We start from the raw sequence: 54,310 nt of genomic DNA on the forward strand, positions 1-54,310 counted from the left end.
CTCCACCGTCGCCACCACCACCCCGGGCGTCACCCTGATCTCCGGCCCCTCCAACACCCGCCGCGACACCGAGTTCGCCGTCGTCCGCGCCGGCGTGAACTACAAGTTCGGCTCGTACTAAGACCCAACCCGCCGCGGCCCGCGCCGCGGCCCCTCGCACCACGGAAAGCCCGGCCGAAAGGCCGGGCTTTTCGCGTTCCGGGTGGCCCGCTGCGACGCGACGGACCGGAACCGGCATGTGGGGCGGCCGATTGACCGGCGCCCGCACTCGGACGGGCTCCCCGGACCGGAAGACCATACGCATGACGTCGCGCTCGTCCCTCGCCGCCCTGTTGCCGCTGCTCTGTACCCTGGCGAGCGCCCCCGCCTTCGCCCAGGACGCCACCGTGATCGGCAAGGACACGATCCTGCCCGGCACGGGTCCGGGCACCACCACGGGGGGCAGGGGCGGTGGGGGCCTGTTGCAGGCGGGGAGCGTGGAGGATGCGACCAAGCGTCAGCACCTCAAGCCCGCGACCTTCCTGGCCTCTCACATGATCGGGGTGGAGGTGCGCAACCTAGCGGGCGACAGCGTCGGCAAGATCAACGACCTGCTGCTGGCCGATGGCGGCTCGCTCAAGGCCGTCGTGATCGACGTCGGCGGTTTCCTCGGGATCGGCAGCAAGCAAATCGCCGTCGAGCCGGACGCCCTGGTCCTCCGCCCGGGCGGGGACCGCTTCTCGGCGATCCTTCAGATGAGCAAGGACACGATCTCGGCGGCCCAGGCCTTCGATCCGGCCAAGGCGATCCCGGCTCAGTAGAGCAGGGCGCGCGGGAGCAGTGGCGGGGCCCCGAGGTCGGGCCCCGCGAAGCCTCAGATGTCGAGGTTCGCGCCCTCGGCGAAGGCAGCCCGCTCGGTGATGAAGGTGAAGCGCGCCTCCGGCTTGTTGCCCATCAGACGCTCGACCGTGTCGCCCGTGGATTCACGGGCCTCCTCGAGGATCGCGACCCGGAGAAGCGTGCGCTTCTTCGGATCCATGGTGGTCTCCTTCAATTGGGCCGGCATCATCTCGCCCAAGCCCTTGAAGCGCCCGATCTCGACCTTGCCGCCCTTGAACACCGTCTTGGTGATCCGCTCGCGGTCGGCATCGTCCCGGGCATAGGCCACCTTCGACCCCTGCTGGATCCGGTAGAGCGGCGGGATCGCGAGGTAGAGGTGCCCCTTGTCGATCAGCTTCGGCATCTGCCGGTAGAAGAAGGTGATCAGCAGGGAGGCGATGTGGGCGCCGTCGACGTCGGCGTCCGTCATGATGATCACCTTGTCGTAGCGAAGGTCCGCCTCGCGGAAATTCGCCCCCGTGCCGCAGCCGAGCGCCAGCGTGAGATCGCCGATGAGCTGGTTGGCGCCGAGCTTGTCGCGGCTTGCCGAGGCGACGTTGAGGATCTTGCCCCGGAGCGGCAGGATCGCCTGGGTCATCCGGTCCCGGGCCTGCTTGGCCGAACCGCCGGCGGAATCACCCTCGACGATGAAGATCTCGGAGTTGGCCGTGCCCGCGGCCGAACAGTCGGCGAGCTTGCCCGGCAGGCGCAGCTTGCGGGTGGCGCTCTTGCGGGCGACCTCCTTCTCCTGGCGGCGGCGCAGGCGCTCCTCCGCCCGGTCGATCACCCAGTCGAGCAGCTTGTTGGCCTGGGCCGGGGAGCCGGCGAGCCAATGGTCGAAGGCGTCCCGAACCGCCGTCTCGACGATGCGCTGGGCCTCGACGGTGGCGAGCTTGTCCTTGGTCTGCCCCTGGAATTCCGGCTCGCGGATGAAGACCGAGAGCATGGAGGCGCAGGTGGCCATGACGTCGTCGGTGGTGACGGCGGTCATGCGCTTGGCCTGATTCACCCGCTCGGCATGCTCGCGCAGGCCCCTGAGCAGGGCCACCCGCAGCCCCGCCTCGTGGGTCCCGCCCTCCGGGGTCGGGATCGTGTTGCAGTAGGAGTGCGACACGCCGTCGTCGGCCACCGTCCAGGCCACGGCCCATTCGAGGGATCCGTGGGAGCCCGGCTTCGTCACCTTGCCGGCGAAGACGGTGTCGAGGACCAGTTCCTTCCCCTCGATGTCCCGGGCGAGGTAGTCGGACAGGCCGCCGGGGAACCGGTGCACCGCCTCGGCCGGCACGTCCTCCATGCCCTCGACGAGCGGGGGCGCACAGCGCCAGCGAATCTCGACGCCGCCGAACAGGTAGGCCTTGGAGCGTGCCATCTTGAACAGGCGGCGGGGGTCAAACTTCAGCGAGCCGAAGATCTGCGCGTCCGGATGGAAGCGCACCCGAGTGCCGCGCCGGTTCTGCACCCGGCCGACCATCTCCAGGGCGCCCTGGGCGTGGCCGCGGGAGAAGCACTGCCGGTAGAGGGTCTGGTTGCGGGCGACCTCGACCTCCAGCACGTCGGACAGGGCGTTCACCACCGAGATGCCGACGCCGTGCAGGCCGCCGGAGGTCTCGTACACCTTCGAATCGAACTTACCGCCCGCGTGCAGGGTGGTCATGATCACTTCGAGGGCCGACTTGCCCGGAAACTTCGGGTGCGGATCGACGGGGATGCCGCGGCCATTGTCGGTCACGACGAGGGCGCCCCCCTCTTCCAGCTCCACCTCGATGAAGCTCGCGTGGCCGGCGACCGCCTCGTCCATGGAGTTGTCGACCACCTCGGCGAAGAGGTGGTGCAGCGCCCGCTCGTCGGTGCCGCCGATATACATGCCGGGGCGGCGCCGGACCGGCTCCAGCCCCTCCAGCACCTCGATGTCCGAGGCGGTGTAGCCGGTCTCGGCCGAGGCCGCCGCCAGGGAGACGGGGGAGGCCGCCTCGGTGAGTCGCCGCCGGGTCTCGGGGGTGGCGGCCGGAGGCTTGGCCCCGGCGCCGAACAGGTCGCGTGCCGGGTCGCTCACGCGACCGCTCCCGCGGGCAGGGGCAACCGGAACGGGGGAAGCTTTGCGTCTGGGAGCATGCGCCTTCATCTCGCCAGCATAACGGAACAAAAGAGAAACATCAAAGCCGCCGGGGCGGAATCGCCGGCCTTTCTGCCACGCTGCGCCGCGGCGTGCGAGCGCCGGGTGCAGCCTCTCAGGGTGGGCGCCGACGGTTAACGTTCCCCGCGCGATCCCGCCGGACGGGGAACCGCCGGTGCGCCGGCACGTTTGCGCGCCGACAGCTTGACCGTTGGCAGGGGTGACGACCGATGTCCCACGACGCGACCGAGGCCCGCCACCTGGACCTGATCCGATCCGCGGATGCGGCGGGGACCGCGTTCGGCTGCGTCGATGACGACGAGCGGCGCGCCGCCCCGTTCGTGACCGTCAGCGCCGCGGCCGCCCTGGCCGTCGCCACCCTCGCGACGACCTTCGCCGCCGCGATCGCCTCTCTTATCTGAGCCCGGCGGCGCCGGACTCAGCCCGCCGCCTTCTTCTTCGGCGCAGCCTTCTTGGCGGCCGGCTTCTTGGCGGGCGCCTTCTTCTCGCCGTCGGCCTTGCGGGGCGTCGCCTTCTTGCGGGCCGGGGCCTTCTTGCCCCCGCCGGCCTCCCGCTTGGCCGCGATCAGCTTCAGGGCCTCCTCAAGGGTCAGACCCTCGGCGTTCGCGCTCTTGGGAAGCGTCGCGTTCACGGTGCCGTCGGTGACGTAGGGACCGTAGCGGCCCGCCTTCACCACGATGTCCTTGCCGCTCTCCGCGTCCTTGCCCAACGACCGGCCGGGATCGCCGGCCGGGCGGCCGCGCCCGCCGCCCTGCTCCTTGGCGACGATCAGGTCGATCGCCCGGTTGCCGCCGATCTCCAGCACGTCGTCGTCCCGGCCGAGATTGGCGTAGGTCCGCCCGTGCTGCACGTAGGGGCCGAAGCGGCCGATGCCCGCGAGGATCGGCTCGCCGGTCTCCGGGTGCCGGGCGATCTCCCGGGGCAAGGACAGCAGGGCCACCGCCTTGTCGAGGTCCACGTCCGAGGGCGAGAGCCCCTTGGGCAGGGAGGAGCGCTTGGGCTTCTCCGCGCCCTTCTCGGGGCTCGCATCCCCCAACTGGATGAACGGCCCGAACCGGCCGTCCCGCACCGTCACCGGCAGGCCGGTGGTGGGGTCGTTGCCGAGCACCCGCACCCCCGGCTGCCCGCCATCGGCGGACGACCCGTCGCCCTCACCGTTGACGCCCGTCGCCGAGAGCTGCCGGGTATAGGTGCATTCGGGGTAGTTCGAGCAGCCGACGAAGGCGCCGAACTTGCCGAGCTTGAGGGACAGCTGCCCCTCGCTGCAGTTCGGGCAGGCGCGGGGGTCCTTGCCCTCGCCCCGGTCGGGGAAGATGTGCGGCCCGAGGAGGCCGTTCAGCGCCTCCAGCACCTCGGCGACCCGGAGGTCCTTGGTTTCGCCGATCGCCGCCGAGAAGTGGCGCCAGAAGTCGCGCAGCACCTCCCGCCAGTCGATCTCCGCATTGGAGACCCTGTCGAGCTGTTCTTCGAGGGCGGCGGTGAAATCGTACTCGACGTAGCGGCTGAAGAAGCTTTCGAGGAAGCCGGTGACGAGGCGTCCCTTGTCCTCCGGCAAAAGCCGCTTCTTCTCGATCTTGACGTATTCCCGGTCCCGCAGGGTCTGGAGGACCGCGGCGTAGGTGGAGGGACGGCCGATGCCGAGCTCCTCCATGCGCTTCACGAGGCTCGCCTCCGAGTAGCGCGGCGGCGGCTCGGTGAAGTGCTGGGTCGAGGCGATCTTCTCCCGGCGCAGGGAATCGCCCGCCTCCATCTTCGGCAGGCGGCGGCTCTCCTCGTCCTCCTCGTCGTCCTTGCCCTCCTGGTAGAGGGCGAGGAACCCGTCGAACTTCACCACCTGGCCCGTGGCGCGCAGGTCGATCCGGCGCCCGCCGGCCGTGGCGTGGACATCGACGGTGGTGCGCTCCAGCTCGGCCGATTCCATCTGGCTCGCCATGGTGCGGGTCCAGATCAGTTCGTAGAGCTTGGCCTGCTCGGGTTCGAGGTGGCGGGCCACGTCCTTGGGCCGGCGGCTCATGTCGGTGGGACGCACCGCCTCGTGGGCCTCCTGGGCGTTCTTCGCCTTCACGCTGTACTTGCGCGGTGCCCCCGGCACGTACCGGTCCCCGAACTCGCGGCCGATCACCTTGCGGGTGTCGGCGATGGCCTCCGGCGCCATGTCGACGCCGTCCGTCCGCATGTAGGTGATGATGCCGACCGTTTCGCCGCCGAGCTCGACGCCCTCGTAGAGGCGCTGGGCGACGCGCATCGTCTGCGCCGGGGCCAACCCCAGCTTGCGCGATGCCTCCTGCTGCAGCGTCGAGGTGGTGAACGGCGGCTGCGGGTGGCGCTTGGCGGGCTTGGCCTCGATGCTCGCCACCTGGAACGTCGCGGCTTCAAGGTCGCGCTTGAAGGCCGCGGCCTCCTCGGCATTTCCGACGTCGAGGCGCTGGATGCGCTTGCCGTCCGCGCCGACGAGGCGGGCTTCGAAGATCGCCCCGTCCTTCGTCGCCAGGGTCGCGACGATGGACCAGTATTCGCGCGGCTTGAACGCCTCGATCTCCATCTCGCGTTCGACCACGAGGCGCAGGGCGACCGACTGCACCCTGCCCGCCGAGCGGGCGCCGGGGAGCTTCCGCCACAGGACGGGCGAGAGGTTGAAGCCGACGAGATAGTCGAGCGCCCGGCGGGCGAGGTAGGCGTCCACCAGCGCCTGGTCGATCTGGCGCGGCTTGCGCATCGCCTGCTCGACGGACGACTTGGTAATGGCGTTGAAGGTCACGCGCTCGACGGGGATGCCCTTCAGCGCCTTGCGGGCCGTCAGGGCCTCCAGGACGTGCCAGGAGATCGCCTCGCCCTCGCGGTCGGGGTCGGTGGCGAGGATGAGCTTCTCGGCGCCCTTGACCGCCTTAGCGATCTCGCTGACCCGCTTGGACCCCCGGTCCTCCAGCTCCCAGACCATGTGGAAGTCCTGCTCGGGATCCACCGAGCCGTCCTTCGCGGGCAGGTCGCGGATGTGACCGAAGGAGGCGATCACCTCGTAGTCGCGGCCGAGGTACTTGTTGATCGTCTTGGCCTTGGCCGGCGACTCGACGACGACGACTTTCATCCAGAACCCTCTGCCCCCGGGGGAGGCGCGGCGCGACGGAATGTTCGGAGCGCGATCGAGCCCGTCGCCGGCCGGGGTCTCGCGGGGCGGAGAAGTGGGTGAGCGGCGCCGGGTTGTCAAATGCCGAGCGGCGCCGCGAGCCCCGCCCGTCATCCCGACAGGAGCGGCGCGACCCGGTGGGGCGCGACCTTCGGCGGCCTCGCGCCGCCGGATCGCTTCACTCCCCTCGCGATGACGATGGGCGGCGGGCGGCGGGCGGACTCAGATCCCCGCGTACCACTCGTAGCCGCGATCCTCCCAGTAGCCGCCCTTGCCGTCGCCGAACCCGGCGAGCGACGAGACCATCTCCACCCGCATCACATACTTCGCGTTCTTGTAGCCGAGCTGGCGCTCCACCCGCAGGCGCAGGGGGGCGCCGTTCGAGACGGGCAGCGCCTTCCCGTTGAGGTCGTAGGCGAGGATCGTCTGCGGATTGAAGGCATCGAACAGGTCGATGCTCTCGTAGTATCGGATCGGACGCCCCCCGCCGCTCCCGTCGTCGGCGGCGTCGTTGGAATCGCCGTCCTGCGTCCCGGTGGGCGAACCGCCCCAGTCCCCCGCCGCGGCGAGCTGAACATAGGCGGCATGCGCCTCACGCACCGCGCTCGGGTCCTTCGGCTTCAGCCATGCGCCGTCCGCGCTGGCATATTCGAGGGTATCCGCGCAGTGGAGCACGGCGTAGCGCGCCTGTGGCTTCAGCCCGGCCCGCTTCAGGACCTCGGCGAGGGCCACGCCGGACCATTTGCCAATGCAGCTCCAGCCCTCGACGCAATCGTGCCGGGTGATCTGGGTGCGGGAGGGGAGGGCGCGCAGGTCGGCGAGGCTGAGGGACAGGGGCGTGTCCACGAGGCCATCGACGGTCAGCTTGAAGTCCGAAAAGTTCTTCGCCGCCATCGCCTTGTAGGCCCGGTCGGGCGGGTCGATCGAGCCGTTCGGCTTGAACCACGGCGAGATCATCGATTCGGGGAACTCCCGCGCGGTGGTCGTCCCCGACATCAGGAGGCGCTGGACGTAGAGGTTGGCGTCCTCCCCCGCGCCCAGGGTGCGGCGGCCCGCATCGGTCGTGGCGAACCGGTCGCAGCCCCCGAGGAGGGCGGTGCCGGCGAGGCCGGCCGTGGCGGTGAGCAGGCGTCGGCGGTGCAGGATCATCGTGCCTCCTCCCCGGCGGGACGCACCCGGCCGATGCTGAACCAGCCGGTGATCATCCCGCGCAGGTTGTTGAACACACCGGAGACCAGGACCAGCGCGACGTGGACCACCACGAACAGGACGAGCAGCCCCGCGGCGATGAAGTGGATGCTGCGGGCCGATTGCCGTCCCCCGAACAGCTCCGTCAGCCACGGCCACGCGGCATCGACGCCGGGGGACATGGCCAGCCCGGCGAGGACCATGGCCGGCAGCAGGACGAGGACGACGCCGAGATAGGTGAGCTTCTGGATGACGTTGTAGCGCTTGGCCTCCTCGCCCTCGGGGAAATGCAGGAGCAGGTGCTCCTTCACCGAGCCGCCGAAATCGCGGATCTGGTCGCCCTCGGGGATCAGCCGGCGGCGCAGCTGGCCGGAGACCAGGCCGTAGATCAGGTAGATCGCCCCGTTGATCACGAGGAGCCACGCGAACAGGAAGTGCCAGCGCCGGCCGGTGGCGAGGTCCTGGTTCGAGGGCAGCGTCGCCCAGGACGGGAAGGCCCGGTCCGCCTCGACGCCGTTGGCCTTCGAGAGGCCGAGCACGCCGGTCGTGTCGAACTTGCGGTCCCCGAGATAGACGACGCCGCGATTGGCGCCGCCGCTCTCCTCGCTGGTGATGGCCAGCGCCGGGGTATCGAAGGTCGAGACCGCCCCCCAATACAGGGCAGGATGCGCGTTGAAGATCTGAAGGCCGCTCATCAGCAGCACCAGCAGCACCGCGGCGTTGATCCAGTGGGTCAGGCGGATCGGCAGGGGATGCCGGTAGATCAGCCGGCGCCCCTGGCGGCCGATCCGCTCGGGGGCGGCCTTGTCGGGGGCATCGATGGCAGGGGAGGCGGTCAAGCGTCCTGACTCCAGAGCATTTGTCGATTGTGCACCATACGTGTAGCGCACCGCGCCGGTTACCCGCCGCGACGAAATCGCCGCAGGGCCCGGCGGAACCGACCCCCTCGGCCCCTGTGGGGGAGGGACCACAGGCGGCTTGCGGGACTCGCCGCCGCCACCTACACCCGGCCCCTGTCATGACCGCCCCGATCCCCGCGCCCGCCCTGTTCCCGCACCGGCACCTGCTCGGGATCGAGGGGCTCAGCCGGCCCGACATCGAGATCCTGCTCGATGCCGCCGACGCGGCGGTCGACATCTCCCGTCAGGTGGAGAAGAAGCGCACGACCCTGCGCGGGCGCACCCAGATCAACCTGTTCTTCGAGCCCTCGACGCGGACGCAATCCTCCTTCGAGCTGGCCGGCAAGCGCCTCGGCGCCGACGTGATGAACATGTCGGTGGCCTCGTCCTCGGTGAAGAAGGGCGAGACCCTGATCGACACCGCGGCGACCCTGAACGCCATGCGCCCGGACATCATCGTGGTGCGCCACCAGTCGGCGGGGGCGGTGCATCTTCTGGCCCGCAAGGTCGACTGCGCGGTGGTCAACGCCGGCGACGGGGCCCATGAGCACCCGACCCAGGCGCTGCTCGACGCCCTCACCATCCGCCGCAACAAGGGCCGGATCGAAGGGCTCCGGATCGCCATCTGCGGGGATGTCCTGCATTCGCGGGTGGCCCGCTCGAACCTGATCCTGCTCCAGGCCATGGGCGCTCAGGTCCGCCTCATCGCGCCGTCGACGCTGCTGCCGGCGGGGACCGCCCGCTTCGGCGTCGAGACCTTCACCGACATGCGCAAGGGCCTCGAAGGCTGCGACATCGTGATGATGCTGCGCCTCCAGCGCGAGCGGATGAACGGCTCCTTCGTGCCGTCGGTCAAAGAGTATTTCCGCTATTTCGGCCTCGATGCCGAGAAGCTGGCGCTGGCCAAGCCCGACGCCCTGGTGATGCACCCCGGCCCGATGAACCGGGGCGTCGAGATCTCGTCCGAGATCGCCGACGGGGCGCAGTCCCTCATCCGCGAACAGGTGGAAATGGGCGTGGCCGTGCGCATGGCCGTGCTCGACGCCCTGGCCCGCCACCTGCCGAACGGGTGAGGATCCCCGGATAAACCCTTCCCGGACAAAGCGGCTCGCCTCTCACGCGAAACGCTTGCCCGCGGACGCGCCTTGACGCAGTTTCCTGCCGGAACACCGCCCCCGGCGGGACCGCCACTGCAAGACGTTTCATGAGCACCTACACCCTCGCCGACCTCGCCCAGCTCGTGGCGAGCCGCGCCGGCACCGATCCCGCCTCGTCCTACACCGCCAAGCTCCTGGCCGATGGCCCCGCCAAGGCGGCCAAGAAGCTGGGCGAGGAGGCGGTGGAGGCCGCCATCGCCGCCGTCCAGGGCGACCGCGAGGGGTTGAAGAACGAAGCCGCCGACGTGCTCTACCACCTCGTCGTGCTGCTGAAGGCCGGCGGCGTCGAGCTGGAGGCGGTGATGGGCGAACTGGAGCGGCGCACCGCGCAGAGCGGGCTGGCCGAGAAGGCTTCGAGGCGCCACGCGTGATCCCGCCGCCGGCGACCACGGACGGCACGGACAGGCTCTCCCCCTACCGCCGCTTCAGCCGGGAGGAGTGGGCGCACCTGCGCGCCGACGCCCCCCTGACGCTCACCTCGGGCGATCTGGAGCGGCTCAAGTCGTTGAACGACCCGATCTCCATCGAGGAGGTCGTGGCGATCTACCTGCCCCTGTCCCGCCTGCTCTCGTTCTACGTCGCGGCGACGCAGGGCCTGTTCAAGGCGACGCAGCGGTTCCTCATCGCCGAGCGGGAGACCAAGCTCCCCTACATCATCGGCCTCGCCGGATCGGTGGCGGTGGGCAAGTCCACCACCGCCCGCATCCTCGCCGCGCTGCTCGCCCGCTGGCCGAACACGCCGAAGGTCGATCTCATCACCACGGACGGCTTCCTGCTGCCGAACGCCGAGCTCGCCGCCCACGGCCTGATGGAGCGCAAGGGCTTCCCCGAAAGCTACGACACCGCCGACCTGCTGCGCTTCCTTCAGGAGGTGAAATCGGGCCAGAAGCGCGTGACGGCCCCCCTCTACTCGCACCTCGTCTACGACCGGGTGCCGGGGGAGGAGCGGGTGGTGGAGAGCCCCGACATCCTGATCGTCGAGGGCCTGAACGTCCTCCAGCCCGCCCGCCTGCCCCGGGACGGCACCGCGATCCCCTTCGTGTCGGACTTCTTCGACTTCTCGATCTACCTCGACGGGCATGAGGACGACCTGCACCGCTGGTACGTCACCCGGTTCATGCGCCTGCGCCAGACCGCCTTCCGCGATCCGCGCTCGTATTTCCGCAAGTATGCGGAGATCCCCGAGGCCGAGGCGCTCGACATCGCCGACCACCTCTGGTCGACGATCAACCTGCCGAACCTGCGCGAGAACATCCTGCCCACGCGGCAGCGGGCCAGCCTCATCCTCACGAAGGGGGCGAGCCACCGGATCGAGAGCGTGGCCCTCCGGCGCCTGTGATCAAGCAACGCCAAGTTGTGGAATCACAGGAACTTCGCCTGTTGCACAATGGGCGCTGCGGCGAGTGCGCCATGGTGCCACACTGATCGGGCAACGCGAATCGGCGGTCGGCCCCATGAAACTCGAAGAGAGAGCCCTCCTTCAGGAGCGGGTGAAGACCCTCGTCCTGGGGCACGCGCTCGAAATGGCCCTGGCACGGCTGGTCGTCGCGGATGACGCGGCCGGGCGGGATGCGGCGGTCGACCTCTCGCGGTTGGAGGAGAGGCTGCTGTCCGCAGCCCGGGGCCTCGCCGACCGGGCGGCGGTTCAGAAGCTCGCCGTCCTGGTGGCGGTGGAGGACGTCTCGGTGACGGTGAAGGCCGCCTTCGAGGCCGCCAAGGCCCAGATCGAGCGGATGCGGCCGGCGGACGAGGCGGCGAAGGCCGCCGCGATCGCCGCCTGACCGGGCCCGCGCCTATTGCTTGGCGCGGTTGATGATCTCCCACAGGGCGCGGGCGACGGGTTCGGACACCGTGCGCCGGTACTTCCGGTGGACGAGCTGCCCGTTGTGGAAGACGTCCTGCTCGACATAGAGCCGATCACCGTCCCACCGGACGATGTTGTCGGATTCGATCGTCTCCTCGACTCCGAGTTCGTTGCGCAGGATCGTGCTGCCGGTGTGGGTGAGCATACGCGCGTCCTCAGTCACGCCGGGCTTGAGCAGGTCCCGGTACGGCAGCGCCACCATAGAATCCGGCTCAAGCCCGCGCCAGACAGGACTTCGTCCCGGCGCCTTCACTTCCCAGGGGGATGATACCGGCGGGGACCACGTGTGCGCTCCGGCACAGCCTTGGCCGTGGCCTCATGACAGGGTTGCATCACGCGGGGAGGGCCATCGCCCCGGCCGCGGCGGAGGCGTCCATGCGCAAGCGCCACACTACGACCCTCGATACCGCGCTCGCCGTCCTCATGCGGACCGTCGAGCGTCTCACGCGCCGCCTCATCCCGGCCGCGCCTGCGGGCCGCCCGGCGGGCGGCCCGGTCGTCTTCCGGCATTACCTGTAGGGTACCGGGGCGGCGCAGCCCACGCCCGCATCCCGAGCGTCCGACGGTGGCGCGTCCGTGGATCGCGTCACGGCGTTCGCGATCCCGGACAGGGCGGAGGTCGTTCCGACCGGCTCCCCAGGTGCCGCCAGGGCTGCGGCGGCCCCGGGGGAGGGGGCGGGGCTAACCGCCCCGGCTGAGGATGGCGGGGCAGGACTCGGCGGCGAACGGCCCGAGGACCACGTCGCCCTGGCGCGGGTTGTTGAGCGTGAACGGCGCCGTGCCCTGCTGCCCGAAGAAGCCGCGGCCGAGCTGCGGGATGAACACCTGGGTGCCGAACTTGACGAAGCAGCGATCGATCACCGCCTCGTAGGAAAAGCTCGCCTCGGTGATCGGCGCCAGGGCACCGTCGGGCCCGGGGACGCTGCAATAGGCGGCGAAATCGAGCTGCCCCGGATGCGACAGCCTCACCTGCACCGAGTGACCGGGCAGGACCGTCACCGCCGGGCCGCCGTCGCGGCGGGCCGTCAGCACGTAGGCCGAGCGGTTAATGATCTGCCGCAGGCATTCCGCCGACGACGCGGAGGCCGTGCAGACCGTCCCGAGCACGGCCAGGGCCAGGGCCGCGGCCCCGCGCGATCGTCTCGTCGTCCCACCACGCTTGCGCACTTGCCAGCTCCCGTACCGTCGCCTTTGCGCGACTTGAACAGTGCCCGCGCTCGGCGCGCAAGGTCTCCTAGCGCGCAATCAGCGGCGCTCGTAGAGCAACCGGGCGCGGATCGTGCCGGGGATCACCCGGATCTCGCCGAGCAGCGCCTCGGCATCGGCGTCGGTGGCGTCGGTCTCCAGCACCACGTAACCGACCTCGCCGTCGGTCTGGTAGAACTGCGCCGCGATGTTGACGTGGCTGCGGGCGAAGACTTCGTTGAGGCGGCCGAGCATGCCCGGCAGGTTGCGCTGGACGTGGATGAAGCGGGTCCCGGTGGCGCGGGTGGGAAGCTGCACCTGCGGGAAGTTCACCGCGCCGACGGTGGAGCCGATGTCGGAATAGTCCAGGAGCTTCTTGGCGACCTCGGCGCCGATGCGCTCCTGGGCCTCCTCGGTCGAGCCGCCGACATGCGGGGTGAGGATCACGTTGTCGAGCCCCTGGAGGGGGCTGACGAACGCCTCGGCGTTCGAACCCGGCTCCTTGGGGAACACGTCCACGGCCGCGCCGCGCAGGTGGCCGTCGCGCAGGGCGGCGGCGAGGGCGGCGAGGTCCACGACGGTGCCGCGGGCGTTGTTGATGAGGAAGCTGCCCGGCTTCATCGCCCGGATCTCCGCCTCGCCGATCATGTTGAAGGTCGATTCGGTCTCCGGCACGTGCAGGGAGACCACATCGGACTGGCCGAGCAGGGCGGTCAGCGTCTCGGTGGATTCGGTGTTGCCGTGGCGCAGGCGGTCGGTCTGGTCGTAGAACAGCACGCGCATGCCCATGGCCTCGGCGAGGGTCGAGAGCTGCGTGCCGATATTGCCGTAGCCGACGATGCCGAGGGTCTTGCCGCGGACCTCCATGGAGCCCACCGCGGACTTGTCCCACTGGCCGGCATGGGCGCCGACCGAACGCGGCACGATCCGCCTGAGCAGCATCACGATCTCGCCGATGGTCAGCTCGGCCACCGACCGGGTGTTCGAGAACGGCGCGTTGAAGACGGGGATGCCCCGGTGCCGGGCGGCTTCGAGATCGACCTGGTTGGTGCCCACCGAGAAGCAGCCCACGGCCAGAAGCCGGTCCGCCGCCTCGAACGCCGCCGCATCCAGCTGCGTCCGGGAGCGAATGCCCACCATGTGGACGCCCTGCAGCGCCTCGTGCAGCGCCTCTCGGTCCAGGGCCTTCGGCAGGCGGGTGAGGTTGGTGTAACCCGACGCCTGCATCAGGGCGACGGCGCTGTCGTTGATCCCTTCGAGCAGGAGAACGCGGATCTTGTCCTTGGGGAGCGAGAGCTTCTCGGCGGTCATCGAGGCGGCGGCCATGGGTCAGAGCGGCGGATGAAAAAGTGGGCACAGCGTTAGGCAGGCCGTCACCGCGACGCAACATCGGCGGTAACAGCCCTGCCCTGCATGTTTGCGCCACACCGCACAGGCCTCATCCACCCGGGCGACGCGGTCGCAAAGCCGGCGTGGATACTGCACTACATTTGTGCACGGCATCGGTTGTTCCGTTCGCAATGCCACGGAACCCGACCGCCTGACTGTCGTTGTGGTGCCCATAACTAGACTTCGCGGCCCGTTCGACTGTCGGCGCCGCATCACGACACGGCCACCGACATGCAGATCCGCACCGGCTTCTCCATCACCTTCGACACGTTCGGCCCCACGCCGATGAACCTGCTGCTCAACATCCGCCCCGAGCACCGGCAGGATCTCCTCACGTCGGAGGCGATCACCTTCGACCCGCCGGTGGCGGCACGCCAGCACATCGACGGCTTCGGCAACGTCTGCACCCGCATCGTCGCGCCCGGCGGGCGGATCACCATGTCCGCCGACTTCCTCATCGACGACAGCGGCCTCCCGGACGCCCATGCCCCGGAGGCCCGGGAGATCCCGGTCCAGAACCTGCCGGACGACGTGCTCGTCTACCTCCTCGGGTCTCGCTACTGCGACACGGACAAGCTCTCGCCGACGGCGTGGGGGCTGTTCGGCGGGGTGGCGCCGGGCTGGAACCGCGTCCAGGCGATCGTGGACTACGCCCACCGCCGGCTGCGCTTCGACTACCAGCAGGCGGACGCGACCCGCACCGCCCATGACGGCCACACCCAGCAGGTCGGCGTCTGCCGGGACTTCGCCCACCTCGCCATCACCCTGTGCCGGTGCATGAACATCCCGGCCCGCTACGCCACCGGCTACCTCGGCGACATCGGCGTGCCGAAGGACCCGGCGCCCATGGATTTCTCGGCGTGGTTCGAGGTGTTCCTGGACGGCCCGGAAGGACCGCGGTGGTACACGTTCGACGCCCGGCACAACCGCCCGCGCATCGGCCGGATCGTCATAGCCCGGGGACGCGACGCCACCGACTGCGCCCTGACCACGAGCTTCGGCACGGCGCTCCTGGCGCGGTTCGACGTGCACACGGACGACGTGGTGGAGGGGGGCGAGGCCCTCGCACAGGCCGCCTAGGGCCGCCCCCCACCGTACGGCCCTGCCGGAGACCGCCCGCGACCGGGCGAGCTCCTCCTGCGCGGTCGCGAACGATCCCTGCACACTCTGTTGAAGAGACAGGTGTAATGGAGTATGTGACACGCGCCTCGCCGTCCGTCGCGATGCCCGCTGTGTAGGCGGCCTCTGCGGACGAGTCGGCCGGGCCGCCCTCGTCATCCGTATCGACGCGTCGGCAAACCGGTCTCCGTGCGGAGACGGTCGCTTCCCGCAAGGGAAGCTGCGGCGGCAGGGGGCGTTTGCAACGCGAGCCGCCGACGCACCCGGTCCGTCCCAGGACGTGACCGCCCAGGAGAGAGAATGACCGCAGGGACAGCCGTGGCGCGGGATCAGTACCGCGATGATTTCGCCGCGCTTCTGGAGGAGAGTTTCCTCCAGCACGAGATTACCGAAGGCTCCGTCGTCAAGGGTCGCGTCGTCGCGATCGAGAAGGACGTGGCCGTCATCGACATCGGCGCCAAGACGGAAGGCCGTGTCGCGCTCAAGGAATTCGCCGGCCCCGGCCGCGAAGGTGAGCTGAACGTCGGCGACGAGGTCGAGGTCTACGTCGACCGGATCGAGAACGCGCTGGGCGAAGCCGTCATCTCGCGCGACAAGGCGCGCCGCGAGGAGAGCTGGGTCAAGCTCGAGAAGGCCTTCGAGGCCAACGAGCGTGTCACCGGCACGATCTTCAACCAGGTCAAGGGCGGCTACACGGTCGACCTCGACGGCGCCGTGGCGTTCCTGCCGCGCTCGCAGGTGGACATCCGCCCGGTGCGCGACGTCACCCCGCTGCTCGGCACGCCGCAGCCGTTCCAGATCCTCAAGATGGACCGCCGCCGCGGCAACATCGTCGTCTCGCGCCGGACCGTGCTCGAAGAGAGCCGCGCCGAGCAGCGCAGCGAGCTGGTGGCCAACCTCGAGGAAGGCCAGGTCATCGACGGCGTGGTCAAGAACATCACCGAGTACGGTGCGTTCGTGGACCTCGGCGGCATCGACGGCCTGCTGCACGTCACCGACATGGCGTGGCGCCGCGTGAACCACCCGTCGGAGGTCGTGACCATCGGCCAGACGGTCAAGGTCAAGATCATCAAGATCAACCACGAGACGCACCGCATCTCGCTCGGCATCAAGCAGCTGCTGGCCGATCCGTGGGAGGGCATCGCCGCCCGCTACCCCGAGGGCGCCAAGCTCAAGGGCCGCGTGACCAACATCACCGACTACGGCGCCTTCGTGGAGCTGGAGCCGGGGATCGAGGGCCTGATCCACGTCTCCGAGATGAGCTGGACCAAGAAGAACGTCCATCCGGGCAAGATCGTCTCCACCTCCCAGGAGGTCGAGGTGCAGATCCTGGAAGTCGATCAGGTCAAGCGCCGCATCTCGCTCGGCCTCAAGCAGACCCTGCAGAACCCGTGGGAGGGCTTCTCCGAGAAGCATCCGGTGGGCTCCGAGGTCGAGGGCGAGGTCAAGAACAAGACCGAGTTCGGCCTGTTCATCGGCCTCGAGGGCGATGTCGACGGCATGGTCCACCTGTCGGATCTCGACTGGAACCGTCCCGGCGAGCAGGTCATCGACGAGTTCAAGAAGGGCGACATGGTCCGCGCCCAGGTGCTCGACGTCGATGTCGAGAAGGAGCGCATCTCGCTCGGCATCAAGCAGCTGGCGGGTGACCCCTTCGCCGAGGCCGGTGAGGTCAAGAAGGGCCAGATCGTCACCTGCGAGATCGTCGAGGTGAAGGATTCAGGCCTGGAGGTGCGGCTCGCCGACTCCGACATGCAGACCTTCATCCGCCGGGCCGAGCTGGCCCGCGACCGTGGCGACCAGCGCCCCGAGCGCTTCGCCGTCGGCGAGAAGGTCGATGCCCGCGTGGTGCAGTTCGACCGGAAGGCCCGTCGCGTCCAGGTCTCGATCAAGGCCCTGGAAGTGGCCGAGGAGAAGGAGGCGATGGCCCAGTTCGGCTCCGCCGATTCGGGTGCCTCCCTCGGCGACATCCTCGGCGCCGCCTTCAAGAAGGCCAAGCCCGAGGACGAGTGATCCTCGACCGCCGCCCGGTTCGCCGGGTGGCGGCCTGAAACGGACAAAGCCGCGCGGGACCGCTCCCGCGCGGCTTTTCTTTTGCCGGTTTCATCATTGCGAGCGTCAGCGAAGCAATCCAGGGCAGCGGGACCTTTCCGAACGTGGCGGATCCCTGGATTGCGTCGCTGCGCTCGCAATGACGGCGGGTCGGCAAAGGGAAATGGCCGACGAACTCACCGCGATCGCGACGCTCGACGCGGCCTGACCCGCGCCGGTTGCATCCCCGGTTCGGCACCAGCTTTACGAGAAGGCCGCGAGACGTAAATTCTTCGCCGCGCCCCGTATCCAGGCCGCCGAAAAATGCTCTAGAACACGGCCTCCCACGGGCCGGGCCCGGCGGGACGCCAAGGGTGCCAAGGACTTGGCCCGGGAACGGGTCGGGGAGGGGGTGCGGCGCGGCGGGGCTCCGGCAGGGCCGGGCAGGCCCCCGGGGCGCCAGCTTGGCGGTGGGCCGACCGCGCTGCGCGGCCGGGGATGCAAGGGAACGGATCGCATGGCAGCCGACGCCGAACTGCTGATCGACAGGCGGCGCCTGCGCCGCAGGCTCGGCCTCTGGCGGGTGCTCGGCATCGGCGGCCTCATCGTGGCCGTCGCCGCCCTGGGCTACCGCGCCAGGGCCGGGGCGATGGGCGGGGGCTTCGCCGTCCGCCCGCAGATCGCGCGGATCTCCGTCTCCGGCTTCATCGCCGGCAGCGAGGCCACCGCGAAGCTGATGAAGCGGGTGGGCGACGCGGAGGCGGTGAAGGGCGTCATCGTCTCCATCAACTCACCCGGCGGCACCACCACGGGCTCCGAGGAGATCTTCCGGAACCTGCGGGCGCTGGCCGCCAAGAAGCCGCTCGTGGCCTTCGTGGACGGCACGGCGGCCTCCGGCGCCTACATCACCGCCATCGCCGCGGACCACATCGTCGCCCGCGAGACCAGCCTCGTCGGCTCCATCGGCGTGCTGTTCCAGTATCCGGACGTGTCCGGCCTCCTCGACAAGGTCGGCGTGAAGGTCGAATCGGTGAAGTCCTCGCCGCTCAAGGCCGAGCCGTCGGGCTTCACCCCGACCTCGCCGGAGGCCCGGGCGGCGCTCGCCGCCGTGGTGGGAGACACCTACGCGTGGTTCAAGGGCCTTGTGGCCGAGCGCCGGGGCATGGACGGGCCGCAGGTCACCGCCGTCTCAGACGGGCGGGTGTTCAGCGGGCGCCAGAGCGTGCCCCTGAAGCTCGTGGACGAGCTGGGGGGCGAGCAACAGGCGGTGGCGTGGCTGGAGAACGCCCGCGGCGTGCCGAAGGACCTGCCGGTGACGGATTGGAAGCCGCGCTCGGACAGCGACTTCTCCCTGTGGTCGGCCGCGGGGACCGGGGCCGGGCTGCTCGGCTTCGGGGGGTTCGGGCGACAGATCCGGGCGCTGGGCGCGGAGGCGCAGGCCGGGGCACAGGGCGGGCTGCTCGTCCTGTGGCGGCCGGAGCCCTGACGGGGGCGCCCTCAGCGATCAGCCGAACAACCGGAAAGAAGAAACGCCATGATCAAGTCGGAGCTCGTCCTCAAGATCGCCGAGCAGAACCCGCACCTCTACCAGCGGGATGTCGAGATCTTGGTCAACGCGATCCTCGACACGATCGCCGATGCCCTGGCCCGGGGGGACCGGGTCGAGCTGCGCGGCTTCGGCGCCTTCTCCGTCAAGCGCCGGGAAGCGCGGAAGGGACGCAACCCGCGCACGGGCGCAGCCGTTGCCGTGTCCGAAAAGGCGATTCCCGTCTTCAAGACGGGTAAGGAGATGCGCCTGCGTCTCAACGCGGCCAAGATCGACGAAGGCGTCGCGGCGGAATAGGCGGGAGTCACACGATGGTCCGGTTCCTCAAAAGCCTCCTCCTCCTGCCGGTGGCAGCGGTGGTGATCCTCCTCGCCGTCGCCAACCGCGCGCCGGTGCCCCTGTCGTTCGATCCGGTGAATACCGATGCGCCGGTCTTCAGCGTGAGCCTGCCGCTCTACGTCATCTTGTTCGGCGCGGTGGCGCTCGGCATCGTCGTCGGCGGGGTCTTCACCTGGCTCGGCCAGGGGCGGGTCCGGGCGAGCGCCCGCCACCACCGCCGCGAGGCGAGCCGCTACGAGCGCGAAGTCAACCGCCTGCGGCCCTACTCGCCGGAGGCAGCGGCCCCGACCTATCCCGGCACCTCCGTCCCCGTCCGCACGGCGCTGCCCGCGCCGCGCTGAGCGTGTTCCGCGCGGAATCCCGCGCCGGGTGTCCCATGCCAGAGATCAAGATCTGCGGCCTCAGCACGCCCGACACCCTCGATGCCGCCCTGGCGGCGGGGGCCGATTGGGTCGGCTTCGTGCGCTTCCCCCGTAGCCCCCGCCACGTCGCGCTGGACACCGCCCGGAGCCTGTCGCACCGGGCCAAGGGCAGGGCGGGGCGGGTCGTCCTGCTGGTCGATCCCGACGACGATGCCCTCGCCGCGGCGGTCGCGGCGATCGGGCCGGACCTGATCCAGCTGCACGGGCGGGAGAGCGCGGCGCGGGTCGCGGCCATCCGTGCCGCCACGGGTCTGCCGGTGATGAAGGCCCTCGGCATCGCCACCCGGGCCGACCTCGCCCGGGTGGCGGACTTCGCCGCGGTCGCGGACCGCCTGCTCCTCGACGCCAAGCCGCCCCCCGGCGCGGCCCTGCCCGGCGGCAACGGCGTGCGCTTCGACTGGGACCTGCTGGCCGGGGCCGATCTGCCCGCCGGCACCATGCTCTCCGGCGGCCTCTGCGCCGACACCGTGGCGGAGGCCCTGAGGCGCACGGGACTGACCGCCCTGGACGTCTCCTCCGGGGTCGAGAGCGCGCCGGGAATCAAGGATCCGGCCCGCATCGCCGCCTTCGTGGCCGCCGCCCGCGGCTGAGGCTGCGCCGATGCGCCGTGTGCATCGGCATTGCGGCGGCGCGCGCATGGGTCTAGCAACCGGCAAAACACCCTGTGCCGCGAAGGATCGATCCGTGACCATCGCCCCCGCCCCGAACTCCTTCCGCACCGGCCCCGACGAGCGCGGGCGCTTCGGCATCTTCGGCGGCCGCTTCGTGGCCGAGACCCTGATGCCGCTGATCCTGGAACTGGAGGCGGCCTACGAGGCGGCCAAGCAGGATCCGGCCTTCAAGGCGGACATGGAGAGCTACGGCACCCACTATATCGGCCGCCCGAGCCCGCTCTACTACGCCGAGCGCCTGACCGAGCACCTGCGTGCCAAGGCCCCCGCCGGCAAGGGCGCCAAGGTGTACTTCAAGCGCGAGGAGCTGAACCACACCGGCTCGCACAAGGTGAACAACGTGCTGGGCCAGATCCTGCTGGCCCGCCGCATGGGCAAGCCGCGGATCATCGCCGAGACCGGCGCCGGCCAGCACGGCGTGGCCACCGCCACCCTCTGCGCCCGGTTCGGCCTGAAATGCGTCGTCTACATGGGCGCCGTCGATGTCGCCCGGCAGGCCCCGAACGTCTTCCGGATGAAGATGCTCGGCGCGGAGGTCATCCCGGTCGAGTCCGGCACGAAGACCCTGAAGGACGCGATGAACGAGGCGCTGCGTGACTGGGTCACCAACGTCGCGGACACGTTCTACTGCATCGGCACCGTCGCGGGCCCGCACCCGTACCCGGCGATGGTCCGCGACTTCCAGTCGGTGATCGGCCGGGAGACGCGCGAGCAGATGATCGCCCAGGAGGGCCGGTTGCCCGATTCGCTCATCGCCTGCATCGGCGGCGGCTCCAACGCCATGGGCCTGTTCCACCCGTTCCTCGATGACCGCGAGATCGAGATCTTCGGGGTCGAGGCCGCCGGGCACGGCGTCCAGAGCGGGCTCCACGCCGCCTCCCTCACCGGCGGCCGCCCGGGGGTGCTGCACGGCAACCGCACCTACCTGCTGATGAACGAGGACGGGCAGATCAGCGACGCCCATTCGATCTCCGCCGGGCTCGACTATCCCGGCATCGGCCCGGAACACGCGTGGCTGCATGAGATGGGCCGCGTCACCTACCTCTCGGCGACCGATTCCGAGACGCTGGACGCGTTCAAGCTCTGCTCGATGCTGGAGGGGATCATCCCCGCCCTGGAGCCCGCCCACGCCCTGTCGAAGGTGCTGGAGCTGGCGCCGGAGCGCCCGGCCGACCACCTGATGGTGCTGAACATGTCGGGCCGCGGCGACAAGGACATCCCGCAGGTGTCGGAGCTGTTCGGGACGACCCTCTGACGCGGGCCACGCCGGTACGCCGCCGGCGCACTTCGCCCCCGATGGCGCCGGGGGGTGACGGGCCGCGTCAGCGCACCGTCACCTGCTCCCTGATGCGCTCGTAGATCGCCCGGCTCAGGACGCGCTTGGAGAGCAGGTCGCTCACCTGCGCATAGGGCCGCTTGGCGACGATGGCCCGGCCGATGTTGCCGCCGCCACGCAGCCGGTTCAGCTCGGCCGCCGTGGCCGTGTTGAGGTCGAGGAGGGCGATGGCGGGCGGCCCCTCCGTGCTCTCGGCCTTGGCGATCTCGGCCTCCCCCTTGGCTGCCGCGGAGGGCGACGGGGCCGGGAAGGCGAGGGCGTCGCCCGGAACCTGCGCGGGGGCCGGGGCCGGCGTCACGGCCTGCGGGGCGGGCTGCGGCAAGACAGGCGCCGGGGGTGGCGCGATGGCCGGTGGCGGCGGAGCCGGGACGATCTTGCGGACCGCAGGCTGGCTCTGGACCGGCGCAGACGACGACGCGCTCACGGTCGGCGACCCCTGCGGCGAGGGTGGTACCAAATATTGGACGAGGGCGGCCAGGGCTCCAGCCAGGAGCAACAGCACCGAGATCCGTAGAATTGCTGGTCCGCTGAGCACGCGCTGACTATCGACACTGTTTCCGTAAAATTAACCTATTCCGGTACGGGGGCATACCGGGGCGGCAGCGTTCCGCGGGTCTGTCCCCAGACAGAGCGGCGGCGGGTCTTACGGGCCCGCCCCCGGCCCGCCCTGCCGAAGGGGGCGAGGCCCCGATTCCAGGCCGCATCCGGCACGGCCCAGGCGAGGCCGGACAGGCGGAAGGCCGCCCTCGCGGACGGAGCCGGGACGGCGCCGACGCGGGGGCGCCGGGTCGGTGAGGGCGGCGGAGAGGCGCATCAGGGGGCGGCTACGCTTCGGGCGCCACGCCCCGGCCGAGCGCCCCGCGGTAGCCGGTGGCCAGCACGTAGAGTTCGCTCGAATCGGCGCGGCTCGCCGAGGGCTTCACGTGGCGGACCACGGCGAAATCACGCTTGAGGTTGGCGAGCAGTTCCCCCTCGGTGCCGCCCTGGAGAACCTTGGCGAGGTAGGCGCCGCCGGGGGCCAGCACCTCGCGGGCGAATTCGGCGGCGGTCTCCGCGAGGCCGATGATCCGCAGGTGGTCCGTCTTCTTGTGGCCGATGGTGTTGGCCGCCATGTCGGACAGCACGAGGTCGGCGGGGCCGCCGAGGAGTTCGGTGAGCTGCTTCGGCGCGTCATCGTCCAGAAAGTCGAGGGTGATGAACTCCACCCCCGCCATCGGCTCGATGGGCAGGAGATCGATGCCGACCACGCGGCCCGTCTCACCCACGACCCGGGCCGCCACCTGCGACCAGCCGCCGGGCGCCGCGCCGAGGTCCACGACCCGCTGGCCCGGTTTCAGAAGCTTGTAGCGCTCGTCGATCTCGATGAGCTTGAAGGCCGCGCGTGAGCGATAGCCCTCCCGCTTCGCCCGGGCGACGTAGGGGTCGTTGAGCTGCCGTTCGAGCCAGCGGGTCTGGGAGGAGGTGCGCTTGCGCGCCGTCTTCACCCGCTGCTTGAGATCCCCGCGCACGCCCCCCGTGGAGCCCACGCCTCCGCGCCTGTCAGTCATGAACCGTCGTGTCCGCCGCCCTCACCGCACGGGCTTGCGCGACCATACCCCATCTTCGCGCATCATGTTCACCAGAAGCCCCTCGCGCAGTCCGCGGTCGGCGATCCGCAGGCGCTCCGACGGGAAGGCCCGGCGCAGGGCCTCCAGGATCGCGCAGCCCGCGAGCACGAGGTCGGCCCGGTCCCGGCCGATGCAAGGGTTGTCGACGCGCTGCTCCAGCCGCGTGTCGAGAAGGTCGTCGATGGCCGCCGAGACCTCGTCGTCGCGCATCCACAGCCCATCGACCCGGCGGCGCTCGTAGCGGGCGAGCCGCAGGTGCATCGCCGCGATCGTCGTCACCGTGCCGGACGTGCCGAGCAGGTGGAAATGCTGGGCCGTGGCGGCCGGGGCGGCCCTGAGGGCGAAGGCGGAAAGCTTTTCGGCCACCTCCTCGACCATGCCCTCGAACATCCGGCGCGTGACCTCGGCGCCGCCGTGGCGCTCGGCCAGGGTGACGACGCCCACCGGCAGGCTGTCCCAGGCGCGGATCCGCAGGGTCGGGTCGGTCGAGGGGTTGGTCGCCGCTCCGTCGAGCCACGCGACCTCGGTGGAGCCGCCGCCGATGTCGAAGATCACCACCGATTCGGCCCGGGGATCGGCCAGGGCCGCGCAGCCGGTGACGGCGAGGTAGGCCTCCGTCTGCCGATCCACGATCTCGAGGTCGAGGCCGACCGTGGAGCGCACGCGCTCCACGAAATCCGCGCCGTTCACCGCGAGGCGGCACGCCTCGGTGGCGATGATCTTGGCCCGGCGGACCCGCCGGGTCTGCATCTTGGTCCGGCAGATGCGCAGGGCCTCCACCGTCCGCTCAATAGCGGCCTCGCTCAGCCGGTCCGAGCTGCCGAGGCCCTCGCCGAGGCGGACGATGCGGGAGAAGGCGTCGATCACCCGGAAGCCGCCATAGGTCGGCTCGGCGATCAGCAGGCGGCAATTGTTGGTGCCGAGATCGAGGGCGGCATAACTCTGCCGCCGCTCGCGGCCTGCGTACAGGGTCGGCGTCTGATGCGGCGCGACGCCGGTTGCGGGCCGGGCCGGCGCGGCCGCGGCGGTCTCGTCCCTCATCGGCGTGGCCGTCGAATCCTCATCGGCCGGGCTGACAGCCCGACCTCACTTGCCCGCGAGCCTACAGGCTCACACGGGAACTGCAATGAAAGAACGTCACCGGGCACCGGGAGGGGCCCTTCAGGCGAAGACCTTGGCGAGCCCGGCGGTGCGGGGAATCGGCCGGAGCAGGCTCTTCACCTGGGAATAGGGGCGGGGGCGGTTGATGATCTCGTCGAGGCGCGACCACAGCGTCTTGGGGGAGAACGGCTTGGCGATGATCTCGTTGACGCCGAGCCCGACCGCCCGGTCCACCACGTTCCGGCGCGGCTGGGCCAGCATCAGGATGATCGGCAGGGTGGGGCAGGGGGAGGTGGTGGGCGTGCGCGCCAACCGGATGAACTCTTCCCCCGACAGGATCGACAGGTCCCAGTCGATGATGGCGATGTCGGGCTTGCTCTCGGCCAGGACGCCGAGCGCCTCGGCGCCATCGGGCGCCTCCAGGACGCGCTTGATGCCCACGCGCATCAGCATGTCCCGGACGATTCGCCGGATATAGAGGCTCTCGTCGACGACGAGGGCGGAGAGGTCGGGGAATGTGGGTGTGGCGATCATCGGGTGCGTCGTCCCGTCGCGACCTTAGCCAAACCCAGTTTGCAATTCGCTAACGCCGCTCGCCCTGAGCGCGATGGTTGCGGCGGGAAAGTGACGGAACCGCCGCGTTTCGGCCTAAAAGGACCTTGCGGTCAAGGCCCGATTGCGTCAGGACTGACCCATTATTCTTGGTTAGCGTGACCTGGGGTAATGCGCAGTGCGAGCCGCCGATCCTCCGCAATGGTCGGCGTGTATTCTGAATACGGGCGGCGGACGGTTTTTGCGAGCTTCTAATGGGACGTGGTCGTGATTTCAGAGGGCCGCAGAAGCGCGGCTTCGACGAGGGCGGTGAGCCGAGATGGCCTGATCAGGCTCCCTCGGGCGGCTTTGGCGGTGGCTACGGCGGTGGCGGTGGCGGCGGCGGTTTTGGTGGCGGTGGTGGCGGCGGCTACGGCGGGGGCGGCTTCGACCGCGGCCCGGCACGCGGCGCGGCCCCGGCTCCGACGGGCCCCGAGCGCGATGCCACGGTGAAGTGGTTCAACAAGGAGAAGGGCTTCGGCTTCGTCGAACTCGGCGACGGTTCGGGCGATGCCTTCCTCCACATCCGGGCCGTCGAGGCGGCCGGCCATGACGACCTCATGCCCGGCACCAAGCTGATGGTCACGACGGCGCAGGGTCAGAAGGGTCCGCAGGTCACGAGCGTGACCAGCGTCGACACGTCGACGGCCGAGGCTCCGGCTCCCCGCCGCGAGTTCCGTCCGCGCACCGGCGGCTTCGGTGCCCCCGGCGCCGGCGGTGACCGCTTCGGTGGCGGTGGCGGCGACCGTTTCGGTGGCGGCGGCGACCGCTTCGGCGGTGGCGGCGGCGGTGGCGGGCGTCCCCCGTCCGGCCCCTCCACCGAGATGGTCGGCACCGTGAAGTGGTACGACCCGGCCAAGGGCTTCGGCTTCGTCTCGGTGAACGACGGCGGCAAGGACGTGTTCGTCCACCGTTCGGCGCTCGCCCGCGCCGGCCTCGACTCGCTGGCCGAGGGCCAGCAGGTCACCCTCGGCGTCGTCGAGGGCATGAAGGGCCGTGAGGCCCAGTCGATCAACGTCGACGGCTGAACCCCGGTCGCGCGGCGCCTCCCTGTCGCCGCGTTGCCATGACATAGCCTGAACGGCGGCTCCGCCCGGGGCCGCCGTTCGTGTGTGTCGCCCTGAGTTTCGCATGGTCCGCCGCCTTCCGCCGCTCCTCTGCGTGATCTGCTCCGTTGCCCTGCCGGCCCAGGCCGAAGACTTCACCGGCGCCTATGCCGGGGTGAATGCCGGCTACGGCTGGAGCCGGGAGGGGAACCACGGCACGGCCCCCGCCACCCTGCCGGGCGCCACCGCCACCGTGCCCTCCGCCCCCAGCCTCCCGCCGAGCGCCACAGCCGCCGCCGCCGCCCTCCGGCATTCCGGCCGAAGCACCGCAGGGCGCTGACGGTCGCCCCTGTCGTCGCCACCGCACCCCCGTCTTTGGCGAGCGAATCGCCCCGATCAGCGCCGTCGCCGAGCGCGACGAATCCCGGGTTCGCCCCACGTCGCCCATCCGGACGCTGCGGCAGCGTGACGCCGCGTGCGGAGCGGGCCTCGGCTTGTCCCGAACGCGCCCGCCGGCCCCTGGCCCTCTCCGTCGCGAACGGCGCCAAGTGCTTGGCGGCTGGCTGGAATCGTTCCGAAAGATAGCGATTGCGAGCTGCCACGGGCCACTGCTACCCGACCCCATGGCCAACGACTCGCTCACCGACGGCGTCCCGCCCGACCCTGCCTCCCGCAAGGGATCGACGGGCCTAGGCGACCGCCTCGGCGTCGCGGGCCGGGTGGTGCTGGCGATCATCGGGGGCTACGCCGTCGCCGCCCTCGCGACGGCGCTCGGCGCCCTCATCCTGCCGCTGCCGCGGGCGGAGGCGGTCTCCGCCGCGACGATGGCGAGTTTCGCAGTGATGGCGGGCGCCGTGGTCTTCGTCTTCGCCACCCCCTCCCTCGGCCGCGCGGTCCTGGGCATCGCCGGATCGGCGGCGATCCTCGCCGCGGCGCTGTGGCTGGTGGGCGGCTTCTCGCCGACGGGGCCGGCATGAGCGAGCCGAGACGCTTCCGCCAATCCATGGCGTGGCTCCACACCTGGGCGGGGCTCGTGGTCGGCTGGGTCCTGTTCGCGGTGTTCGTCACCGGGACCGCGAGTTACTACCGGGAGGACATTTCCCGCTGGATGCGCCCGGAAACCACCGAGACGCGGGTGGACCCTGCCACGGCGGCGACGCTGGCGGGCCAGTTCCTCGCCCGCCAGCCGGAGAACACCGGGGGCTGGTTCATCGGTCTGCCCAAGGCGGAGAAGCCGCTGACCGAAGTGTACTGGTGGACGTCCTTCGACGGCCCTTTCCACCACGCCCTCCTGGATCCGGCGACCGGGGAGCCGACCCGCACCCGCGACACGCAGGGCGGCGACTTCCTCTACAGGTTTCACTTCGAACTCGCCCTGCCGTCGCAATGGGGGCGGTGGATCGTCGGCGCCTGCGCGATGGTGCTGCTCATCGCCCTCGTCTCCGGCATCGTCACCCATCGCCGCATCTTCGCGGACTTCTTCACCTTCCGTCCGAATCGGTCGCGGCAGCGGGCATGGCTCGACGCGCACAACCTGTTCGGGGTGCTGCCGCTGCCGTTCCACCTGATGATCACCTATACGGGGCTCGCGACCCTCGCACCGATGCTGATGCCCTGGGCGGTCCAGACCGCCTATCGCGACGCGCCTTTGGATTATTTCGTCGAGGCGGGGCTGATGCCGAAATCCCGCCCGCCCTCGGGCCAGCGGGCGGAGGGACTACCGCTCGGCGACATCGTGGCCCGCGCCGCGTCGGCCGGCGGCGAACTGCCCGAGGCCCTGCTCGTCTCCTCGCCCGGCGACGCCGCCGCCACGGTGAACGCGGTGTTCGAGGAGCCGCACGGCCTCACCCATTTGCACCCGCAGATCGCCTACGATGCAGTCTCCGGCGCCGAATGGGCCCGCAACGGAGCGGCGGGCGCGGCCACGCGCACCGCCACGGTGATGTACGGGCTCCACGAGGCGCATTTCGCGGCGCCGGCCCTGCGCGCGCTGTTCTTCCTGTGCGGCGCCCTGGGGGCGGCGACCGTGGCCTCCGGCCTCGTCCTGTGGACGGTGGCTCGGGCGCCGAAGGGGGCCGCGCCGGAGGGGATCGGCCTGCGGCTCGTGCGGGTCCTGAACATCGGCACGATCGCCGGCCTGCCCGCGGGGATCGCCGCCTTCTTCCTGGCGAACCGGCTGCTTCCCCCGGATCTCGCCGGCCGCGCGAGCGCGGAGGTCTGGGCCTTCTTCGGCACATGGGCCGTCGTAGCCGCGATCGGGGCGCTGGCACCCCGGGCCCGGGCATGGCCCGCCGCCCTCGGCCTCGCGGCGGCGGCGTTCCTCGCCGTGGTCCCCGCCGACCTCGCCTTCGTCGGCGAGGCGCGGTTCGTGGCCTTCGACGTGGCGATGCTGGCCGCCGCCACGCTCCTGATCCTCGCCGCCCGGACGGCGACGCGCCCCCCCGCTGCCCTGTGGCGGAGCCCCCCGACCGGGGCTGTCGAAGCATGAGCGCCGCCGGCCTCGGAGTCTGCGTCGCCCTGGCCTTCGCCGGCCTCGCCTGCCTCGCCCTAAGCCTCGACAGGCATCACCGCGCCGTCCTGCGCCGGCCGCTCCCCCGGGGCCGCGCCCGGCCGCTGCGAGCGGCGGGCTGGGCGGGGCTCGGCCTGTCCTTCTACGCCGCCGTGGCCCTGGCCGGCTGGAACTTCGGGCCGGTCCAGGCGGTCGGCGCCGTCACCGCCGCGGCGCTGGGGGTCGCCCTCTGCCTCGCCTACCGGCCCGGCTGGCTGCGCCCCGCCGCCGTCGCCGCCCTGCCGCTGGCGGCGGCCTGCCTGCCCTTCGCCCTGGCCGCGTAAGACCGGGGTCGCCAACCGCCCGCAGCAGGCGTAGGCTCCGGGCTTGGGGCGCATCGGCCAAAAGTCCACCTTGCGTCGGCCGGCCATCTGACATTGGCTGCACCCGGACGCCGAGCGAGCGCGGCGAGGGGATCCCAGCGCCCGGGATCCCGACACGAACGAGCTGCGGTCCGCGAGGCCGGGCCATTTCCAGGGAGAACGCCCATGAACAAGCCCGAATTCTTCGGCGACAGCCGCACCAAGTCGCCGTTCTCGTCGCGGTACGAGAACTTCATCGGCGGCCAGTGGGTCGCCCCCACCGCCGGCCGCTACTTCGAGAACACCTCGCCGATCACCGGCAAGGTGGTCTGCGAGGTGCCGCGTTCCGATGCGTCGGACGTGGAGAAGGCCCTCGACGCCGCCCACGCCGCCAAGGAGGCCTGGGGCCGCACCGCCCCGGCCGAGCGCGCCCGCATCCTCAACAAGATGGCCGACCGGATGGAGGAGAACCTCGATCTGATCGCGCTGGCCGAGACCTGGGACAACGGCAAGCCGATCCGCGAGACGACCCACGCCGACATCCCGCTGGCCATCGACCATTTCCGCTACTTCGCCGGCTGCGTGCGGGCGCAGGAGGGCTCGATCTCCGAGATCGACCACGACACCGTGGCATACCACTTCCACGAGCCGCTCGGCGTCGTCGGCCAGATCATCCCGTGGAACTTCCCCATCCTGATGGCGGTGTGGAAGCTCGCCCCGGCGCTGGCCGCGGGCAACTGCGTGGTGCTCAAGCCCGCCGAGCAGACCCCGGCCTCGATCCTGCTGCTGATGGAGATCATCGGCGACGTGCTGCCCCCGGGCGTCCTGAACATCGTCAACGGCTTCGGCCTGGAGGCCGGCAAGCCGCTCGCCTCCTCGCCGCGCATCGCCAAGATCGCCTTCACGGGTGAGACGACCACCGGCCGCCTCATCATGCAGTACGCCTCCCAGAACCTGATCCCGGTGACCCTGGAGCTCGGCGGCAAGTCGCCGAACATCTTCTTCGCCGACGTGGCGAACGAGGACGACGACTTCTTCGACAAGGCGCTGGAGGGCTTCACGATGTTCGCCCTCAACCAGGGCGAGGTCTGCACCTGCCCGAGCCGCGCCCTGGTCCACGAGTCGATCTACGACCGCTTCATGGAGCGGGCGATCAAGCGCGTGGAGGCGATCACCCAGGGCTCGCCCCTCGACCCGGCCACGATGATCGGCGCCCAGGCGTCGAGCGAGCAGCTGGAGAAGATCCTGAGCTACGTCGACATCGGCAAGCAGGAGGGCGCGGAGTGTCTCACGGGCGGTGAGCGCAACGTGAAGGACGGCGAGCTCGCCGAGGGCTTCTACATGAAGCCCACCGTGTTCCGCGGCCATAACAAGATGCGGATCTTCCAGGAGGAGATCTTCGGCCCGGTCCTGTCGGTCACGACCTTCAAGGATGACGCCGACGCCCTCTCGATCGCCAACGACACCCTCTACGGCCTCGGCGCCGGCGTCTGGACCCGCGACGGGACCCGCGCCTACCGCTTCGGCCGGGCGATCCAGGCGGGCCGCGTCTGGACGAACTGCTACCACGCCTACCCGGCCCACGCGGCCTTCGGCGGCTACAAGCAGTCCGGCATCGGCCGTGAGACGCACAAGATGATGCTCGATCACTACCAGCAGACCAAGAACATGCTGGTCAGCTACTCGGCCAAGAAGCTCGGATTCTTCTGAGTTCGGCCGGGTCTCCCCGAGACCACCTTGGGCCCCGGCCACCCGGCCGGGGCCTCTTTGTCTGTGCGGACCTCGACGCCCGGGGTCGGCGGCGACATATCGGGACGGAACGGCCGGGAGGAACGCATGGGCGCCGCGGAGACGACCGAAGCCACCACCGCCGAGCAGGCCGGCGCGGACGGGACGCCGCTGCGCGTCACCGCGACCCCGGCGGCGCTCGCCCTGGTCGAGGAGCTGAAGGCCGAGTACGGCCCGGTCCTGTTCCACCAGTCCGGCGGCTGCTGCGACGGCTCCTCGCCGATGTGCTACCCCGTGGGGGACTTCATCGTCGGTGACGGCGACGTCCGTCTCGGACAGGTGGCGGGGGCCGATTTCTTCATCTCCCGTCCGCAATTCGAGGTGTGGAAGCACACCCACATCCTCCTCGACGTGGTGCCCGGCCGGGGGGGCATGTTCTCCCTGGAGAACGGGCGCGAGAAGCGGTTCCACATCCGCTCGCGGCTGTTCACGCCGGCGGAGAACGAGGCGCTTGGCGGCGCCTGCCGGTTGTGATGTCCTGACGGGCCGCCGTGGTTGCCGCGCTCTCGCTCGCACTGACGGTGTGGATCGCGACGGGAGGGCGAGATGACCGAGAGAGCCGGCCTGATGGTGGTGCGCGAGAGCACGCCGTTCCGCGGCAAGCAGGGCCACATGTACCGCCCGGCCATCTCGGCGGAGGCGGTCGGCGCCCGGGCGCTGCACATGCAGCTCCTCGAAATCGCCCCCGGCGAGCGCGCCCACGCCCACAAGCACGAGGCCCACGAGACGGCGATCCACGTCCTGAAGGGCGTGTCCGGCTGCTTCTGGGGCGAGCGGCTGGAACACCACGCCATCGCCGGGGCCGGGGAGTTCGTCTACATCGCGGCCGGCGTGCCGCACCTGCCCTACAACCGCAGCACCATCGAACCGGTGGTGGCCGTGATCGCCCGCACCGACCCGAACGAGCAGGAAAGCGTCGTCCTGCTGCCGGAGCTTGAGGCGGGGGTCGACTGGTCGAAGGCCAGCTAGGGCCTGTCCGGCAGGGGAGGGGCGGTATCCAGGCGCCCCCCGACACACCGCCGTCATTGCGAGCGAAGCGAAGCAATCCAGGGCGGCGGGACGCCTCAGACCGTGGCGCTTCCCTGGATTGCTTCGCGCCGCTCGCAATGACGGGATGGGCGGGGCCTGGGGCCCCGATCATCCCTTCCGCCGCCTCATCCTGAGGTGCCCGCGTCAGCGGGCCGCGAAGGAGGTCAGAAGGGTGAGATCGAAGCGCGCGGAGCGCCGAACGCCCCGCCCTACTGCGCCTCCGCCCGCTCGTTGCCGAGGCGCTCGGCCCGGACCTTCTCGTCCTTCGAGAGGCCGGTGACCGCCTGGTCGAGCCAGGCATCCGAGAGCCCCTGCCCGGCGGCGGCGAGGTTCCAGGCGGCGGCCTCCACGAGGTTCTTCGAGATGCCCCGGCCCGAGGCGTACAGGCGGGCGATCCGGTTCTGGGCGATGGCGTTGCCGCGCTTGGCCGCGTGCAGGAAGTAGCGGGCCGCGGCATGCTCGTCCTTGGGGACGCCTGTGCCGTTGAACAGCAGGATCGCGAACTCGACCTCACCGGCGAGGTCGCCGTTGTCGGCCGCCCGGCGGAACCACGAGGCCGCCTGCGTCGGGTCCTTCGGCACGCCGCGGCCCTGGAGGTAGAGCACCCCGAGATCGTGCTGGGCCGGGCCCACCTCCGCGTCGGCGGCCTTGCGGAACTGCTTGGCCGCCTCGGCCTCGTCGGCGGGGGTGCCCGTGCCGATCAGGATCAACCCGAGGTTGTAGGACGCCGTCGGCGAGCCGAGGGCGGCGGCCTGTTCGAGCCAGCGCCGGCCGGCCTTGGGGTCCCTGGGTACGCCGCGCCCGTCCAGGGCCATCAGCCCGAGGGAGGACATGGCGGCCGGGTCGTTCTGCGCGGCGGCGAGCTTGTACCAGTCCGCCGCCTTGACCGGGTTCTGCGGCACGCCGAGCCCCTGGTTGTACAGCTCCCCGAGCAGCGTCATCGCCGCCGCATCCTTGGGGTTGGCCTCGATCCGCTTCGTCGCCTCGCGGAAGGCGGTGACGTACTGGCCCCGCTGGTAGGCACCGTAGGCGGTATCGGGCGGCTGTCCGGAGGCGGGCGGCAGGGCGCCGCCGCCGAAATTCGGCGTGTACGGGCTCGGCAGCTCCCGCATCGGCTTCTTCTCGGTCGGCGTCGCGGTGGCCTTCGGGTCGGCCAGGGAGACGGCCCCCGCCGCACCCTGCCCGAGCAGGAGCGCGACGAAGGCGAGGGCGATGCGCGTCATCCCGCCTGCGCCCCGATGAGCGCCTGCACCCGGGCGACCGCTTCCGGATCGCCGGCCCAGATCGCGCTCTCCAAGCCGATGAATTCGGCCCCGGTCTCGATCAGGGCGGGCAGCTCCGCCTCCGCGGCGGCGACCGCGACGCAGGGGGTCTCGAAGATCTCGGCCCACCAGCCAGCCCTGGCCAGCACGGTCTCTGGGTCGGGGGCGGCGCCGTCCGGGTAGAGGCCGCCGAACATCAGGTAATCCACGCCGGCCTCGCCGGCCTCCATGGCGATGTGCTTCGATTCGAAGCCGCCCGCGCCGAGGATGCGCCCGTCCCGCAGGCGCCCGCGCAGATCGCCGAGGTCGGAGGCCGGATCGCGGGGTTTGTCGAGGTGGACGCCGTCCGCCCCGCCCCGGGCGGCGACCTGCACGAGGTCGCCGACATAGCCGGCGCAGGCGACGACGAGGGCCGCCTCCCGTGCCTGCGTGAGCGTGGACGCGCGCTTGACGAGGCCGGTCAGGGTCCGCTCGTCGGCGGCGGCGAAGCGGAGGATCACCGCGGCGACGTCACCCGCGGCGCAGGCCGCTTCGAGGGCGGGCAGGAGGGCCTCGACCCCCGCGGCATCGAGGCCGTGGGGACCGAGGAGGGCGATGCGTTGTTCCACCATGGACCTATGAGGGGTTGAGGATTCCCCCCCCGCTTACTGCGGCCCGATCTTCGGGTCGAGGGAGCCGCTGGCATAGCGCTTGGCCATGTCGGCCACCGAGATCGGCCGGATGTTGGCGCCCTTGCCCGCCGTGCCGAACTCCTCGAAGCGCTGCTTGCAGAGCTTCGTCATCGCCTCCATGGCCGGCTTCAGGTACTTGCGCGGGTCGAACTCCGCCGGGTTCTCGGTCAACACCTTCCGGATCTGGCCGGTCATCGCCATCCGGTTGTCGGTGTCGATGTTGATCTTGCGGACGCCGTGCTTGATGCCGCGCTGGATCTCTTCGACCGGCACACCCCAGGTCGGCTTCATCTGGCCGCCGTACTGGTTGATGATGTCCTGCAGGTCCTGGGGCACCGAGGACGAGCCGTGCATGACGAGGTGGGTCGTCGGCAGGCGGCGGTGGATCTCCTCGATCACGTTCATGGCCAGCACGTCGCCGTCGGGCTGGCGGGTGAACTTGTAGGCGCCGTGGCTGGTGCCCATCGCCACCGCCAGCGCATCGACCTTGGTGGCCTCCACGAACTTCACCGCCTCGTCCGGGTCGGTCAGCAGCTGGTCGTGGGAGAGGGTGCCCTCGGCGCCGTGGCCGTCCTCGGCCTCGCCCTGGCCGCTCTCCAGGGAGCCGAGCACGCCCAGCTCACCCTCCACCGAGACGCCGGCCCAATGGGCCATCTTGGTGACGTTGCGGGTGATCTCGACGTTGTAATTGTAGTCGGCCGGGGTCTTGCCGTCGGCCTTCAGCGAGCCGTCCATCATCACCGAGGTAAAGCCGTACTGGATCGCCGTGGCGCAGGTCGCCTCGTTGTTCCCGTGGTCGAGGTGCATGCAGACCGGGATGTGCGGGTAGATCTCGACGAGGCCGTCGATCAGCTTGGCCAGCACCACGTCGTTGGCATAGGACCGGGCGCCGCGGCTCGCCTGCAGGATGACCGGCGAATCGGTGGCGTCGGCGGCCGCCATGATGGCCAGGCCCTGTTCCATGTTGTTCAGGTTGAACGCGGGCACGCCGTATTCATGCTCGGCGGCGTGGTCGAGGAGCTGCCTCAGGGTGATCCGTGCCATAGTGTCCGCCTTCCCGTTCGACGTGTCGCGATGCAAACGCCCGTGAGGGCGTGAAATTCCAGTTCAGCCCTTGGCGCGCAGCGCCTCGACGCCCGGCAGGGCCTTGCCCTCCAGCCATTCGAGGAAGGCGCCGCCCGCCGTCGAGACGTAGGTGAAGGTCTGGCCGACGCCAGCGTGGTTGAGCGCGGCCACGGTGTCGCCGCCACCGGCCACCGAAACAAGCGCGCCCGCCTTGGTGCGCTCGGCCGCGTGCTTGGCCGCCGCGACGGTCGCCGCGTCGAAGGGGGTCAGCTCGAAGGCGCCGAGGGGGCCGTTCCAGACCAGGGTCTTGGCACCGTCGATGGCCGCGTTGATCTCGGCCACCGATTCCGGGCCGGCATCGAGGATCATTCCACCCTCCGGCACGGCATCGACGGGCACGGTCTCGTGCGCGGCGTTGGCCTTGAACTCGGAGGCCGAGACGGCATCGACCGGCAGGATGATCCGGCAGCCGGCCTTCTCGGCGGCGGCGAGGATGCGGGTCGCGGTCCCGGCGAGGTCCTTCTCGCAGAGGGACTTGCCCACCGGCTTGCCCTGCGCGTGCAGGAAGGTGTTGGCCATGCCGCCGCCGATCACCAGCATGTCGACCTTGGCGACGAGGTTCTCCAGAAGATCGATCTTGGACGACACCTTGGCGCCGCCGACGAGGGCGATGACCGGGCGCTGGGGCGATTCGAGACCCTTGGTCAGGGCCTCCAGCTCGGCCTGCATCTCCCGGCCCGCATAGGCGGGCAGGCGGTGGGCCAGGCCCTCCGTGGAGGCGTGGGCCCGGTGGGCGGCGGAGAACGCCTCGTTGACGTAGACGTCGCCGTTGGCGGCCAGCGCGTCGGCGAAGGCGGGGTCGTTCTTCTCCTCGCCCGCATGGTAGCGGGTGTTCTCCAGCAGGATCACGTCCCCGTCCTTCAGGGCGGCGACGGCCTTGGCGGCCTCCTCGCCGACGCAGTCCGCCGCGAAGGCGACCGGCTTGCCGAGGGCGGCGGACAGGGCGGGCACCACGGGCTCGAGGGAGTCCTTCGCCTCGCGCTTGCCCTTCGGCCGGCCGAAATGGGCGAGGAGCACGACCTTGGCCCCCTTTCCGGCGACCTCCCGGATCGTCGGGGCGACCCGCTCGATCCGCGTCGCGTCGGTGACGCGGCCGCCCTCCATGGGAACGTTCAGGTCCACGCGCATGAGGACGCGCTTGCCCTGGAGCGAGCCGGCATCGTCGAGGGTGCGGAAGGCGCTCATCGGGTCCTTTTGCGAAGTCGGTGCGGCGGGGAGGGGGCGGCGGGAAGCCGGGCTAGCCGGCGCGCGGCGGGAGGAGCTGGTCGAGGTTCAGCCGCTGGAGCGCGACCATCAGCGCGACGGTCAGCACGGCGGTGATGACGGCGGTGAGGACGAAGGCGCCCGTCCCCGGGAGGCGCCGGGTGCGCTCGGCGAGGCCGCGCACCTCGTTGCGCAGGGCGGAGAGGTCGGACTGGCGGGCGGCCTCGTTCATCCGGCCCGTGGCACCCTCGACCTTGTCCTCGACGCGGGAGAGCAGCGACTCGGAGCGGGCGTACTTGTCCTCGATGCGCGAGGCCTTGTCCTCGATCCGCGCGAGCTGGTCGAAGAGCTGATGCGAGGCGATCGCCCCCATCGGGCTCGCGGCGGGGGAGGCGGGGGCCGGCGCGGCGGCGGGAGGGGCGGATGGGCTGGGAGAAGGCGGAGGAGCGGGGGCGGGACCCTGCGGGATGAAACCCTGGCCGCCCGTTGTACCCTGCGACGCGTCTGCCATCCCGAGAACCACCCTTCCGAAGGAACGCCGTAAGAAACAGGCGGCCCCGCCGCCCGGAGGGGGCGGCGGGGCCGGTCGCGGACGATCAGATGAGCTTGGCCATCGCCACGGCCGTGTCGGCCATGCGGTTCGAGAAGCCCCACTCGTTGTCGTACCAGGCGAGGATGCGCACCAGCACGCCGTCCATCACCTTGGTCTGGTCGAGGTGGAAGGTCGAGGAATGGGGGTCGTGGTTGAAGTCGATCGAGACGTTCGGCCGGTCGGTGACGCCGAGCACGCCCTTGAGCGGGCCGGCGGCGGCGGCCTTCACCGCGTCGTTGATCTCCTGGACCGTGGTCGCGCGCTTGGCGGTGAACACGAGGTCGACCGCCGAGACGTTCGGCGTCGGCACGCGGATCGAGGTCCCGTCGAGCTTGCCCTTCAGCGACGGCAGCACGAGGCCGACCGCCTTGGCGGCGCCCGTGGTGGTGGGGATCATCGACAGCGACGCGGCGCGGGCGCGGTAGAGGTCCTTGTGCATCTGGTCCAGCGACGGCTGGTCGTTGGTGTAGGAATGGATCGTGGTCATGAAGCCGCGCTCGATGCCCACGGCCTCGTCCAGCACCTTCGCGACGGGCGCGAGGCAGTTGGTGGTGCAGGAGGCGTTCGACACGACGAGGTGGTCGGCCTGCAGCTTGTCGTGGTTCACCCCATAGACCACCGTCAGGTCCGCCCCGTCGGCGGGGGCCGAGACGAGGACGCGCTTGGCGCCGGCGTCGAGGTGGGCCTTGGCCTTGTCCTTCGAGGTGAAGATGCCGGTGCACTCGAGGGCGATGTCGACGCCGAGGTCGCGGTGCGGCAGCTCGGCCGGGTTGCGGACGGCGGTCACCTTGATCCGGCGGCCGTCGACCACCAGGAACTCGCCATCGACGGCGACCTCGCCGGGGAACCGTCCGTGCACGGAGTCGAAGCGGAGCAGGTGCGCGTTGGTCTCGACCGGGCCGAGATCGTTGATCGCCACGACCTCGATGTCCTTGCGGCCGGACTCGGCGATGGCCCGCAGCACGTTGCGGCCGATGCGCCCGAACCCGTTGATGGCAACCTTCGTCACGGCACTGATCCTTCCTGATGCCGGGCACCCGCCCACGATGCGGCGGCCCTATCGCCTGGTGCCCCCGGCGTCCGCGGCCCGGGCCTTCCCGCCCGGGGAGCCCTGCGAGGGTGGGCTTGAACCGGCGATGAACCGGACCGCCCGCCATCCCGACACCGCCGCGACGCTCCCGCACCGGACCGCGCCGGGGGAAGGACCGCCGCGGTCAACGCCCCGCCCGGCGACGGCCCGTTGAACCACTTGATGGAACGCGCGGCTGTCTAGCATGGCACCTCGACCTGTCAAACGCGCGGAAGTGACAAACCCCTGCTTGTTTCCGAGTTCGGTGAATTGGAATGCGAGGCAGACTGCATAGAGTCCCGGAATCGGCTTTTTCCCTGGAAATCCTGGATGATCCGGCCGAAACTTGCGGCGGTGCCCTGTCCGGTCGCGGCGCAACCGGGCAGCACCGGACGAAAGCCTTGAGACGCAGCCTGCGCCGAACCGCTTCCCCGCCGCCGGGGAACGCCTGAGGATGCCGAAACCCCCGATGACGATGCCGCCCGACGACGATCCCGCGCGGGACCCCGTGTCCGACGCCCTGCAACGGCTCGATGCGACGCTCTCCCGGCTGGAGGCCACGGTGTCCCGCCGCCTGGAGGCCGAGGCGTCCCCAGACGACCGGGACGCCGAACTCCACCTGCTCGAGGAGGACCGCAGCCGCCTCGCCGCCGCCCTCGACGCGGCCAGCGCCCGCCTCGCCCAGGTGGAGGCGACCTCGGGGGAGGTCGGGCACCGGCTCGACCGGGCCATCGCCGCCGTGGCCGGCGTGCTGGAGAGGCACTGACCCCATGCCGATCATCACCGTCACCATCGACAGCAAGACCTACCGCATGGCCTGCGGCAAGGACGAGGAGGCCCACCTCACCGCGCTGACCGCCGACCTCAGCGAGCGGGTCGGGCGGATGCGGGAGAGCTTCGGCGAGATCGGCGACATGCGGCTTCAGGTGATGGCCGCCCTCACCATCTCCGACGAGCTGTCCGACCTGCGCAAGCGCTTCGCCGCCCTGGAGGCCGAGGTCGCCCAGTCCCGCTCCGTCGTCGCGGCGGCCGAGCGGGCGCGGGACGAGGCGGCGGCGCGGGCCGCCGAGGGGATCTCCGGCGCCGCGAACCGGATCGCCCGCCTCGCCGACGCCCTCAACGCCCCGGCGGGCACCGCCGCCGGCCGCCGCCCTGAGGGCGGCGCGGGCGAGCCATAGACCGGGGCGCCGGGACGCGCAGGCGAAGCCGGCGCGGCGGGGAGGGGGCTCGCCGGAGGAGTCTCGTCCCGCACGCCCCCTCACCTGCGGCTGCCGCCTCGTTCAGCCGACGACAAGGTCGGCGAACCCCTCTCCCCGCAGGCGCGGCGAGGGGGAAAAGCGGCGCCGGCGCAGTAGGATGAGACCCGGTTTTTAAGTCGGCCACTCAGGATGAGGGCAGGGATGGGATGACGGCCGCACCGGTCCCCACCGGTCGGGAACGGGAAGGCCCCTTCACCCCGCCCCCGGCCCGGCGATGTAGCGCCCGAGCGCCGCGGCGGCGCGGAGCATGTGCGCGCGCATCCGCCGGGCCGCGGCCTCCCCGTCGCCCTCGGACAGGGCGGAGAGGATCTCGCCGTGCTCCTCCCGGGAGCGGTGGATGCGGTCGCCCTGGCGGAGCTGCGTCCGCCGGAAGGCCGCGAGGCGCTCCCGCAGGGCAAGGGCCTGCTCGGCCAGGAAGCCGTTATGGGTGCCCGCGTAGAGCGCCTCGTGGAACGCCCGGTTGAGGCGGTCGTAGGCGTCCACGTCGCCGGCCGCCACCGCGGCGGCGGACTGGTCGTGGAGGTCGATCAGCGCCCCGCGCTCCAGGGGCGTCATGCGGTAGGTGGCCAGCCGCGCGCACAGGGCCTCCACCTCCGCGGAGGTCTCGAACATGTCGCCGATCCGCTGCGGCGTCAGCTGGGCCACCACCACGCCCCGGCGGGGGCGGATCTCCACCAGCCCGGACGCCGCGAGCTGGCGCAGGGCCTCCCGCACGGGGGTGCGCGAGGCCCCGTAGCGGTCGGCGAGCAATTGCTCGTCCAGCACGGTGCCGGCGGCGAAATCGCCGGAGGCGATGGCGTCGGTCAGCGCGTTGCGGATCCGCTCCGACAGGAGCCCCCGCTCGGCACCTCCCATCCCATCGCCCGCATCCATGCCCTGCACCCCACTGTCGTACCCCTCGCCGTCAGTGCGAGCGCCGCGAAGCACCCCAGGGGCGGCGGGCCGTCCGACGAACGGAGCGCATCCCTGGATCGCTTCGCTGTGCTCGCGATGACGGAACCGGCCTGTTCTACCCGACCAGCGCCCGCACCGTCAGGAAGAAGATCGACGGCCCGACGAGGCAGCCGATGCCCGTATGGAACGTCGCGGTGAGCGCGCCGTAGGGGACGAGCTTCGGGTCCGTGGCCGCGAGCCCCCCGGCGACGCCGCTCACCGTCCCCATCAGACCGCCATAGGCCATCGCGGAGCGGGGGTTGTCGAGCCCGATCAGCTTGGCGACCAGCGGCGTGCCCACCATCACCATCACCGCCTTGGTGACGCCCGTGGCGATGGAGAGCGCCATCACCGTCGAGTCGGCACCGATGGCCGCCCCCGTCACCGGGCCGACGATGTAGGTGATCGCCCCCGCGCCGATGGTCGTGATCGACACCGCGTCGTGGTAGCCGAAGGCCACCGCCGTCAGCGTGCCGACGATGAACGGCAGGATCGTGCCGAGGGCCAGGGCCAGCACCCCGAGGAGCCCGGCGCGGCGGGCCTCGATCACGTCCACCTCGAAGGCGGTGGCGACGATGGCGAAGTCGCGCAGCATCGCCCCGCCCATCAGGCCGATGCCGGCCAGCGCCGGGATGTCGGCCACGCCCTTCCTGCCGCCGGTGTAGAGCCCGCCGAAATAGGCGAGCACCAGCCCGAGCACGATGGCGATGGCCGAGCCGTGAACCCGGCCGTTCGTGAGGCGTTTGGCAGCGAAGTTGGAGACCAGGATCAGCCCGCCGACCACGGCGAAGGCCGCGACCAGGCTCTGTTCGATGAAGACGTGCTCGATGCCGTGCCAGATGCCGTGATCCATGGCTCAGACCTCCCGTCGCGCCGGAGCGGGGCCCGCAGGCCGCGCCGCGATTCCCTCGGCCTCGCCCTCGATGACCGCGCCCGCATGGGCCGCATCCGGCGCGGGGGTGCCGGGGCCGCCGAAGCGGCTCAGCAGCGCCACGGCCCCGAAGCACAGGACCAGCGAGCCCACCGCGGCGATGATCACGATCGGCCCGCCGGTGAGCGCGGCCACCACGTTCTGCTGCGCGGCCATGGCGACCACGATGGGGATGTACATCCCCGCCCAGAACTCGACGCCGAACTTGACGCCCTTCGACAGGCGCCCCCGCCGGTCGAGCCAGATCCGGGCGGCGATGAGCAGGATCATGGCGATGCCGACACCGCCGACATTGGCCTTCACCCCGAGGGCGATCCCGAGGAGGTCGCCGAGATACACGCCGATCAGGGTGCAGGTGGCGAGGAGGGCGACGCCGAAGACGATCATCGCCGGAGCCCTCCGCGGACGAGGGCCGAACGATGGCGGACGGACTCTGCCGATTCCGGCATGGCGCGCTTCCTTCCCATATGACGTTATTTGTTGCTTTTGAGTATGCAGCATCTTTCCGGATTGGCAATCCGATATACGAAAAAGTGATTCGGACGGGTTTGAAAATTCATGCGCGACGAATAGAGTGAGGCCTGCATACAAGGGAGACGAGCGATGGCCGACTGGCGCGGGGAGAGGAAGGCCCGCGACGCGCGCATCGAGGCGGGGCGGGCGCACGCGCAGGGCAAGGTCGTGCCGGCGGGCGAGGCCACGGCGCTGCTGGACGCGGTGCTGAAGCCCGGCGACCGGGTCTGCCTCGAGGGCGACAACCAGAAGCAGGCGGATTGCCTCGCCCGCGCCCTCAGCCAGTGCGATCCGGCCAGGGTCCATGGGCTGCACATGGTGCAGTCGGGCATCGTCCTTCCGGAACATCTCGACGTGTTCGAGACCGGCATCGCCGAGCGGCTGGACTATTCGTATTCCGGCCCGCAGGGCGCCCGCGTCGCCAAGATGCTCTACGGCGGCCAGATCAAGCTCGGGGCGGTCCACACCTACCTGGAGCTGTTCGCCCGCTACTTCATCGACCTGACGCCGCATGTGGCGTTGATCGCGGGGGTCTCGGCCGACCGGGAGGGCAACCTCTATACCGGCCCGAACACCGAGGACACGCCGACCATCGTGGAGGCGACGCATTTCAAGAACGGCGTCGTCATCGCGCAGGTGAACGAGATCGTCGACAAGGTCCCGCGGGTCGACATCCCCGGCGACCGGATCGACTTCGTGGTCGAAGCGGACACGCCGTTCTTCGTGGAGCCGCTGTTCACCCGCGACCCGGCGGCGATGACCGAGACCCAGATCCTCATCGCCATGATGGCGATCAAGGGCATCTACGCCGAGTACGGCGTCCGCCGGCTCAACCACGGCATCGGCTTCGGTACGGCGGCGATCGAATTGCTGCTGCCGACCTATGGCGAGAAGCTCGGGCTGAAGGGCGAGATCGCCACGCATTTCGCCCTCAACCCGCACCCGACCCTGATCCCGGCGATCGAATCGGGCTGGGTCCGCCAAGTCCACTGCTTCGGCTCGGAGGTCGGGATGGACCGCTACATCCGCGAGCGGCCGGACGTGTTCTTCACCGGGGCGGACGGGAGCCTGCGCTCGAACCGGGCCCTGTGCCAGACGGCGGGGCTCTACGCCTGCGACATGTTCATCGGCGCGACCCTCCAGATCGACCTGATGGGCCATTCCTCGACGGTGACGCAATCGCGGGTGGCGGGCTTCGGCGGGGCGCCCAACATGGGCTCGGATCCGCACGGGCGCCGCCACCCCTCCGATCCGTGGATGAAGGCGGGGCGGGAGGGGCAGGTCGTCGGCGATCCGGCGCTGATGCGCGGGCGCAAGCTCGTGGTGCAGATGGTCGAGACCTTCGGCGAGAAGCTGGTCCCGACCTTCGTGGAACGCCTCGACGCGCTGGAACTGGCGAAGAAGATCGGCCTCGAACTCGCGCCGGTGATGATCTACGCCGACGACGTGACCCACATCGTCACCGAGGAGGGCATCGCCAACCTGCTCCTCTGCCGGGACGCGGACGACCGGGAGCAGGCGATCCGCGGGGTCGCCGGCTACACCGAGGTCGGCCGGGGCCGGGACAGGGCGAAGGTCGAGGAACTGCGCGCCCGGGGCATCATCCGCCGGCCGGAAGACCTCGGCATCGAACCCCTCGACGCCGACCGCTCGCTGCTGGCGGCGCGCTCGATCAAGGACCTCGTGCACTGGTCCGGCGGCCTCTACGAACCGCCCGCCCGGTTCAGGAACTGGTGATGGGCGGGCGCAGCGCGCGCCCTCTCCCCTCTGCGGGGGAGGGTGGCCCCCGAAGGGGGTCGGGAGAGGGGAGCGACGGTGCAGAACGTGGCCCGGACCCTCGCGTCTCCTTCGCCCCTTCCTGAAGCCGGGTTCCCCTCTCCCGACCCCTGCTGACGCAGGGGCCACCCTTCCCCGCAGAGGGGGGAGGGACCGCCCTCCGAAGGTACCGCCATGGAAAGCCTGACGTTCCGCCACACGACGAAGACACCGCTTGCCGGCTCCAAGCCGCAGGCGATCACCGGCGTGGTGGCCTCCGGCAACCTCGAGATCCTGCTGGAGCGGGTGCTGCCGCCGGATACCTGCGAAGTGGCCATCGAGACGCCGGTCTCGGGCTACGGGCAGGTCTGGGAGGCGGTGGTGGCGGATTTCGTCGCCCGCGCCCAGCCCGGCGGCCTGCGCATCTCGATCAACGACGGCGGTGCCCGGCCCGACACCGTCTCCCTGCGCCTGCTCCAGGGCGCGCGTCTGATGGAGGCGTGAGCATGGCCGGACCCGACCGCGACCGCCTGAGCTGGTACGAGGCCAGCGCCCGCCAGCGCCTGGACGCGCTCCTCGATCCCGGCAGCTTCACGGAGGCGCTGGGTCCGGCCGAGCGCCGGATGAGCCCGCACCTGCCCCTGTTCGACCTGCCCCGGGCCTTCGACGACGGCATCGTCGTCGGTGCCGGCGTCCTCGACGGGAAGGCCGTCTTCGTAGCCGCCCAGGAGGGCCGCTTCATGGGCGGGGCCTTCGGGGAGGTCCACGGGGCCAAGCTCGTGGGCCTGCTCCGGGCGGCCGTGGCGGCGAAGCCGGCGGCCGTCCTGCTGCTCCTCGACACCGGCGGCGTGCGCCTTCAGGAGGCCAATGCCGGCGAAACCGCCATCGCCGAGGCGATGCGGGCCATCGTCGAGGCCCGCGCGGCCGGCGTGCCGGTGGTCGGGCTGATCGGCGGCCGGGCCGGCTGCTTCGGCGGCGGCGGGCTGATCGCCGGCACCTGCTCGCGGCTCGCCGTCTCGGAGGGCGGGCGCATCTCGGTCTCGGGGCCGGAGGTGATCGAGACCAACAAGGGCGCCGAGGAGTTCGACTCCCGCGACCGGGCGCTGGTCTGGCGCACCATGGGCGGCAAGCACCGCCGGCTGATCGGCGGCGCCGACGCGTTCTGCGCGGATACGGTCGCGGCCTTCCGCGAGGCGGCCCTGCGCCTGATCGCCGACGCCCCCGCCTTCGACCTCGACACCCTGGTGGCCGAGCAGGACCGCCTGCAGGCGCGCCTCGACAGGTTCGGCGATTGCCGGGACGCCACGGACATCTGGGCGCGGCTCGGCGTCAACGACCCCGACGCGGTGCCGGCGATGGACACCCCCGCCTTCGAGGAGACCGTGGCCCACCTGCGGGAGGCGACCCATGACGCGCGCTAAGACCACGCTCGCCGAGATCCTGGCCTCGCTCTTCCCCGGGGGCCACGCCGTCACGGTGGCGAACGGTCTGATCGCGGGCGACGGCCCGTTCGAGGGCGGCCGGCTGCGGGTGATCGGCATCGACGGCGATACGCCGCTCGGCATCGAAGGGGCGCTGGCGCTCGCCGGCCACGTCCTCGACGCGGTGCGCTCCGGCGACCGGGCGCCGATCCTGGTGGCCGTCGATTCCGACAGCCAGCGGATGAGCCGGCGGGACGAACTGCTCGGCCTCAACGAATGCCTCGCCCACCTCGCCAAGGCGCTGCTGCTGGCCGACCGGCACGGGCACCCGACCGTGGGGCTGCTCTACGGGCATTCGGCGGCGGGGGCCTTCATCGCCACCGCCCTGGCGACGCGGGTGCTCGCGGCGCTCCCCGGCGCCAACCCGAGCGTGATGGATCTCCCCTCGGTGGCACGCGTCACCAAGCTGCCCCTCGACAAGCTTCAGGAGATGGCGAAATCCACCCAGGTCTTCGCGCCGGGCCTCGACAACATGCGCGCCGCCGGGGCCGTCCACGCGGTGCTCGACCCCGCCGCGCCCCTCGGCCCCCAGATCCGCGACCTCATCGCCACCCTGCCGGAGCGGGACGGGCGCGACCGGCTCGGGCGGGAGCGAGGAGGGCGCCCCGTGGCGGAGGAGATCGCGGCGACCGTCGCCGGGCAGCTTCGTGGGCGATGAGCCGGTCCGCCACGACCTCGTGGCGGCCGACCCCGCCGCCTGGGCGGACCTGCTGCGCGCCCGCGCCGACCTCGACGGGGTGCCCCACCTCGCCGGATGGGCGGAGGCCGCCCGCCCGCTGATCGTCCGGCGCCGGGTGCCGGGGGAGGGGGACGCCTGCGTCCCGCTCGGCTTGCCCCTGCCCCCCGCCGACGGCAAGCGGCGGATCGGCCTCGCCCTGCCCCCGGACGCCCTGCGCCCGGTGCCCCCCCCGACCCTCGCCGGGACCGCCCACCACGCCCCGGCCGCGTGGGCGCCCGCCATCGACGCGCTCCTCGCCCTGGGGAACGCGCACCGCCTCGTGCCCCGGCCCTTCGGCGCCCTGCTCTGGCAGGCGGTGACGGGCCTCACTTATCTCGCCGCCACCTCCGACCTCGACCTGCTCTGGCCCGGCCCCGCCCCGCGGACGCTCCTCGACGGGCTCGCCGCCATCGACGCGGACGCGCCGATGCGCCTCGACGGGGAGATCCTCCTGCCCGACGGGGGAGGGGTGCAGTGGCGGGAACTGCGCGAGGCGCCCATGGGCGGGAGCGTTCTGGTGAAGTATCTCGACCGGGTGGCGATGAGGCCGGCCGCCACCCGGATGGTCTGAAGGAACAGTTCCGTCCCACCCCGAACCTCATCCTGAGGCATCCGCGCCAACGGGCCTCGCAGGAGGCCTCCAGCCAGCCGCGCGACCCCTGGAGCCCTCCTTCGAGGCGGCTCCGCCGCACCTCAGGATGAGGTCGAGGGGGGACGACGGTGAGTGACGGTCGGTCGGTCAGGAGGCGGGGGAGGATGGATTCGGCAGGCTGCAGCGATCCCCCGCGCAACGATCCCCCGCGATCGTGCGAAGTCTATCGGCCCGACGCCATGAACCGGACGAGCCCATGACCCTCGCCATCCTCCTCTCCGGCCAGGGCGGCCAGCATCCGGGGATGTTCGACCTCACCGCCGAGCGGCCCGAGGCGCAGGCCGTGTTCGCGGCGGCCCGGCCCCTCCTCGGCGGCACCGATCCGCGCGACGTGGCCAGGGCCGGGGAGGGGCTGCACGGCAACCGCACCGGGCAGGTCCTGTGCTGCGTCGCCGCGCTGGCCGGGTGGAGCGTGATCGCGGCGGGCAAGCCCGGCCGGGCGATCGTGGCGGGCTACAGCATCGGCGACCTCGCCGCCTGGGGCGTCGCCGGGCGCTTCGACGCCGCCACGGTGCTGCGGCTGGCCGCCGCCCGCGCGGAGGCGATGGATGCGGCCTCGGGCGAGGGCTTCGGCCTCGCCGGCATCCGCGGGATCGGCCTTCCCGCCCTTGAACCGCTCACCCACCGGCACGGATGCCACCTCGCCATCCGCAACGCCGCGGACAGCGCCGTGGTCGGCGGCCCGCGGGAGGCCCTCGACGCCCTGTGCCGGGAGGCCACCGCTGCCGGAGCGCAGAGGGCCGTCCTGCTGCCGGTGGAGACGCCCTCCCACACCCCCCTGCTCGCCGCCGCGAGCGGGCGGTTCCGCGCCCTCCTCGCCGAGGCCGAGTTGCACCGCCCGCCGCCCGCCGCGCCGCGCCTGCTGAGCGGCCTCGACGGGGCGGCGGTGTTCCAGCCCCAGGCCGGGCTCGACAAGCTCGCGGCGCAGATCTCGCACACCCTCGACTGGGCCGCCTGTCTCGACGCCTGCGGCGAGTACGGCGCCGATTGCGTGCTGGAGCTCGGCCCCGGCCACGCCCTGGCGACGATGGCGCAGGCGGCCCTGCCGGAGGCGCGGGTCCATGCCCTGGACGCCTTCCGCTCGGTGGACGGGGTGCTGGACTGGATCCGCAGGGGCTGACCCGCACCCCTCCTTGCGAGCGGAGCGGAGCGGAGCGATCCGGGGCGGCACGCGGGTGACACGCGACCCGCTTCCCTGCCCCGCAGGGCGGCAGCGCCGTTCCGGCAGGCTGGCCGCCCACGCGCGGCTGGTCCATATCCGGCCTGTCCGCCGGAACAGGGAGGCCGCCCCATGAAGACCTATCAGCATTACATCGACGGCGCGTTCGTCGATCCGGTCGAAGGGGAGTGGTTCGATTCGATCGACCCCTACCGCGGCGAACCCTGGGCCAGGATCCCCCGCGGCTCCCGGTCGGACGTCGACCGGGCCGTCGCGGCGGCCAAGCGCGCCATGACCGAGGGCCCCTGGGCGGCGATGACCGCCTCGGCCCGGGGCAAGGTCCTGCGCAGGATCGGCGACATCGTGGAGCGCGAGGCCAGGCACCTCGCGGAGATCGAGACCCGCGACAACGGCAAGCTCTTCGCCGAGATGTACGGCCAGACCCGCTACCAGCCGGAGTGGTGGTATTACTTCGCCGGCCTCGCCGACAAGGTCGAGGGCGCGCAGGTGCCGATCGACAAGCCCGACACCTTCGCCTTCACCACCCACGAGCCGGTGGGCGTGGTGGGCGCGCTCACCGCCTGGAACTCGCCGCTGCTGTTCGTGGCCTGGAAATGCGCCCCGGCGCTGGCGGCCGGCTGCGCGGTGGTGATCAAGCCCTCGGAATTCGCCTCGGCCAGCACCCTGGAATTCGCCGCCCTGCTCAAGGAAGCCGGCCTGCCGGACGGGATGCTCAACGTCGTCACCGGCTACGGCGCCGAGACCGGCGCGGCCATCGTCGAGCACCCGGACGTGGCCAAGATCACCTTCACCGGCTCCGACGTGACCGGGGCGCGGATCTACTCGGACGCCGCCAAGCAGATCAAGCGCGTCGCCCTGGAGCTCGGCGGCAAGTCGCCCAATATCGTCTTCGCCGACGCGGACCTGAAGATGGCCGCCGCGGGCGCCATCTCCGGCATCTTCGCCGCCACCGGCCAGACCTGCATCGCCGGCTCGCGCCTGCTGGTGCAGAACAGCATCCGCGAGGAGTTCACCGCCCGGCTGATCGAGCTGGCGAAATCCGCTAAGCTCGGCGACCCGATGGAGGCCGGCACCCATATCGGCCCGATCACCACACCGCCGCAGTACCAGAAGGTGCTGGACTATATCGCGGTGGCCAAGAGCGAGGGCGCCCGCTGCGTGTTCGGCGGCAACCCGGCCACGGGCGAGGGGGTGAAGGGCGGCCAGTTCGTGGAGCCGACGATCTTCGCCGACGTCACCAACTCCATGCGCATCGCGCAGGAGGAGGTGTTCGGCCCGGTCCTGTCGATCATCGGCTTCGAGGACGAGGCCGAGGCGCTGCGGGTCGGCAACGACGTGATCTACGGCCTCGCCGCCGGGGTGTGGACGCAGGATATCGGCCGGGCGATGCGGATGTCCAAGGGGCTGAAGGCGGGCACCGTCTGGGTGAACACCTACCGGGCGGTGAGCTACATGATGCCCTTCGGCGGCATGAAGCGCTCGGGCCTCGGCCGGGAAAGCGGCATCGAATCGATCCGCGAGTATCTGGAGACCAAGAGCATCTGGATCTCCACCAGCAAGGACGCGCCGGAAAACCCGTTCGTGATGCGGTGAGGCTCGCGTTTTCCCCTCCCCCCTCTGCGGGGGAGGGTACCCTGCGCGGCAGGGGGGGAGAGGGGAGCGCCGGCACCCGAAAGGGACGCATGCGCGGGGCGGGGCCTCATCCTGCACCGGCGCTCCCCTCTCCCGACCCCCTTCGGGGGCCACCCTCCCCCGCAGAGGGGGGAGGGACAGCCCTGCGGAGAAGGGAATGAATCATCCTTCGGCCGCGTCAGGCAGGCATTCGCCTCTGTGAAACCCGCCTATCGCTACGCCCTCACCGCTGTCATCCTCTTCGCCGTGGCCTGGATCGCGTTCCATCTGCGGTGAGGCCCGGGGAGCCCCCATGACCGATGAACCGCATGGCCTCGACAGGGGGCTGACGAATTACGGCGACCGGGATTTCGCCCGCTATCTGCGCCGCTCCTTCGCCCGCTCGATGGGAATCTCCCCCCGGCTCCTGAGCAAGCCGGTGGTCGGCATCGCCATGACGCCGTCCGGGTTCAACAACTGCCACCGGGGGATGCCGGACCTCGTGGAGGCGGTCTCGCGCGGGGTGCTGGCGGCGGGCGCCCTGCCGCTGCCGTTCCCCACCGTGTCGCTCGGGGAGGTTTTCCTCAACCCGACCAGCATGATGTACCGCAACCTGATGGCCATGGACACCGAGGAAATGATCCTCGCCCAGCCCATGGACGCGGTGGTGCTGATCGGCGGCTGCGACAAGACCGTGCCGGCCCAGCTGATGGGGGCGGCGTCGGCCGACCTGCCGGCGATCCAGCTCGTCACCGGGCCGATGTCCACCGGGCGCCACCGGGGCCAGCGGCTCGGCGCCTGCACCGATTGCCGGGGCTTCTGGGCGAAGTACCGGGCCGGCAGCGTCGATGCGGAGGAGATCGCCGAGGTCGAGGGTCGGCTCTCCGTCACCGCGGGCACCTGCGCGGTGATGGGCACCGCCTCCACCATGGCGTGCCTCGCCGAGGCGCTGGGGATGTCGCTGCCGGGCACGGCGGCGATCCCCGCCGTCCATTCCGACCGGCTGGTGGCCGCCGAGGAGACCGGCCGGGCCGCGGTGCGTCTCATCGAGACGAAGGTCCGGCCGAGTCAGGTCATCACGCAGAAGTCCGTGGAGAACGCGATCCGCGTACTGATGGCGGTCTCGGGCTCCACCAACGCCATCGTCCACCTCACCGCGCTCGCCGGCCGGCTCGGCATCCGCGTGCCCTACGAACGGTTCAACGCCATCTCCGACGAGACCCCCGTGCTGGTGGACCTGAAGCCGGTGGGCGAGGGCTACATGGAGGATTTCCACGCCGCCGGGGGCATGGGTGCCCTGCTGCGCGAGTTGCGCCCGCTGCTCCACCTCGACACCATCGACGTGGAGGGCCGTACCCTCGCCGAGCGGCTGGACGAGCCGGCGGGCTGGGTCGACCGGGCGGTGGTCCGGCCCTTCACGGATCCGGTCTCGCCGCAGGGGGGCCTCGTGGCGCTCTCCGGCAGCCTCGCGCCGGAGGGGGCGATCTTCAAGCGCGCGGCGGCGACGCCCGGCCTGTTCGAGACCGAGGGGCGGGCGGTGGTGTTCACCGGCCTCGAAGACCTCTCCGCCCGCATCGACGACCCGGACCTCGACGTGACCGCCGACGACATCCTCGTCCTGCAGAACGCCGGCCCCCACGCCGCCGGGATGCCGGAGGCCGGCTACCTGCCGATCCCGAAGAAGCTCGCCCGCGCCGGGGTGAAGGACATGGTGCGCATCTCCGACGCGCGGATGTCCGGCACCGCCTTCGGGGCGATCGTGCTGCACGTCTCCCCCGAGGCCGCCATCGGCGGGCCGCTCGCCGCCGTGCGCGACGGCGACCGCATCCGCCTCTCGGTGCGGGACAAGCGGATCGACCTGCTGGTCGCGCCGGAGGAGGTCGCCCGCCGCCTCGCGACGCATACGCCGCCCCCGGCCCCCGCCCGGGGCTACAAGGCCCTGTACCGGCGCAGCGTCACCCAGGCGCCGGAGGGATGCGACTTCGACTTCCTCGCCGGGCCGTCACCCGCGCGGCCTTGATCCGTGCCCCCGCCGGGGCCATCGTCCCGGCAACGGGAGAAACGACGATGACGCGCGCCTGCATCGTGGGCTGGGCCCACACCCCCTTCGGCAAGCTCGAAGACCCCGATGTCGAGAGCCTGATCGCCCGCGTCTCCGGCGAGGCCTTGTCCCATGCGGGCGTCGGGGCGGCCGAGGTCGACGGCATCTATGTCGGCGTCATGAACACCGGCTTCTCGAAGCAGGGCTTCGAGGGCTCCCTCGTGGCCCTGAACCAGCCCGACCTCGCCCACGTCCCCTCGACGCATCTGGAGAACGCCTGCGCCACCGGCTCGGCGGCGCTCTACGCGGCCCTCGACTTCGTGGACAGCGGCCGGGGCCGGATCGCCCTCGTGGTCGGCGCCGAGAAGATGACCGCCAAGACCGTGGCCGAAACCGGCGACATCCTGCTCGGCGCCTCCTACCGGAAGGAGGAGGCCGAGATCGAGGGCGGCTTCGCCGGGGTGTTCGGGCGGATCGCGGCGGGCTATTTCCAGCGCTACGGCGACCGCAGCGAGGAACTGGCCCGCATCGCCGCCAAGAACCACCGCAACGGCGTCGCCAACCCCTATGCGCAGCTGCGCAAGGATCTCGGCTTCGACTTCTGCAACCGGGTTTCGGACAAGAACCCCTACGTCGCCGCGCCCCTGCGCAGGACCGACTGCTCGCTGATCTCCGACGGTGCCGCCGCCCTCGTGGTGGCCGACGCCGAGACCGCCGCCCGGCTGGAGCGGGCCATCGGCTTCCGGGCGCGGGCGCAGGTCAACGACATCCTGCCCCTGTCGCGCCGGGACCCCACCGCCTTCGAGGGCGCCCGCCGGGCCTGGGACAGGGCGCGGGGGCAAGCCGGGATCGGCAACGACGACCTGTCCTTCGTGGAGACCCACGACTGTTTCACCATCGCCGAACTGCTCGAATACGAGGCGATGGGCCTCGCCGCGCCGGGGGAAGGGTATCGGATCGTCCGCGACGGGACGACGGAGAAGGGCGGGCGTCTGCCGGTGAACCCCTCCGGCGGGTTGAAGGCCAAGGGCCACCCGGTCGGCGCCACCGGCGTCTCGATGCACGTGATGGCCTGCCTGCAACTCATGGGCGAGGCCGGCGAGATGCAGGTGCCGAGCGCCGAGCTCGCCGGCGTGTTCAACATGGGCGGCGCCGCGGTGGCGAATTACGTGTCGATCCTGGAACGGCGGCGGTAGGGCGTCCGGCATCGTGGTATGATCATGTCATACCACGTCGAGTGCCGATCATCGGGAGTGCCGGGTGGCAGCGAGTGAGAAGCGGACCTTCAGCCTGCCGGCGGAACAGGCCGCGTTCATCGACGCGCAGGTGAAAGCCGGCTCGTTCGCGAGCGCCAGCGAGGTCGTGCGGGCGGGCCTGCGCGCCTTGCAGGAACGCGACGCGGCCGTCGATCTGTGGCTCCGCGAGGAAGTGGCCGCCACCTTCGACCGCTGGAAAGCCGACCCGGCGGGCGGTCTTTCCCCGCAGGACATGGCCGAGCGAATGCGCCGTCGCCAGGCGGAGCGCCTCAAGGGCGATGTCTGAGGAGCTCGGACCGGTCAGCGTCGTCGCGGGCGCCGCAGAGCAATGACCGAATCGCTTTGAGCGGAAAGCCGAATGAAGCGCCGGCAGATCCTCTACACGGCTGAGGCGGCCACCGATCTCGATGCGATCTACGATCTGATCGCGGAGGGCAGCGATCCGCGCGTCGCGGTGCGTTACGAGCAACGCATCCGCACGTTCTGCGATGCCCTCGAATACGGCGCGGAGCGAGGAAGCCTGCGCGACGATGTCCGCCCCGGCCTCAGGATCATCGGGCTCGAACGGCGCGTGACGGTGGCGTTCACCGTGGAGGGCGAGCGCGTCGTCATCCTGCGGATCTTCTATCGTGGCCGCGACTGGGGAAGCGCCCTGCGGTGATCCCGTGGCGCCGGGGAAACCCTACGCCACCGCCTTGTCCAGCGCCTGCGCGATGTCCGCGATCAGGTCCTCGATGTTCTCCAGCCCGATCGACAGGCGCACCGTCTCCGGGCCGACGAAGGCGATGGCCTTTTCGGCTTCGGGCAATTGGCGGTGCGTGGTGGTGGCCGGGTGGATCGCCAGGGACTTGATCTCACCGATGTTGACGAGGTGCGAGATGAGCTCCAGCGACATGATGAACGTCTGCGCCGCCTTCTCCCCGCTCTTCAGGGCGAAGGTGAAGATCGCGCCGGGTCCCTTCGGCGTGTAGCGGGCGGCGTTCGCCTCGCCGGTCTGGCCCGGCAGGCCGGGGTAGCTCACCCAGGCCACCGCCGGGTGGTCCCTCAGGTAGGCCGCCACGGCCTTCGCGTTGGCGCAGTGCCGCTCCATCCGCAGGGGCAGGGTCTCGATGCCCGTGAGCGTCAGGAACGCGTTCATCGGCGACAGGCCGGGGCCGAGGTCGCGCAGGCCGAACAGGCGGCAGGCCACCGCGAAGGGCGTCTCGGGGAAGCGCTGCGGGATGACGAGGCCGTCGTAATCCGGCCAGGGGTCGTTGATCAGGTCGTAGCCGCCGGCCTTCACCCAGTCGAACGTGCCGGCATCGCAGATCGCGCCGCCGATCACCTGACCGGAGCCCGCCAGGAACTTCGAGGTGGAGTGCACCACGATGTCCGCCCCGTGCTCGATGGGGCGGATCAGGGCCGGGGAGGCCAGGGTGTTGTCCACGATCAGCGGCAGGCCGTGGCGCTTGGCCACCGCCGCGATGCCCGCGATGTCGGTGACGTAGCCGCAGGGGTTCACGATCGATTCGCAGACGATCGCCTTGCAGCCCGGCGTGATGGCGGCCTCGAAATCCTCGGGCTCCATGCCGCGGGCGAAGCGGGGCTTCATGTCGTAGCGCCCGTCGAGCCGGCGCATCAGGCCGAGGGAGCCGCCGAACAAGCGCGGGGACACGACATAGGAATCGCCGCTGCGCATCAGCGTCATCAGCACCAGCAGCACCGCCGACTGGCCGGAGGCCACGGCGATGGCCGCCTTCGCCCCTTCGAGGGCCGCCACCCGCCGCTCCAGGGCCGCCACGGTCGGGTTCGAGCCGCGGGAGTAGGAGAAGCCGGTCTTGCGCACGGCGAAGATGTCGGCCGCCTGCTCCGTCGAGTCGAAGACGAAGCCGTTGGTGAAATAGATCGGTTGCACCCGCGCGCCCGTCGCCGGGTCGGGGGCGGCGCCCGCGTGGATCGCCTGGGTCGCAAACCGGTGCTGTCGGGTCTCGTCGGTCATGGGACTCGTCGGATCGGGGGCCTGCCGCGCGGATCGGCCGCGGCGGGGAGGCCACGCACCTTATGGCTCAGGCGGCGCGGCGGATGAAGGCGCGCAGGGTTCGGACCAGGGTTGTCGGCTCGTAGGGCTTGGGGATGAACCGCGCCCCGTCCGGCATGTCGTGCGGGCCGGGCGTGCCCATCCCGGAGACCACCAGCACCGGGATTCCGGGCCAGCGATGCGCCACGAGGCGGGCGAGGGCGAAGCCGTCCATGGAGCCCTGCGGCATGTCCACGTCGGTCATCAGCACCTCGACGTCGTCCCGATTCTCGAGCAGGGCCAAGGCCTTGTCCGCGTGCGACGCCTCAAGGACGGTGAAGCCCGCATCGGCAAGGGTGTCCGCAGCCTCCATCAGCAGGAGGCCGTCGTCTTCGACCAGCAGGACCACCGGTTGCTCGGAGGGGCTATCCGTCATCAGGCGTTGAGGGAGTTCCACGGGCGGGAGGAGTCAGAGGGCCGCCGTATTCGCAGCGCCCCCCATCCGTCAAGGCGAAGCACGGGAGACCGCACGGCGTTCCCCGTGCGGAGTGCTGAGCCTCAGGCCGCTTCCTCCCGCTTGCCGAGGCGCTTGTCGAGGTAGGTGTCGACGGTCTGCGTCAGTTCCTCGACCTTGCCGTCGAAGAAGTGGTTGGCCCCCTCCACCACTTGGTGCTCGATGATGACGCCCTTCTGCGTCTTCACCTTCTCGATCACCGGCATCACCTCACGGGCCGGCGCCACCCGGTCCTCGGAGCCGTGCACGAACAGGCCGGAGGACGGGCAGGGGG

General features: G+C 71.0%; 58 protein-coding genes and 1 pseudogene (1 of these 59 cut by a window edge). 36 read left to right on the forward strand and 23 right to left on the reverse strand.

The window, feature by feature from the left end; all coding sequences use genetic code 11:
- Together MKK53_RS07350 and MKK53_RS07355 are read left to right on the forward strand one after the other, a co-directional pair.
- A pseudogene (locus MKK53_RS07350) lies at window positions 1–121 on the forward strand (porin family protein); the annotation flags it as partial.
- Window positions 122–302: 181 nt separating this feature from the next.
- Window positions 303–800 carry a PRC-barrel domain-containing protein gene (locus MKK53_RS07355; protein WP_243928043.1) on the forward strand — a complete coding sequence of 166 codons (498 nt, stop codon included), beginning with the start codon at window positions 303–305 and terminating at the stop codon, window positions 798–800.
- Window positions 801–853: 53 nt separating this feature from the next.
- On the opposite strand, the gene parE is transcribed toward MKK53_RS07355, so the two are convergent.
- Complete coding sequence (gene parE, locus MKK53_RS07360) at window positions 854–2,911, reverse strand: DNA topoisomerase IV subunit B (protein WP_243928044.1); 2,058 nt, start codon at window positions 2,909–2,911, stop codon at window positions 854–856.
- A gap of 290 nt (window positions 2,912–3,201) precedes the next feature.
- Between parE and MKK53_RS07365 the strand changes: the two genes are divergently transcribed.
- Window positions 3,202–3,393 carry a hypothetical protein gene (locus MKK53_RS07365; RefSeq protein ID WP_243928045.1) on the forward strand — a complete coding sequence of 64 codons (192 nt, stop codon included), beginning with the start codon at window positions 3,202–3,204 and terminating at the stop codon, window positions 3,391–3,393.
- 17 nt (window positions 3,394–3,410) lie between these two features.
- On the opposite strand, the gene topA is transcribed toward MKK53_RS07365, so the two are convergent.
- The 3 genes from topA to MKK53_RS07380 form a co-directional block, all read right to left on the reverse strand.
- A complete protein-coding gene (gene topA, locus MKK53_RS07370; protein WP_243928046.1) occupies window positions 3,411–6,077 on the reverse strand; it encodes a type I DNA topoisomerase in 2,667 nt (888 codons plus the stop codon).
- A 261-nt stretch (window positions 6,078–6,338) separates the two neighbouring features.
- Window positions 6,339–7,265 carry a molybdopterin-dependent oxidoreductase gene (locus MKK53_RS07375; protein WP_243928047.1) on the reverse strand — a complete coding sequence of 309 codons (927 nt, stop codon included), beginning with the start codon at window positions 7,263–7,265 and terminating at the stop codon, window positions 6,339–6,341.
- Complete coding sequence (locus MKK53_RS07380) at window positions 7,262–8,143, reverse strand: cytochrome b/b6 domain-containing protein (protein ID WP_279598883.1); 882 nt, start codon at window positions 8,141–8,143, stop codon at window positions 7,262–7,264. The genes MKK53_RS07375 and MKK53_RS07380 overlap by 4 nt, the downstream gene beginning before the upstream one ends.
- Before the next feature lie 179 nt (window positions 8,144–8,322).
- Between MKK53_RS07380 and MKK53_RS07385 the strand changes: the two genes are divergently transcribed.
- The 4 genes from MKK53_RS07385 to MKK53_RS07400 all read left to right on the forward strand — a co-directional run bounded on the left by MKK53_RS07385 (window position 8,323) and on the right by MKK53_RS07400 (window position 11,141).
- A complete protein-coding gene (locus MKK53_RS07385; protein WP_243928048.1) occupies window positions 8,323–9,276 on the forward strand; it encodes an aspartate carbamoyltransferase catalytic subunit in 954 nt (317 codons plus the stop codon).
- Between the two features lie 131 nt (window positions 9,277–9,407).
- A complete protein-coding gene (locus MKK53_RS07390; RefSeq protein WP_243928049.1) occupies window positions 9,408–9,731 on the forward strand; it encodes a phosphoribosyl-ATP diphosphatase in 324 nt (107 codons plus the stop codon).
- Window positions 9,728–10,699: a type I pantothenate kinase gene (coaA, locus tag MKK53_RS07395; RefSeq protein WP_243928050.1), complete on the forward strand. Its 972-nt coding sequence runs from the start codon at window positions 9,728–9,730 to the stop codon at window positions 10,697–10,699. The genes MKK53_RS07390 and coaA overlap by 4 nt, the downstream gene beginning before the upstream one ends.
- Before the next feature lie 115 nt (window positions 10,700–10,814).
- Complete coding sequence (locus tag MKK53_RS07400) at window positions 10,815–11,141, forward strand: hypothetical protein (protein ID WP_243928051.1); 327 nt, start codon at window positions 10,815–10,817, stop codon at window positions 11,139–11,141.
- A 12-nt stretch (window positions 11,142–11,153) separates the two neighbouring features.
- On the opposite strand, the gene MKK53_RS07405 is transcribed toward MKK53_RS07400, so the two are convergent.
- Window positions 11,154–11,369 (reverse strand): hypothetical protein, encoded by a 216-nt coding sequence (locus MKK53_RS07405; protein WP_243928097.1) that lies wholly within the window; start codon window positions 11,367–11,369, stop codon window positions 11,154–11,156.
- Window positions 11,370–11,599: 230 nt separating this feature from the next.
- On the opposite strand from MKK53_RS07405, the gene MKK53_RS07410 reads away from it, so the two are divergent.
- A complete protein-coding gene (locus MKK53_RS07410) occupies window positions 11,600–11,743 on the forward strand; it encodes a hypothetical protein (RefSeq protein WP_243928052.1) in 144 nt (47 codons plus the stop codon).
- A gap of 162 nt (window positions 11,744–11,905) precedes the next feature.
- On the opposite strand, the gene MKK53_RS07415 is transcribed toward MKK53_RS07410, so the two are convergent.
- Both MKK53_RS07415 and serA read right to left on the reverse strand, forming a co-directional pair.
- Window positions 11,906–12,391, reverse strand: coding sequence for a hypothetical protein (locus tag MKK53_RS07415; RefSeq protein ID WP_243928053.1), 486 nt, complete (start codon window positions 12,389–12,391; stop codon window positions 11,906–11,908).
- 78 nt (window positions 12,392–12,469) lie between these two features.
- Entirely contained in the window at window positions 12,470–13,720 is a 1,251-nt protein-coding gene (gene serA, locus MKK53_RS07420) for a phosphoglycerate dehydrogenase (RefSeq protein ID WP_243928098.1), read from the reverse strand.
- A gap of 309 nt (window positions 13,721–14,029) precedes the next feature.
- On the opposite strand from serA, the gene MKK53_RS07425 reads away from it, so the two are divergent.
- The 7 genes from MKK53_RS07425 (at window position 14,030) to trpB (ending at window position 21,181) form a co-directional block, all read left to right on the forward strand.
- A complete protein-coding gene (locus MKK53_RS07425) occupies window positions 14,030–14,878 on the forward strand; it encodes a transglutaminase-like domain-containing protein (protein WP_243928054.1) in 849 nt (282 codons plus the stop codon).
- Between the two features lie 339 nt (window positions 14,879–15,217).
- Window positions 15,218–16,930: a 30S ribosomal protein S1 gene (gene rpsA / locus MKK53_RS07430; protein WP_243928055.1), complete on the forward strand. Its 1,713-nt coding sequence runs from the start codon at window positions 15,218–15,220 to the stop codon at window positions 16,928–16,930.
- A 535-nt stretch (window positions 16,931–17,465) separates the two neighbouring features.
- On the forward strand, window positions 17,466–18,434 hold the full coding sequence (gene sppA, locus MKK53_RS07435) for a signal peptide peptidase SppA (protein ID WP_243928056.1): 969 nt from the start codon (window positions 17,466–17,468) through the stop codon (window positions 18,432–18,434).
- A gap of 48 nt (window positions 18,435–18,482) precedes the next feature.
- Complete coding sequence (locus MKK53_RS07440; protein ID WP_243928057.1) at window positions 18,483–18,791, forward strand: integration host factor subunit beta; 309 nt, start codon at window positions 18,483–18,485, stop codon at window positions 18,789–18,791.
- 14 nt (window positions 18,792–18,805) lie between these two features.
- Window positions 18,806–19,174, forward strand: a complete 369-nt coding sequence (locus tag MKK53_RS07445; RefSeq protein ID WP_243928058.1) for a LapA family protein — start codon at window positions 18,806–18,808, stop codon at window positions 19,172–19,174.
- A 35-nt stretch (window positions 19,175–19,209) separates the two neighbouring features.
- A complete protein-coding gene (locus tag MKK53_RS07450) occupies window positions 19,210–19,845 on the forward strand; it encodes a phosphoribosylanthranilate isomerase (RefSeq protein WP_243928059.1) in 636 nt (211 codons plus the stop codon).
- Window positions 19,846–19,939: 94 nt separating this feature from the next.
- Window positions 19,940–21,181, forward strand: coding sequence for a tryptophan synthase subunit beta (gene trpB / locus MKK53_RS07455; protein WP_243928060.1), 1,242 nt, complete (start codon window positions 19,940–19,942; stop codon window positions 21,179–21,181).
- A gap of 67 nt (window positions 21,182–21,248) precedes the next feature.
- Here the strand turns inward: trpB and MKK53_RS07460 are convergent, their stop codons facing one another.
- The 4 genes from MKK53_RS07460 to MKK53_RS07475 form a co-directional block, all read right to left on the reverse strand.
- Window positions 21,249–21,584, reverse strand: coding sequence for a ComEA family DNA-binding protein (locus MKK53_RS07460; protein WP_243928061.1), 336 nt, complete (start codon window positions 21,582–21,584; stop codon window positions 21,249–21,251).
- Between the two features lie 502 nt (window positions 21,585–22,086).
- Window positions 22,087–22,809, reverse strand: a complete 723-nt coding sequence (locus MKK53_RS07465) for an RlmE family RNA methyltransferase (protein WP_243928062.1) — start codon at window positions 22,807–22,809, stop codon at window positions 22,087–22,089.
- A 21-nt stretch (window positions 22,810–22,830) separates the two neighbouring features.
- Window positions 22,831–23,910 (reverse strand): Ppx/GppA phosphatase family protein, encoded by a 1,080-nt coding sequence (locus tag MKK53_RS07470; RefSeq protein ID WP_243928063.1) that lies wholly within the window; start codon window positions 23,908–23,910, stop codon window positions 22,831–22,833.
- Window positions 23,911–24,030: 120 nt separating this feature from the next.
- On the reverse strand, window positions 24,031–24,504 hold the full coding sequence (locus MKK53_RS07475; protein ID WP_243928064.1) for a response regulator: 474 nt from the start codon (window positions 24,502–24,504) through the stop codon (window positions 24,031–24,033).
- Between the two features lie 272 nt (window positions 24,505–24,776).
- On the opposite strand from MKK53_RS07475, the gene MKK53_RS25375 reads away from it, so the two are divergent.
- The 8 genes from MKK53_RS25375 to MKK53_RS07520 all read left to right on the forward strand — a co-directional run bounded on the left by MKK53_RS25375 (window position 24,777) and on the right by MKK53_RS07520 (window position 31,214).
- Window positions 24,777–25,589, forward strand: coding sequence for a cold-shock protein (locus tag MKK53_RS25375; RefSeq protein ID WP_279598885.1), 813 nt, complete (start codon window positions 24,777–24,779; stop codon window positions 25,587–25,589).
- Window positions 25,590–25,692: 103 nt separating this feature from the next.
- The gene (locus MKK53_RS07490) at window positions 25,693–25,947 is read left to right on the forward strand and encodes a hypothetical protein (RefSeq protein ID WP_243928065.1); all 255 of its coding nucleotides are present in this window, start codon (window positions 25,693–25,695) and stop codon (window positions 25,945–25,947) included.
- 283 nt (window positions 25,948–26,230) lie between these two features.
- Window positions 26,231–26,584, forward strand: a complete 354-nt coding sequence (locus MKK53_RS07495) for an iron transporter (protein WP_243928066.1) — start codon at window positions 26,231–26,233, stop codon at window positions 26,582–26,584.
- Window positions 26,581–28,095 carry a PepSY-associated TM helix domain-containing protein gene (locus MKK53_RS07500; protein WP_243928067.1) on the forward strand — a complete coding sequence of 505 codons (1,515 nt, stop codon included), beginning with the start codon at window positions 26,581–26,583 and terminating at the stop codon, window positions 28,093–28,095. The genes MKK53_RS07495 and MKK53_RS07500 overlap by 4 nt, the downstream gene beginning before the upstream one ends.
- Entirely contained in the window at window positions 28,092–28,439 is a 348-nt protein-coding gene (locus tag MKK53_RS07505; protein ID WP_243928068.1) for a DUF3325 domain-containing protein, read from the forward strand. Before MKK53_RS07500 ends, MKK53_RS07505 begins: the two co-directional genes overlap by 4 nt.
- A 204-nt stretch (window positions 28,440–28,643) precedes the next feature.
- The gene (gene adh, locus MKK53_RS07510) at window positions 28,644–30,167 is read left to right on the forward strand and encodes an aldehyde dehydrogenase (RefSeq protein WP_243928069.1); all 1,524 of its coding nucleotides are present in this window, start codon (window positions 28,644–28,646) and stop codon (window positions 30,165–30,167) included.
- A gap of 126 nt (window positions 30,168–30,293) precedes the next feature.
- Window positions 30,294–30,719 (forward strand): DUF779 domain-containing protein, encoded by a 426-nt coding sequence (locus tag MKK53_RS07515; RefSeq protein WP_243928070.1) that lies wholly within the window; start codon window positions 30,294–30,296, stop codon window positions 30,717–30,719.
- Window positions 30,720–30,791: 72 nt separating this feature from the next.
- Window positions 30,792–31,214, forward strand: coding sequence for a cupin domain-containing protein (locus MKK53_RS07520; RefSeq protein WP_243928071.1), 423 nt, complete (start codon window positions 30,792–30,794; stop codon window positions 31,212–31,214).
- Window positions 31,215–31,483: 269 nt separating this feature from the next.
- On the opposite strand, the gene MKK53_RS07525 is transcribed toward MKK53_RS07520, so the two are convergent.
- From MKK53_RS07525 to gap, 6 genes are all read right to left on the reverse strand, one after another.
- A complete protein-coding gene (locus MKK53_RS07525) occupies window positions 31,484–32,497 on the reverse strand; it encodes a tetratricopeptide repeat protein (RefSeq protein WP_243928072.1) in 1,014 nt (337 codons plus the stop codon).
- Window positions 32,494–33,147: a thiamine phosphate synthase gene (locus MKK53_RS07530; protein ID WP_243928073.1), complete on the reverse strand. Its 654-nt coding sequence runs from the start codon at window positions 33,145–33,147 to the stop codon at window positions 32,494–32,496. The genes MKK53_RS07525 and MKK53_RS07530 overlap by 4 nt, the downstream gene beginning before the upstream one ends.
- Before the next feature lie 33 nt (window positions 33,148–33,180).
- Window positions 33,181–34,251, reverse strand: coding sequence for a class II fructose-bisphosphate aldolase (gene fba / locus MKK53_RS07535; protein ID WP_243928074.1), 1,071 nt, complete (start codon window positions 34,249–34,251; stop codon window positions 33,181–33,183).
- A 63-nt stretch (window positions 34,252–34,314) separates the two neighbouring features.
- A complete protein-coding gene (locus tag MKK53_RS07540; protein ID WP_243928075.1) occupies window positions 34,315–35,517 on the reverse strand; it encodes a phosphoglycerate kinase in 1,203 nt (400 codons plus the stop codon).
- Window positions 35,518–35,569: 52 nt separating this feature from the next.
- Window positions 35,570–36,046, reverse strand: coding sequence for a hypothetical protein (locus MKK53_RS07545; RefSeq protein ID WP_409564289.1), 477 nt, complete (start codon window positions 36,044–36,046; stop codon window positions 35,570–35,572).
- Window positions 36,047–36,131: 85 nt separating this feature from the next.
- Entirely contained in the window at window positions 36,132–37,136 is a 1,005-nt protein-coding gene (gene gap, locus MKK53_RS07550) for a type I glyceraldehyde-3-phosphate dehydrogenase (protein WP_243928077.1), read from the reverse strand.
- A gap of 529 nt (window positions 37,137–37,665) precedes the next feature.
- Here gap and MKK53_RS07555 point away from each other — a divergent pair.
- Both MKK53_RS07555 and MKK53_RS07560 read left to right on the forward strand, forming a co-directional pair.
- Window positions 37,666–37,962, forward strand: coding sequence for a DUF4164 family protein (locus tag MKK53_RS07555; protein ID WP_243928078.1), 297 nt, complete (start codon window positions 37,666–37,668; stop codon window positions 37,960–37,962).
- Window positions 37,963–37,966: 4 nt separating this feature from the next.
- On the forward strand, window positions 37,967–38,374 hold the full coding sequence (locus MKK53_RS07560; RefSeq protein ID WP_243928079.1) for a cell division protein ZapA: 408 nt from the start codon (window positions 37,967–37,969) through the stop codon (window positions 38,372–38,374).
- 273 nt (window positions 38,375–38,647) lie between these two features.
- Here the strand turns inward: MKK53_RS07560 and MKK53_RS07565 are convergent, their stop codons facing one another.
- The 3 genes from MKK53_RS07565 to madL all read right to left on the reverse strand — a co-directional run bounded on the left by MKK53_RS07565 (window position 38,648) and on the right by madL (window position 40,706).
- Window positions 38,648–39,328 (reverse strand): GntR family transcriptional regulator, encoded by a 681-nt coding sequence (locus tag MKK53_RS07565; RefSeq protein WP_243928080.1) that lies wholly within the window; start codon window positions 39,326–39,328, stop codon window positions 38,648–38,650.
- 136 nt (window positions 39,329–39,464) lie between these two features.
- A complete protein-coding gene (madM, locus tag MKK53_RS07570; protein WP_243928100.1) occupies window positions 39,465–40,229 on the reverse strand; it encodes a malonate transporter subunit MadM in 765 nt (254 codons plus the stop codon).
- A gap of 15 nt (window positions 40,230–40,244) precedes the next feature.
- Window positions 40,245–40,706: a malonate transporter subunit MadL gene (gene madL, locus MKK53_RS07575; protein WP_243928081.1), complete on the reverse strand. Its 462-nt coding sequence runs from the start codon at window positions 40,704–40,706 to the stop codon at window positions 40,245–40,247.
- A 216-nt stretch (window positions 40,707–40,922) separates the two neighbouring features.
- Here madL and mdcA point away from each other — a divergent pair, with 216 nt between their 5' ends.
- The 11 genes from mdcA to MKK53_RS07630 all read left to right on the forward strand — a co-directional run bounded on the left by mdcA (window position 40,923) and on the right by MKK53_RS07630 (window position 52,187).
- The gene (gene mdcA / locus MKK53_RS07580; protein WP_243928082.1) at window positions 40,923–42,569 is read left to right on the forward strand and encodes a malonate decarboxylase subunit alpha; all 1,647 of its coding nucleotides are present in this window, start codon (window positions 40,923–40,925) and stop codon (window positions 42,567–42,569) included.
- Window positions 42,570–42,782: 213 nt separating this feature from the next.
- Window positions 42,783–43,091 (forward strand): malonate decarboxylase acyl carrier protein, encoded by a 309-nt coding sequence (gene mdcC, locus MKK53_RS07585; protein ID WP_243928083.1) that lies wholly within the window; start codon window positions 42,783–42,785, stop codon window positions 43,089–43,091.
- A 2-nt stretch (window positions 43,092–43,093) separates the two neighbouring features.
- A complete protein-coding gene (locus MKK53_RS07590; RefSeq protein WP_243928084.1) occupies window positions 43,094–44,008 on the forward strand; it encodes a biotin-independent malonate decarboxylase subunit beta in 915 nt (304 codons plus the stop codon).
- Window positions 43,995–44,726, forward strand: a complete 732-nt coding sequence (gene mdcE / locus MKK53_RS07595) for a biotin-independent malonate decarboxylase subunit gamma (protein ID WP_243928085.1) — start codon at window positions 43,995–43,997, stop codon at window positions 44,724–44,726. Before MKK53_RS07590 ends, mdcE begins: the two co-directional genes overlap by 14 nt.
- Window positions 44,716–45,357 carry a malonate decarboxylase holo-[acyl-carrier-protein] synthase gene (gene mdcG / locus MKK53_RS07600; protein WP_243928086.1) on the forward strand — a complete coding sequence of 214 codons (642 nt, stop codon included), beginning with the start codon at window positions 44,716–44,718 and terminating at the stop codon, window positions 45,355–45,357. The genes mdcE and mdcG overlap by 11 nt, the downstream gene beginning before the upstream one ends.
- 277 nt (window positions 45,358–45,634) lie before the next feature.
- Window positions 45,635–46,558, forward strand: a complete 924-nt coding sequence (locus tag MKK53_RS07605) for an acyltransferase domain-containing protein (protein WP_243928087.1) — start codon at window positions 45,635–45,637, stop codon at window positions 46,556–46,558.
- Window positions 46,559–46,729: 171 nt separating this feature from the next.
- On the forward strand, window positions 46,730–48,211 hold the full coding sequence (locus tag MKK53_RS07610) for an aldehyde dehydrogenase (protein ID WP_243928088.1): 1,482 nt from the start codon (window positions 46,730–46,732) through the stop codon (window positions 48,209–48,211).
- Window positions 48,212–48,542: 331 nt separating this feature from the next.
- Entirely contained in the window at window positions 48,543–50,249 is a 1,707-nt protein-coding gene (locus MKK53_RS07615; protein ID WP_243928089.1) for an IlvD/Edd family dehydratase, read from the forward strand.
- Window positions 50,250–50,296: 47 nt separating this feature from the next.
- Window positions 50,297–51,466 carry an acetyl-CoA acetyltransferase gene (locus tag MKK53_RS07620; protein WP_243928090.1) on the forward strand — a complete coding sequence of 390 codons (1,170 nt, stop codon included), beginning with the start codon at window positions 50,297–50,299 and terminating at the stop codon, window positions 51,464–51,466.
- Between the two features lie 64 nt (window positions 51,467–51,530).
- Entirely contained in the window at window positions 51,531–51,812 is a 282-nt protein-coding gene (locus MKK53_RS07625) for a type II toxin-antitoxin system ParD family antitoxin (RefSeq protein WP_243928091.1), read from the forward strand.
- A gap of 72 nt (window positions 51,813–51,884) precedes the next feature.
- Window positions 51,885–52,187 (forward strand): type II toxin-antitoxin system RelE/ParE family toxin, encoded by a 303-nt coding sequence (locus MKK53_RS07630; RefSeq protein WP_243928092.1) that lies wholly within the window; start codon window positions 51,885–51,887, stop codon window positions 52,185–52,187.
- 21 nt (window positions 52,188–52,208) lie between these two features.
- Here MKK53_RS07630 and MKK53_RS07635 read toward each other — a convergent pair whose 3' ends face one another.
- The 3 genes from MKK53_RS07635 to MKK53_RS07645 all read right to left on the reverse strand — a co-directional run.
- Entirely contained in the window at window positions 52,209–53,504 is a 1,296-nt protein-coding gene (locus MKK53_RS07635) for an O-acetylhomoserine aminocarboxypropyltransferase/cysteine synthase family protein (protein WP_243928093.1), read from the reverse strand.
- 67 nt (window positions 53,505–53,571) lie between these two features.
- Entirely contained in the window at window positions 53,572–53,958 is a 387-nt protein-coding gene (locus MKK53_RS07640) for a response regulator (RefSeq protein ID WP_243928094.1), read from the reverse strand.
- A gap of 122 nt (window positions 53,959–54,080) precedes the next feature.
- Window positions 54,081–54,310: the final stretch of an alpha/beta hydrolase gene (locus MKK53_RS07645; protein ID WP_243928095.1), read on the reverse strand. It continues 427 nt past the right edge of the window; only the last 230 of its 657 coding nucleotides appear in the window; its start codon lies off the right edge, out of view; its stop codon occupies window positions 54,081–54,083.

It is taken from the genome of Methylobacterium sp. J-076, assembly GCF_022829405.1.
Taxonomy (GTDB): domain Bacteria; phylum Pseudomonadota; class Alphaproteobacteria; order Rhizobiales; family Beijerinckiaceae; genus Methylobacterium.

What these genes read in the sequence shown, in the direction of transcription:
- MKK53_RS07565 (WP_243928080.1), bottom strand. Translation starts at nt 39,328, where the DNA reads ATGGATGCGGGCGATGGGATGGGAGGTGCCGAGCGGGGGCTCCTGTCG.
- mdcC (WP_243928083.1), top strand. Translation starts at nt 42,783, where the DNA reads ATGGAAAGCCTGACGTTCCGCCACACGACGAAGACACCGCTTGCCGGC.
- MKK53_RS07385 (WP_243928048.1), top strand. Translation starts at nt 8,323, where the DNA reads ATGACCGCCCCGATCCCCGCGCCCGCCCTGTTCCCGCACCGGCACCTG.
- MKK53_RS07525 (WP_243928072.1), bottom strand. Translation starts at nt 32,497, where the DNA reads ATGACGCGCATCGCCCTCGCCTTCGTCGCGCTCCTGCTCGGGCAGGGT.
- MKK53_RS07505 (WP_243928068.1), top strand. Translation starts at nt 28,092, where the DNA reads ATGAGCGCCGCCGGCCTCGGAGTCTGCGTCGCCCTGGCCTTCGCCGGC.
- MKK53_RS07620 (WP_243928090.1), top strand. Translation starts at nt 50,297, where the DNA reads ATGACGCGCGCCTGCATCGTGGGCTGGGCCCACACCCCCTTCGGCAAG.
- MKK53_RS07515 (WP_243928070.1), top strand. Translation starts at nt 30,294, where the DNA reads ATGGGCGCCGCGGAGACGACCGAAGCCACCACCGCCGAGCAGGCCGGC.
- MKK53_RS07605 (WP_243928087.1), top strand. Translation starts at nt 45,635, where the DNA reads ATGACCCTCGCCATCCTCCTCTCCGGCCAGGGCGGCCAGCATCCGGGG.
- MKK53_RS07355 (WP_243928043.1), top strand. Translation starts at nt 303, where the DNA reads ATGACGTCGCGCTCGTCCCTCGCCGCCCTGTTGCCGCTGCTCTGTACC.
- MKK53_RS07520 (WP_243928071.1), top strand. Translation starts at nt 30,792, where the DNA reads ATGACCGAGAGAGCCGGCCTGATGGTGGTGCGCGAGAGCACGCCGTTC.
- adh (WP_243928069.1), top strand. Translation starts at nt 28,644, where the DNA reads ATGAACAAGCCCGAATTCTTCGGCGACAGCCGCACCAAGTCGCCGTTC.
- MKK53_RS07560 (WP_243928079.1), top strand. Translation starts at nt 37,967, where the DNA reads ATGCCGATCATCACCGTCACCATCGACAGCAAGACCTACCGCATGGCC.
- MKK53_RS07500 (WP_243928067.1), top strand. Translation starts at nt 26,581, where the DNA reads ATGAGCGAGCCGAGACGCTTCCGCCAATCCATGGCGTGGCTCCACACC.
- sppA (WP_243928056.1), top strand. Translation starts at nt 17,466, where the DNA reads ATGGCAGCCGACGCCGAACTGCTGATCGACAGGCGGCGCCTGCGCCGC.
- MKK53_RS07610 (WP_243928088.1), top strand. Translation starts at nt 46,730, where the DNA reads ATGAAGACCTATCAGCATTACATCGACGGCGCGTTCGTCGATCCGGTC.
- MKK53_RS07630 (WP_243928092.1), top strand. Translation starts at nt 51,885, where the DNA reads ATGAAGCGCCGGCAGATCCTCTACACGGCTGAGGCGGCCACCGATCTC.
- MKK53_RS25375 (WP_279598885.1), top strand. Translation starts at nt 24,777, where the DNA reads ATGGGACGTGGTCGTGATTTCAGAGGGCCGCAGAAGCGCGGCTTCGAC.
- MKK53_RS07470 (WP_243928063.1), bottom strand. Translation starts at nt 23,910, where the DNA reads ATGAGGGACGAGACCGCCGCGGCCGCGCCGGCCCGGCCCGCAACCGGC.
- MKK53_RS07545 (WP_409564289.1), bottom strand. Translation starts at nt 36,046, where the DNA reads ATGGCAGACGCGTCGCAGGGTACAACGGGCGGCCAGGGTTTCATCCCG.
- MKK53_RS07495 (WP_243928066.1), top strand. Translation starts at nt 26,231, where the DNA reads ATGGCCAACGACTCGCTCACCGACGGCGTCCCGCCCGACCCTGCCTCC.
- MKK53_RS07450 (WP_243928059.1), top strand. Translation starts at nt 19,210, where the DNA reads ATGCCAGAGATCAAGATCTGCGGCCTCAGCACGCCCGACACCCTCGAT.
- MKK53_RS07635 (WP_243928093.1), bottom strand. Translation starts at nt 53,504, where the DNA reads ATGACCGACGAGACCCGACAGCACCGGTTTGCGACCCAGGCGATCCAC.
- mdcA (WP_243928082.1), top strand. Translation starts at nt 40,923, where the DNA reads ATGGCCGACTGGCGCGGGGAGAGGAAGGCCCGCGACGCGCGCATCGAG.
- MKK53_RS07615 (WP_243928089.1), top strand. Translation starts at nt 48,543, where the DNA reads ATGACCGATGAACCGCATGGCCTCGACAGGGGGCTGACGAATTACGGC.
- fba (WP_243928074.1), bottom strand. Translation starts at nt 34,251, where the DNA reads ATGGCACGGATCACCCTGAGGCAGCTCCTCGACCACGCCGCCGAGCAT.
- MKK53_RS07375 (WP_243928047.1), bottom strand. Translation starts at nt 7,265, where the DNA reads ATGATCCTGCACCGCCGACGCCTGCTCACCGCCACGGCCGGCCTCGCC.
- madL (WP_243928081.1), bottom strand. Translation starts at nt 40,706, where the DNA reads ATGATCGTCTTCGGCGTCGCCCTCCTCGCCACCTGCACCCTGATCGGC.
- rpsA (WP_243928055.1), top strand. Translation starts at nt 15,218, where the DNA reads ATGACCGCAGGGACAGCCGTGGCGCGGGATCAGTACCGCGATGATTTC.
- MKK53_RS07410 (WP_243928052.1), top strand. Translation starts at nt 11,600, where the DNA reads ATGCGCAAGCGCCACACTACGACCCTCGATACCGCGCTCGCCGTCCTC.
- MKK53_RS07555 (WP_243928078.1), top strand. Translation starts at nt 37,666, where the DNA reads ATGACGATGCCGCCCGACGACGATCCCGCGCGGGACCCCGTGTCCGAC.
- MKK53_RS07365 (WP_243928045.1), top strand. Translation starts at nt 3,202, where the DNA reads ATGTCCCACGACGCGACCGAGGCCCGCCACCTGGACCTGATCCGATCC.
- MKK53_RS07640 (WP_243928094.1), bottom strand. Translation starts at nt 53,958, where the DNA reads ATGACGGATAGCCCCTCCGAGCAACCGGTGGTCCTGCTGGTCGAAGAC.
- MKK53_RS07540 (WP_243928075.1), bottom strand. Translation starts at nt 35,517, where the DNA reads ATGAGCGCCTTCCGCACCCTCGACGATGCCGGCTCGCTCCAGGGCAAG.
- MKK53_RS07490 (WP_243928065.1), top strand. Translation starts at nt 25,693, where the DNA reads ATGGTCCGCCGCCTTCCGCCGCTCCTCTGCGTGATCTGCTCCGTTGCC.
- MKK53_RS07445 (WP_243928058.1), top strand. Translation starts at nt 18,806, where the DNA reads ATGGTCCGGTTCCTCAAAAGCCTCCTCCTCCTGCCGGTGGCAGCGGTG.
- serA (WP_243928098.1), bottom strand. Translation starts at nt 13,720, where the DNA reads ATGACCGCCGAGAAGCTCTCGCTCCCCAAGGACAAGATCCGCGTTCTC.
- MKK53_RS07425 (WP_243928054.1), top strand. Translation starts at nt 14,030, where the DNA reads ATGCAGATCCGCACCGGCTTCTCCATCACCTTCGACACGTTCGGCCCC.
- MKK53_RS07400 (WP_243928051.1), top strand. Translation starts at nt 10,815, where the DNA reads ATGAAACTCGAAGAGAGAGCCCTCCTTCAGGAGCGGGTGAAGACCCTC.
- MKK53_RS07590 (WP_243928084.1), top strand. Translation starts at nt 43,094, where the DNA reads ATGGCCGGACCCGACCGCGACCGCCTGAGCTGGTACGAGGCCAGCGCC.
- mdcE (WP_243928085.1), top strand. Translation starts at nt 43,995, where the DNA reads ATGACGCGCGCTAAGACCACGCTCGCCGAGATCCTGGCCTCGCTCTTC.
- MKK53_RS07465 (WP_243928062.1), bottom strand. Translation starts at nt 22,809, where the DNA reads ATGACTGACAGGCGCGGAGGCGTGGGCTCCACGGGGGGCGTGCGCGGG.
- MKK53_RS07405 (WP_243928097.1), bottom strand. Translation starts at nt 11,369, where the DNA reads ATGCTCACCCACACCGGCAGCACGATCCTGCGCAACGAACTCGGAGTC.
- MKK53_RS07530 (WP_243928073.1), bottom strand. Translation starts at nt 33,147, where the DNA reads ATGGTGGAACAACGCATCGCCCTCCTCGGTCCCCACGGCCTCGATGCC.
- MKK53_RS07390 (WP_243928049.1), top strand. Translation starts at nt 9,408, where the DNA reads ATGAGCACCTACACCCTCGCCGACCTCGCCCAGCTCGTGGCGAGCCGC.
- topA (WP_243928046.1), bottom strand. Translation starts at nt 6,077, where the DNA reads ATGAAAGTCGTCGTCGTCGAGTCGCCGGCCAAGGCCAAGACGATCAAC.
- MKK53_RS07475 (WP_243928064.1), bottom strand. Translation starts at nt 24,504, where the DNA reads ATGATCGCCACACCCACATTCCCCGACCTCTCCGCCCTCGTCGTCGAC.
- MKK53_RS07440 (WP_243928057.1), top strand. Translation starts at nt 18,483, where the DNA reads ATGATCAAGTCGGAGCTCGTCCTCAAGATCGCCGAGCAGAACCCGCAC.